Genomic DNA, 51,155 nt, shown 5'->3' with positions numbered 1-51,155 from the left:
ATGGACGTCGTCGTCACCCGCTGCTCCAACAACTACGGCCCCTACCAGTTCCCCGAAAAAGTCATCCCCCTGTTCGTCACCAACCTCCTCGACGGTGCCACCGTCCCCCTCTACGGCGACGGCGGCAACATCCGCGACTGGCTGCACGTGCACGACCACTGCCGCGGCATCGCCCTGGTCCAGCAGAAGGGCCGCGCCGGCGAGGTCTACAACATCGGCGGCGGCACCGAACTGACCAACAAGGAACTCACCGGCCGGCTCCTCGACGCCTGCGACACCGGCTGGGACCGCGTCGTCCCCGTCACCGACCGCAAGGGCCACGACCGCCGCTACTCCCTCGACATCACCAAGATCCACCAGGAACTCGGCTACACCCCCAGCATCACCCTCGACCAGGGCCTCGCCGACACCGTCACCTGGTACCGCGACAACCGCACCTGGTGGGAACCCCTCAAGACCACACCCACCGCATGAGCTGACAAATGCCGCGGGTGGTGGCAGCCGACGATGCGAACCTCGTCGGCGCCACCACCCGCGGCGTTGTGCGTCAGGTCACCGACCGCCGGCGCGGAAGACCTCCGAGACGGTACGGAGGACCACCTTGACGTCCAACCACAGCGACCAGTTCTCGATGTAGTAGTTGTCGAACCGGGCCCGGTCGGAGATCGGGGTGTCGCCCCGCAGGCCGCTGACCTGGGCAAGCCCGGTGAGTCCGACGGGTGCGCGGTGACGTGCCGCGTAGTTCGGGTATTCGGCCGAGAACTTCTCCACGAAGTACGGCCGCTCCGGCCGCGGCCCGACGACGCTCATGTCGCCGCGCAGGATGTTCCACAGCTGGGGCAGCTCGTCCAGCGAGGTCCGGCGCATGAACCGGCCGATCGGGCTGACCCGGTTGTCGTGCGCGATGGACCAGTTGGTCTGGGACTCCTGCTCGTTCACGGGACGCATCGACCGGAACTTGATGACGTTGAACGGCTTGCCGTACCGGCCGATCCGCTCCTGGTAGAAGAAGATCCCGGGGCCACCATCGATGAGTGTGGCGAGGGCGCAGAGCAGCAGCACCGGGCTCAACAGCAGGAGCGCGATGCCGGCGACCAGGATGTCGGAGGCCCGCTTGATGGCCCACCGCGGGCCGCTCAGCGTGATGTCGCCGATCTTGACGATCGGGAACGCGCCGATGTGGTCGGGGTAGCCGCTGTGGGAGCGCGAGCCCCACAGGCGCGGCACGGCCCAGAGATCACAGCGCGAGCTGCGGGGCCGCAGCAGGGTTTCCATGAGCGTCGTCTCGTCGCAGTCCGGGTCTGCGATGATCAGGACCTCGCACTCCGTCAGCCGGACGAGGTGCTCGAGGTCCGCCATCGTCCCGCTCAACGGAAGCGCCGCGTTGTCCTGGCGGGACGGAGCGTCGACGCAGCCGACGAACCGCAGGCCGTACTGCGGGTAGCGGCGCAGCAACCGGGCGATCTCCAGGCCGATCGGCCCGCCGCCGACGACGAGCGCGTTGTGCTCCGCCCACCGACGCTTGCGGGACAGGACCGTGAACGACCTGCTGGCCGCACGTCCGAGGATCACCAGCAACGCCGACACCGCGACGCCGCGCATGAACCCGCCGACGTACGTCACCGAGGCGTGGCGCTCGGCCGCGATGATGGCCACCACCGAGGCGGCGGCCAGCAGCCGCCCGCAGAGGCTCGGCAACTCGTCGAGGATGCTCACGTGACGGCGCGGCCGGTAGAGGCCGCCGGCCGCGAACAGGGTGATGGTCAGGGCGGCGTTGGCCATCGTCCCGCGCCAGTAGCTCTGCGTCAGCAGCAGCGGGGCGATGAGCGCGACCGCGTCGACGGGCGCGTTCATCATCCATGCCCGCAGCCACCGGGTGCGCGACGAGGTGCGGGACCTCGCGTACGGCAGGACGGCGGTGGTCCCCAGGCCGGGCACCTCGACCCTGGCCGGGGCCTGGGCCTCCCTCGCCTGGGGCACGGGTGGGGCGCCTCCGTAGAGGCGAGCCCCGTCGCCCGGCATGTCGAGGTCGTCCCCGCCGACTGACGGCGTGGACGAATGGCTGGTCGCCGGATGGCCTGACACTTGTGGACCTCCCCGTGAAAGCCCTCGGTCATGCATCCCGACCAGAAGGGCGACCGAACTCTACGATCGACCCGGTCGTGCCACCATAGCCGCCAAGTCAGTTCCGCCTCCTACTTTGCGGCGGCGAGGATTCCCGGAACGTTGTCGTTACGGACCGCATCGAAGACCTTCGCGGCCTTTTCCTTGTCGGCGAGCACCACGCTCTCGGTGCCCATCATGCCGGTGCCCTTCACCGGGCAGGTGAGGAACGTCAGGTTGCCGCTGCGCAGATCGCGCATCTCGGACCCGAGGTCGACCAGGTTCAACTTCTTGTCCACGGCGACCGCGTCCGCCGTCGCCTTGATGAAGGAGTTGAGCTTGGCCGGGTTGGCGAGAGTGCCGCCGGACGCCGCCTTGTCCAGGATCGCCTTGATCACCTGCTGCTGGTGCCGGATTCGGGCGAAGTCGCCGTCGGCGAACGCGTGCCGTTCGCGCGCGTAGTCCAGCGCGGCCGCCCCGTCCATCTTCTGCCGCCCGGCGTTGAACGTCCGGCTGCCGTTGAGCGCGTACAGCGTGGTGAAGCCCTTCTCCACGTCCACGTTGATGCCGCCGAGCGCGTCCACGATCTCCTTGAAGCCGCTGAAGTCGACGATCGTCACGTGGTCGATCCGCACGCCCGTGAACTTCTCCACCGTCTGCACCAGCAGCGGCACGCCACCCCACGCGAACGACGCATTGATCTTCGCGTCCCGGCCGCCCCGGCCGCTCGAGGACTTCGGCACGCTTACCCAGGTGTCCCGGGGGATCGAGATGAGCTGGGCGCTGGACCGGTCCTTTGGAAGGTGGGCCACGATGATCGTGTCGGTGCGGGAGCCGGACTCGCTGTTCGGGTCGCGGGAGTCGCTGCCGAGGATCATGATGTTCATGGCGCCCTTGGCGTTCTCACCCACCTGCGGGCGATCGGCCTCCGGCACACCCTCGAAGGCGTCGACGCGCTCGATGCCGGAGTTGATCGAACGGAAGTACAAACCGCCGGCGATCATCCCGCCACCGCCGAGCAAGGCCAGGACCACGAACGTGATCAAAGCGACCTTCTGCCACCGGGGACGCCTCGACCGCGCCTTCTTGGTCGGCTCCGGTGGTTGCTGCGCCGCGATGAACTGGGTCTCGGGCTCCGCGTACTCTTGGCGATACTGCATGCCGCGATGCTACTGATTCCCGGTTACAGGGATGTACCCCCGTCCGGGTCGTCGGGCTCCACGTCCCGACCGAATCGTTTCCGACGATCGTCGCGGTGAGCCCGGGAGAGCCCGTCAACCATCGGTATCCAGCGACGGAATCGGCATGGCATGGTGGCCGGGTGCGGTTGACATCGATCCACACGTACCCCGTCAAGGGTTGTCACCGGCTCGACCACGACGGCGCGTTCGTGCAGCCGTGGGGCCTGGCCGGCGACCGGCGCTGGATGGTCGTGGACGCCGACGGCGTCGGCGTCACCCAGCGCGAGACCACCCGGCTGGTCGGCCTGCGCGCCACCGTGCGCCCCGGGGGCCTGTCGCTGCGCGCCGACGGGCAGCCCGACCTCGACGTGCCCGAGCCCGCCGGCGGCGGACCGGTCGCGGTGCGGACCTTCCGCAACCGCAAGCTCCCCGTCCCGGCCCTGTCGGCCGGTCGAGCGGCTGACGACTGGCTCGGCGCGCTGCTCGGCCGACCGGTCCGGCTGGTCTGGCTGGGTCAGCCGACCCGCCACCTGGCCGCCGGGGACCGCGAACACGACACCGGTGACCAGGTCAGCTTCGCCGACGCCTACCCGCTGCTGCTGGCGAACACCGCCTCCCTCGACGCCCTCAACGGCTGGCTGGCCGAGGTGGGGGAGGAACCGGTGCCGATGAACCGGTTCCGGCCCAACCTGGTGCTCGACGGGGCGTCGGCCTGGACCGAGGACGACTGGGTCGGCCGGTCGCTGCGCATCGGTGACCTGCGGTTCCGCGCCGCCGGGCCGTGCGAGCGCTGCGTGGTGACCACGACCGACCAGGAGGCCGGGGTACGCACGAAGGAACCGCTGCGTACCCTCGCACGACACCGCACCATCAGGCAGAAGGTCCTTTTCGGACTGCACCTGGTGCCGCTCGACACCGGTCACCTGGCGGTGGGTGCACCGCTCGTCATCGTCCCCTGACCAGGGTCGACCGTCCCGGCACGCGGTACGCGGTACGCGCCGGTCACCGTCCGTCACCGCTGTCTTAGCTTTGGCTTAGCCGGCTTGTCCGCCCACGTCCCGTTCCGGCAGCATCGCCGTCGTGACGGACGTAAGCGTTGTCGACATCGACCTGGACCATGCCCCCCAGCAGCGTCCCGCGTCGGCGTCCCGCTCGACGCCCTGGCTGGTCGCCGCCGGCGTCACAGTCGTCGCAGCGGCAATGGGGCTCACCCTGACCCTGCGGTCCGGCTCCGCCCCGGCCTGCGCCGCCGGCCGGACCCTCGCCGCAGCGCCGCCCACCGGCACCACCACGCACAGTGGCAAGGCCACCTTCTACGACTCGAACGGCGCCGGCGGCAACTGCTCGAACCCCGCCGCCCCGGCCAACAAGCTCTACGTCGCACTCGGCCCGACCGAATACTCCGCGGGCGCCGCCTGCGGAGGTTTCCTCGACGTGACCGGCCCGAAGGGCACCGTCCGAGTGCTGATCATGGACCAGTGCCCGGAGTGCGCACCCGGGCATCTCGACCTGTCCCGCGAGGCGTTCGCCCGGATCGCCGAGCCGGTCCAGGGCCTCGTCCCGGTCACCTACCGCGCGGTGGTCAACCCACCGCTGCCCGGCCCGCTCACCTTCCGGATCAAGGAGGGCGCGTCGCAGTTCTGGTTCGCCGTCCGGGTCGGCAACCACGGCAACCCGCTGCGATCCGTCGAGGTCCGCCAGGGTGCCAGCGGCCCGTGGCGCCCAGCCGCCCGGCAGGACTACAACTACTGGCTGATCGCCTCCGGCGCCGGAGCCGGCCCGTTCACCATCCGGGTCAGCGACGTGTACGGCAACCGTGCCACCGTCAGCGGCATCCGGATGGCACCCGGCCAGGTGCAGAACAGCGCGGTCCGGATGTACGGGCGCGGCGGCGTCGCGGCCACTCCCCGCCCGTCCGCGTCGGCCCGGCCACCCGGCAAGCGACCCATCGCAGGTACGCCGACGCCGACCAGCCGCCCGGTCGAGGTGGCGAAGGCGAGCGCGCCGGCCACCAGCACGCCGAGCACCCAGCCGGCCGAGACGAACGCCCGCTGGTGCGCGGGCTGACCGCTCAGTCAGTCGGCGGCAGGTCGAGCCACATCAGGATCTCGTCCCGGTCATCCTCGGGCGCCACCCGCAACGCGGCCGGCAACCGGCCGATCTCCCGGTAGCCGAGGCGGCCGTAGAACCTGTCCAACCCCAACCCGTCGCGGACCGTCACGTGCAGCGCCTCGTGGCCGAGTCGCCTGCCGATACGGGCGGCCTCGGCCATCAGCGCCGAGCCGTAACCGGTGCCCTGGGCGTCCGGGTGGACCATCACCCGCTTCAACACGCACCAGTGCGCCTTGAGCGGGAAGCGGTTGTCGGAGAAGACCAGCAGGCCCGCCAGCCGATCGCCGGAGTATCCGACAAGCAGGCGGTCCGGTCCGTCGGCGATGCCGGCGAAGGTCGGGTCGGCGAGCACGTGCACGTCGGCGGCGGTCACCGGCGGAACGAAGCCGACCGCGCCACCGGCGTTGCTGACGTCCGTCCAGAGCGCGACGATGTCGGCGCGCAGGCGTGGGGTCAGGTCGGGGTCGAGGACGAAGCGCAGACTCACGCCGGCCATCCTGACCCGCCGACCAGGCCCGTGACCCTCGACAGTGACACGCCCGACAATCCCGAGGGGTGCGTGGTGCTCGTTTGTGCGGGAGAGGGGATTCGAACCCCTACGCCCTTTCGGACAATAGGACCTAAACCTATCGCGGCTGCCGTTACGCCACTCCCGCCAACCCGCTGAGTCTAGAGCGTCCGGCTTCGACGGTGTCGAGCCCGGCCTTGTCTGCGGATGGCCGAGGCCGGGTGGTGGCTCACCGACTCGGTCCAGGGCTCACCGACTCAGTCCAGGCCGAGGTCGCGGCGGAGCTTGGCGACGTGTCCGGTGGCCTTGACGTTGTAGAGCGCTCGCTCGATCTTGCCGTCGGCGTCGATCACGAACGTCGAGCGGATCACTCCGGTGACGGTCTTGCCGTACAGCTGCTTCTCGCCGTACGCGCCGTAGGCGATCAGCACCGTCCGGTCCGGGTCGGACACCAGTGGGAAGGTGATCGCGTCGCGCTCGCGGAACTTCGCCAGCTTCTCCGGCTTGTCCGGGGAGATGCCGACGACCTCGTAGCCGGCGGCCTGGAGCGAGGCGAGCGAGTCGCGGAAGTCGCACGCCTGCTTGGTGCAGCCGGGGGTCATCGCGGCCGGGTAGGCGTACAGGACCACCTTGCGACCGCGCAGGTCGGCGAGGGAGAGCTGGTCACCGGTGTCGGTGGCGAGGGTGAACTCGGGCGCGGGATCACCGGGGGAGAGACGGTCGGGCGTGGTCATGGCCCGACGATACCGCCGACCGGGCGGGTGCCGTCGCCGGCGACGCGCCCCGGTCGGCGCCGCTGGCTGTAGGTCAACTCGTCGTTCAGGAAACCGGGGCATCCGCGGTTCGGGGATGCCCCGACATCAGGGAAGGCGAGTCGATCACCCGCGCGACCGCCGCCGAGTTCGGGCGATCGCAAGGTGATCAACACCTCGCGTTGTTGCCAGAGTCTGGCAACAACGAGTGATGGGAAATAGGCTGACGCTCGCTGGCCCGGTCGGGTCCGCTGAACGTCTGGGAGGTCGCGTGGAAACACTGGCGATGCACATCTCGAACGGGATCATCGACGGTCCGGTCGCAGCGATCTTCGCCGCGCTCGCTCTTGCCGCGCTCACCGTCTGTGTCCTGCGCGGCCGGCGCGACCTGGACGACCGGCTGGCCCCGATGGCGGGCCTGGTGGCCGCGTTCATCTTCGCCGTCCAGATGCTCAACTTCCCGATCTTCACGGCCGGCGTGAGCGGCCACCTGCTCGGCGGCGCGCTCGCCGCCATGCTTGTCGGCCCGTGGGTCGGCGCGCTCTGCGTGTCCGTGGTCCTGGTGGTGCAGGCGCTGGTCTTCGGTGACGGCGGAGTGGCGATGCTCGGCCTCAACATCACGAACATGGCGCTGCTCGGCACCGCGGCGGCGTACGTGCTGATCGCGGTGCTGCTGCGGGTGCTGCCCCGTACGCGGGCCGGCCTGGCCGTGACCGCGTTCGTCGCCGCCACGCTCAGCGTGGTGGTCGCGTCGCAGGGCTTCGTCCTGCAGTACTGGCTGGGCGGCACCACCGACCTGGGAAGCAACCTGACCGGTCTGGCCGGCACGATGGCCGGCGTGCACCTGCTGATCGGCATCGGCGAGGGCCTGATCACCGCGACCACCGTGCTCACCGTCGCGAAGGTGCGACCCGACCTGGTGTACGCGCTGCGCTCGCTGCGCGCGCCCGCCGCCCCCGCTGTCCCGGTCGTCGGAGGTGTTCGATGAAGAATCGCTCGTGGGTGTTCCTGGCCGGTGGCCTGCTGGTCGCGCTCCTGCTCGCCGGGGTGGTGAGCAACTACGCCTCGTCCCACCCGGACGGGCTGGACTCGTCCCTGCTCAAGGGCTGCACGGTCGACGCCGACGACAACATCGTCGGCGGCAGTTGCCCAGCTCAGCAGGCCCGGGACCACGAGTTCGCGGACAGCCCGCTCGCCGACTACGGGGTGCGCGGCGTGTCGAACAGCTTCGTCTCCACCGGGCTCTCCGGGGTGCTCGGGGTACTCGTCACGTTCGCGATCGGCGCTGGCGGTTTCTGGCTGCTGCGCCGTCGGGGCACGACGCCGACCGACGGCACGACACCGGCCGACGGCACGACGCCGACCGACGGCGCCGACACGACGACACCCGTCCGGCGCCGCGCCGACGCGGCGAACTGAGCAGGAGTACGCAGGATGGGTGCCGGTCACGGGCATGTGCTGTACCGCGAGTCGGACTCGCCGGTGCACCGGCTCCCGCCCGAAGTAAAGATCGTGGCGATGGTGGTCTTCACGATCGCCGTGGTGGCCACCCCACGCACGGCGTTCTGGGCCTTCGGCGCGTACGCCCTGCTGGTGGTCGCGGTCGCGGCGCTGGCCCGGGTGGGGCCGCGGTGGCTGCTCAGCCGGGCGCTGATCGAGCTGCCGTTCGTGCTGTTCGCCGTGGCGCTGCCGTTCCTCGGCACCGGCGAACGGGTCGAGGTGCTGGGCCTGCGGCTGTCCGAGGACGGACTGCACGGCGCGTGGAACATCCTGGCCAAGGGCACCCTGGGCGTGCTCGCCTCGCTGCTGCTCGCCGCGACCACCACCACCCGGGACCTGATCGTGGGGTTGGACCGGCTGCGTTGCCCGCAGGTGCTCACCCAGATCGCCACGTTCATGCTGCGCTACCTCGACGTGCTGGTCGGCGAGGCGCGGCGGATGCGGGTGGCCCGGATCTCCCGGGGCGACGACCCGCGTTTCCTGTGGCAGCTGCGCGGCTTCGCCGCCGGGATCGGGGCGTTGTTCCTGCGCGCCTTCGAGCGCGGCGAGCGGGTCTATCTGGCGATGCTGTCGCGTGGTTACACCGGGCGGATGCCCGCCGTGTGGCAGGGCGACGGTGCCGCGAGCATCGGTCAGTGGCTCGTCGCGTCGACAGTGCCGGTGTTGGCCGCCTCCATCGCCGCCACCGCCGTCGTGCTGTCATGATCGGTGTCGTGCAGACCGCTGTCTCGCTTGACGTTCGTGGCGTTCGGTACGCGTACCCGGATGGGCACGTCGCCCTGCACGGCGTGGACCTGAGCGTCCCGCGCGGCGACCGGGTGGCGCTGCTCGGGCCCAACGGCGCCGGCAAGACCACGCTGGTGCTGCATCTCAACGGGATCCTCGTCCCGACCGAGGGCAGCGTGAGCGTCGGTGGGCTGACGGTCACGCCGGACCGGGCCACCCTGGCCGAGGTGCGTCGCCGGGTGGGCATCGTCTTCCAGGACCCGGACGACCAGTTGTTCCTGCCCACGGTGGCCGAGGACGTGGCGTTCGGGCCGGCGAACCTGGGTCTGCGCGGGGCGGAGTTGGCCGCCCGGGTGGACGAGGCGCTCGCCGCGGTGGGGATGGGCGCGCATCGCGACCGGTCCCCGCAGCATCTTTCCTTCGGGCAGCGCCGCCGGGTGGCGGTGGCGACCGTGCTCGCCATGCACCCGGAGATCCTGGTGCTCGACGAGCCGTCGTCGAACCTGGACCCGGCGGCCCGCCGTGAGCTGGCCGAGATCCTGCGCGACCTGCCGGTGACCCTGCTGATGGTCACGCACGACCTGCCGTACGCGGCGGAGTTGTGCGACCGCTCAGTGATCCTGGACGGTGGCCGGATCGTCGCCGACGCCCCCACCCTGGACCTGCTGGCCGACTCGGCCCTGCTGGCCCGCCACCGCCTCGAACTTCCCTACGGCTTCGCCCCACCCCGGTAACCCCCACCCCGCCCCATGATCAACACGGGCCGGCGGGCTGGCGGGCCGGCGGGCCGGCGGGCGGGGGCGGTGGGTCAGGTGTGGGCTGGGGTTGGGGTTTTGGCGGCCGCGTGGAGGCGGAGGACGCCTGCGGCTGTCGCCCCGGTGCCGGTGATCAACACCAGCGCGACCATGACCCGGGCGATCTCGGGTGGCCAGGGCACCGGGGCGATGGATCGGGCGAACACGGCGGCGTTCGCCGCGCCGGCGAAGAGCGCCAGGCAGGCCCCGGCCAGCGCCACCGCGAAGTCGGCGGCCGGGCGGCGGGCCAGCGCGTAGCAGCCGGCGGCGATCGCGCCGAGGCCGGTGAGCAGCGACCAGATCTGCCCGGACAGCAGCCCGAGCGTCACCCCGCCCACACCCTGGGCGCCCGCGTCCAGTTCCCGCCCCACCGGGTACACGACGGCCACCACGCCGCCCACGACCAGCAACGTGCCCACCGCGGACAACGCGCGGGCACCGGCGGGCGAGGCGGCGGCGAGCAGGCCGAGCGCGCCCACCGCGAGCAGGCCGACGATCGTCACCGCCCACCAGGTGTACGCGTCCGGTGGCGGCACCCAGTCCACCGTCCCGCCGATCGTCACCTGGTCAGCGCCGTCCCGCAGGGGGATCGTCCAGTCCCGGACCCGGTGCTCGCGGTCCGGTGCCGCGCGTACCGCCGCCGGTGGTGCCGACTCCTGCCACAGTGCGCGTTGGTCGTGCCAGCGCACGGTGGTCCCGTCGGCGACCCGCCGCCAGGTCGGCGGGGCGGCCGGGTCGGCGTCGGCCGGGAGCGCGGTGTCCCCGGCGATGGTGCGGTTCAGGTAGGTGGCGGGGGAGCGGCTGTTCTCGAAGACCCCGTCCGGGGTGATCCGCAGGTACGGCTCACCGGAGTAGCCGACGACCTCGACGGCCCGGCCGGTGTCGTTGGTCAACTCCAGTCGGGCGCCCGCCTCGACGACGCGTACCTCCAGCCCTGGCCGCTGCGGTGTGACCCCGGTGGTCCGGGTGCGGTAGTCGGTGCCGTCGGGGGCGTCCGCGCCGTGCGCGGCGGCGGGCGCCGCGGTGAGCAGGGTCGCCACGCCGGCGGCGGTGGCGACCAGGCCGACGCGAGCCAGCAGGGTACGGATCACTTGCCGGCCGCCGCCACGGCCGCGGTGAGGCTGTCCGGGGTGGGGTTGGTGAGCGGCTGACCGTTGACCATGACCGTCGGCGTGCCGGTGACGTCGCTCCGGCTGGCCTCGTCGGTGACGTGGTCGGTCCACGTCTTGTACGTCTTGTCCTTGACGCAGCCGCCGAACGAGCCCCGATCGAGGCCCACGCCGGTGCCGATGTCGATGAGCTGGTCGTCGGGGAGGCCGGCGCTGCCCTCCGGCGGCTGCCTGTCGAAGAGCGCCTTGGCGTACTCCCGGAACTTGCCTCCCGCCGCGGCGCAGCCGGAGGCGGCCGAGGACCGGGTGGAGTAGTCGGTGGTGGAGAAGCGATTGAGGAACGCCACCGGGTGGTAGACCACCTTCGCCTTGTTGTCGGCCACCAACTGCTCGAGCGTCGCCCCGGTGGCCTGCTCGAACTGCTTGCAGACCGGGCAGAGGAAGTCCTCGTAGACGTCGACGGTGACCGGTCCGCCACCGGTGACGATGCCGGTGCCGGCCGCGTTCGCGCCGGGTGGGGTGGTGAAGGAGTCGGAACGCTGGTTGGTCCAGACGGTCCAGCCGACGACACCGGCGATGACCAGGACGACGACCGCCGCGGCGGACACCCAGACCGTGCGGCGACGCCGTCGCTCGCGGGCGAGTTGCTCGCGGACCACCCGGGCGGCGTCCCGCTTTCCCTTGCGACTACTCATCCTCGTCCTCCACAGCGGGTTCGCCGGACAACCACCCGTCCACCGATACCGGCGTACGCGGCCAGACCAGCAGAAATCCGGCCAGTACCAAGAATCCCAGGTCCCGCAGGATCTCCGGGAGGTAACTGGGTGCCTGCCCCTCGCCCAACTGCCCGCCGCTGCCGAAGCAGCCGCAGTCGATGGCCAGCCCACGTGCCCAGGCCGAGGCGATCCCCGCGATGAAGACCACCAGCAGCGCGGCCGACACCCCGGCGACGAGCCGGGTGGCCAGCCCGAGCAGCAACAGCACGCCCAGCGCCAACTCGACGAAGGGCAGGGCCGCGCCGACCACGGTCGCCAGGTCGTACGGCAGCACCTGGTACGCGTTGACGGCTCGCCCGGAGGCGGCGAGGTCACCGACCTTCGACGCGCCGGCGACGAGCCAGACGGCGGCGAGGCCGAGCCGTGCCGCCGTGGCGAGCCAGGGCCGGACGACCGGCCAACGGCCGACCGGGGGGGAGGGTGCAGTCACGCTCATTGTGTCGTCCCGTCTGCGCCGGAAGTTCCCCGCTCAGCCGGTCAGGGCGTCGCCGACCGCCTCGACCAGTTCGTCGCGGGCCCGGGCGACCCGGGATCGGATGGTGCCCACCGGCACCCCTTCGACGGCGGCCGCCTCGGCGTACGACAGGCCGAGCAACTGGGTGAGCACGAACGCGGCGCGCCGCTCGGCGCTGAGCCGGCGGACCAGGTCCGCCGCGCCGAACTGGCCGGCCGGGTCCGGGTGCGGGCGGTCGGTGTACGCGTTCGCGGCCAGCCGCTCGTCGAGTCGGCGGCGGCGGATCACCGTGCGCAGGTGGTCGGCGCAGGCCCGACGGGCGATGCCGAGCAGCCAGGTGCGGACGCTGGAACGGCCCTCGAACGCGGGCAGCGCCCGAAACGCCCGCAGGTAGGTCTCCTGAGTCAGGTCGTCGGCGCTGTCCGGGTCGACCAGGGCGGCGGCGAACCGCCAGACCTCGGTCTGGGTCAGCCGGACGAACGCCGCCTGGGCGCTCGGGTCACCGTCGCGCGCGCTGAGCGCCCACTCGGTCGCCGGGTCCCGGGCGACGGCACCGGCCGGCTCTGCCGGACCGGCGGCACCGGTGTCACGCGGGACGGGGATCACGACAAACCAGGTTACGCGGCGCCCGAGGCGGCGTCACGGTCCTTCGGTTCCTGGATGGTCTGCACCACGTCGGGAACTTTTCCCCCACCGGAGCCGACTACCTCCGCATGACACGCGATCCCTCCCGCGCGGCACGGGCGGCTGAGCAGAGTTGAGCCCTTTGCCCGACTCGGCTCGCCGAGATCCACACCGGTCGGCGACCATGGCTGGCATGACTGTCGCCCCCCGCCGCTGGATCACCCGGCTGGCTGCCGCCGCCGGCCTGCTGGTCACCGTCGTCGCCCTGTTGATCGCGCCAGCCACCCCGGCCAGCGCCCACGCGGTGCTGGAGAGCACCAGCCCGGCCGCCTCCTCGGTCGTGCCGAGCGCGCCGTCCGAGGTGGTCCTCCGGTTCAGTGAGTCGGTCCGCAAGGTTCCCGGCAAGATCAGGGTCATCGCGCCGGACGGGTCCCGCGCCGACCGGGGTGAGCCGTCCTTCGACGGCGGCGAGGTGCGCATCCCGGTGGACCCGGCCGGCGGGCGCGGCACCTACCTGCTCAGCTTCCGGGTGATCTCCGCCGACAGTCACCCGGTGTCCGGGGCGTTCACCTACTCGGTCGGCGCGCCCTCGACACCACCCGTCGACTCCGGCACGGACAGCCGCGCCAACCCGGTCGTGGGTACGGCGGTGAAGGTGGCTCGTTTCCTCGGCTACACCGGTCTGGTGCTGCTGGTCGGGCCGGCGCTGGTGCTCGCCGCGCTGTGGCCGCGACGGCTCTCCCGGCGGGGGCCGGCGCGGCTGGCCTGGACCGGCCTCGGCCTGGTGGCCGTCGCCACCCTCGCCGACCTGTGGTTGCAGGTGCCCTACACGGCCGGCGGTGGCCTCTTCGACGTGACCGGCGAGGGGTTCGGCAGTGTGTTCGGCAGCACCTTCGGCACCGCCCACCTGGTCCGACTCGGCCTGCTGGCGGCCTCCGTCTTCCTGCTCCGGCCGCTGCTGACCCGGCCGGTCGGCCGCGCCGACGCGATCATCCTGGCCGTGCTCGGCGGCGCCGCCCTGCTGACCTGGCCGCTGGCCGGGCACCCGGCGGCCTCCCCGGCGCCGGCCGTCTCCGTGGTCGTCGACGCGGTCCACCTGGGCAGCATGGCGGTCTGGCTGGGTGGTCTGCTGATGCTCGCCGCGTTCCTGCTGCGCCAGGCCGACGAGCGGGAGCTGGGCGCGATCCTGCCCATCTGGTCGCGGTGGGCGGCGCTCGCCGTCTCGGCGCTGCTGCTCGCCGGCACCGTTCAGGCGCTGATCGAGGTGGCCACCCTGCAGGCGCTGTTCGACACCACGTACGGGCAGCTGCTGCTCACCAAGATCGCGCTGTTCGCGGTGGTGATCGCCGTGGCCGCGTACTCCCGGCAGTTGGTGCGTCGGCGCATCGCCGCGCAGCGCCCGGCGCCGGTCCGCCGTGCGGTCTGGGTGGAGTTGGCCGTCACCGTGGTGGTGCTGAGCCTGTCCGCCACGCTCGTGCAGACCACGCCCGCCCGCACCGCCGTGGCCGGGCCGTCCAGCACGGAGGCCGGCCTCTTCAGCACCAAGCTGTCCAGCTCGCTCTACGACATGCAGATCGAGGTGAGCCCGGCCCAGCGGGGAAACAACTCGGTGCACCTGTACGCCTACGACAAGAACAACCAGCCGCTGCCGGTGGTGGAGTGGAAGGCGACCGCCGCGCTGCCCTCGGCCGGGATCGAACCGATCGACGTCCCGCTGCTGCCGTTGACGGACAACCACGCCTACGGCGACATCAGCCTGCCGGCTTCCGGTGACTGGCAAATCAAGATCACTGCCCGAACGACAGACATCGACCAGGCCACGGTGACCGCCACCGTGCCGATCCGTTAGAGAGGTCCGCGAAACCCATGACCCGATTCCGGCGTACCGCAACCGCCGCTGCCGCCCTGGCGTTCACCGCCGCCGCCACCGCTGTGCTCGGCGTCGCCGGACCGGCGTCCGCGCACGTCACGGTCAACCCGAAGGAGGCGGTCCAGGGCGGGTACGCCCGGGTGGCGTTCCGGGTGCCCAACGAGAGCGACACCGCCTCGACCAACAAGATCGAGGTGACCCTGCCGGAGAACGCTCCGGTCGGCTCGGTGTCGACCATGCCGGTGCCCGGCTGGACGGTCGCGACGGAGAAGCGCAAGGTGGACCCGCCGATCGAGGTGCACGGCAGCCAGCTCACCGAGGCGATTTCCAAGATCACTTGGACGGCCACCGGCGACGCGGCGGTGAAGCCCGGCCAGTTCCAGGAGTTCCCCGTCTCGATGGGGCCGCTGCCGAAGGTCGACTCGATGGTCTTCAAGGTCCTCCAGACCTACTCGGACGGCGAGATCTCGCGCTGGATCGACCCGCCGGCGCCGGGTGCCGAGGAGCCGGAGCACCCGGCGCCGGTGCTCACCCTGGCCGCCGCCGCGGCACCCGCGGGTGCGCCCACGCCGAGCGCCGCCGCCGCGTCGTCGCCCGACGACGACGATGACGACGACGGCAACGGGCTCGCGGTCGGCCTCGGTGTGGCCGGTCTCGTCGCCGGGCTGGCCGGTCTGGTGCTGGGCGGGCTGGCGTTCTCCCGGAGCCGTCGGGAGCCGGTCGCCAAGTCCTGACCCCCGTCCCACCCGCTGGCCCGCCGGAACCCTCCGGCGGGCCAGCGCGCTTTCCGCGGTCGGACCGTGCGGTGCAGTGGATATTCCCTGATCACCGCGCCCGCGTCGGTAAGGTCGGCCGGGTATCTGGCTACGGAGGGAGACGGTGCGAATGCGTGTCGTGCGGGCAATCGTCGGTGTGCTGCTGGTGGCCATGGGGATTCCGGCGCTGTTCGCCGGTGGCGCGTTGTGGTTGGTGACGCGACACGCCGACCCCGACGGGTCCTTCGCCGCCCGCTTCGAGACGCTCCGCACGCCCGGTCACGCGGTCGTGGTCACCGACCTCGACCGCCTGCTGCGCCAGGAGGCGCCGTTCGCGCGTACCGGGGAGACCCGGCTGCGCCTGGACGCCAACACCTCGGGCGGCCCGACCTTCGTGGGGCTCGCCCCCACCGCCGAGGTGCGTGGCTGGCTGGCGCCGGTGCCGCACGCCGTGGTCCGTCGGGTGGCGCTGGCCCAGGGTCCGCTGCCGGTTCGGCTGGACCCGGCCGGTCCCGCTGCGGGCGGTCCGGTCGATCCGGCCGCCGTCGTACCGGTCGGCCCGCCGGATCGGCCGTCCTGGGTACGCCAGGGCGTCGGCTCGCTGGAGTGGAGCGCGGACGACCTGGCCGAAGAGCCCATGAGTCTGGTGCTGATGCGCCCCGACGGTGCCGCCGACCTGGCACTGGACCTGCGCGTCGAGGTGCGGGCGGGGTGGACCGGCCCGGCCACCTGGAGTCTGCTGGCCGCCGGCGTCCTGCTGGTGGCGTGCGCCCTGCTGCTCCTGCTGCGACCGTTGCGCCCACGCGAGGTCATCTTCGTGGTGGAGCCGGATCAGGTTCCGGTGCTCGCCGGCCGGCTCGGGGTCACCTCGCTGAGTGGGCTCGGTGCCCGGGATCCCGCGCCGGCCGCGCCGTTTCCGGCCGTGCGGCAGCTCACCATGGTCGGTTCGGGTGCGAAGGCCACGACCCGGCCGGTGGCGGTCGACGAAACGGCGGGTGGCCCTCCGCGCTGCCGACGCGGAGGGCCACCCTCACCGGGGGATCGGTGCTACCCGAGCGGCGCTTGAGGTAGATGAGCCCAGATTAGCGCTAGTGGCGGCTACTAGGTAGATCTGTCCAGTTGGTGCGATTTTTCCTGGGGTTGCGGTTGGTCGGCGGGTCGGACGCGGCGCAGGCGCACCGGCAGGGTCGCCAGCAACAGCAGGCTGAGCAGCACATAGGTGTTCTGCAACACGAAATCCGCCGGGTCGTGCGTACGGACCGCTCCCGCGCCCCATTCCTGGAACGTCACCACGCCGTAGACGATCACGGCGGTGGTGACCAGCGCGAACCCCGCCAACCACCGACGCCTGCGTGCCTCGTCCGGGCGGTCGGCACTCAACGCCGCGTCCGCGAGCAGCACCACCGCCGGCACGAACCAGTAGATGTGGTGGGTCCAGGTGATCGGGCTGACCAGCGAACCCACCAACCCGGTCAACGTCAGGCCCGTCACCAGGTCACCGGCGCGCGCCGCGCGGGCGGCCCGCCACAGGCCGTAGGCGGCGACCACGGCGACCACCAGCAGCCAGAGCAGCCGGTCCGGCTTCTCCGGTGCGGTGAACCGGCTGAGCAGGCCGAACAGCGACTGGTTGCCGACGTAGTCGGTGCGTCCCACCCGGTCGTTGTCCCACAGCTCCTGGGTCCAGAACCGCCACGAGTCACCCGGAGCGATCGCCGCCGCGAGCAGGGTCGCCGCCGCGGCGGTAGCGCTCGCCACCGCGGCGGCCCGCCACCGTCGGGTGGCCAGCAGGTACACGATGAAGATGCCGGGAAAGAGCTTGAGCGCCGTCGCCAGCCCCACGCCGACCCCGGCCCAACGCCGTGCCTGCGGTACGGCGAACAGCAGGTCGGCCAGGATCAGCACGACCAGCAGCATGTTGATCTGCCCGAAGGTGATCGTCTCGCGGGTGCTCTCCACGGCCAGCACCAGCAGCACGGCCACGGTCAGCGTGAACGCCCGGGGCAGGTCGTGCCGGGCGATGACCGGCATCATCAGCCAGCGGGTGGTCAACACCACGGCCAGCACGGTGAGCACCGTGAAGATCGCCACGGTGGCACCGAGCCGCAACAGGCCGAACGGCCACAGCAGCAACGCGCTGAAGGGTGGGTAGGTGAAGTACAACTCGCCCTGCACCCGGTCGGGTTGGACGTAGTCGTAGAGCGGGTGGCCGACACGCCACCAGTCGACCGCCGACATGTAGATCTTGAGGTCGAGGAATTTGTGGTTCAGGCCCGGCAGGTAGAGCGCTGGCAGCACGGCGATGAGGGCCACCACCGTGACCAGGCGACGGACCGTACGGCCGCCGGGATCGTCGTCCGTGACGGCGGGCGGTGCTACGGGATCGGCTGGCACCCCGAAACCCTAGCGGTCTGGTCCGCCGAGAGCGCGCAGCCGCGGGGCGTGGGCTGCGCGTAGGCTGTGCCGGTGGCTGATCTCCTTGTCTGGATCGACTGTGAGATGACCGGGCTGGACCTTGGCAGGGACAAACTGATCGAGGTTGCGGCACTGGTCACCGATCCCGATCTCAACGTGCTGGGTGACGGGGTCGACGTGGTGATCCACGCCGACGAGGTGGCGCTGGAGGGGATGCCGGAGATCGTCCAGACGATGCACGCCAAGTCCGGTCTCACCGAGGAGGTCCGCCGTTCGGCGGTCACCCTCACCGAGGCGGAGGACCTGGTCCTGGACTACGTCCGCACCTTCGTCAAAGATCCGCGGACGGCTCCGTTGTGCGGCAACTCGATCGCCACCGACCGGGGCTTCATCGCCCGCGACATGCCCCGCCTCGACGCCCACCTGCACTACCGGATGATCGACGTCTCGTCGATCAAGGAGCTGTGTCGGCGCTGGTACCCGCGCGTGTACTTCGGCCAGCCGCAGAAGGGCCTCGCGCACCGGGCGCTGGCCGACGTCCGGGAGAGCATCCGGGAGTTGGAGTACTACCGGCGGACGCTCTTCGTCCCGCTGCCGGGCCCGGACGTCGAGACCGCCAAGGCGATCGCCGCCGAACTCTGACCCACGCGCGGGCGGCCCCGGATACCCGCTGGACGGGGCCGGCTGCGGTGCGGCTATTATTGGTCCGCACCCCGCCCGGGGCGATCGACCGGGCGACGGCGGCATGGTGGCTGTAGCTCAGTTGGCAGAGCACCGGGTTGTGGTCCCGGTTGTCGTGGGTTCAATTCCCATCAGTCACCCAGTTGGTTGTGCTGCTCAGGCCCCCTCTTCGGAGGGGGCCTGAGTCGTTGTAGGGGCGAGATGGGGACCACGCGAAAGCCCCCTCCGCAGAGGGGGCTTCCGGTCGCTCAGGTCAGGCGGTCGGCGTCGGTGACGGGGTGACCGCGCCGTCCGGGGCCGGGGTGGTGGCCGGGTCGGCCGGCGGCTCGTACGGGACGGCGCTGCCCTTGACGTACTCGTCCCAGCTCATGTTCCAGTCGGTCCAGCCGTTGCCGTTCTGCAGCTTGCGCTCGGTGCCCTTGACCGTGATCGGGTCGCCGACCCGCGTGTTGCTGAACAGCCAGTTTCCGTTGGCCATCGACACGTTCACGCAGCCGTGCGAGACGTTCACGCTGCCCTGCTGCCCCTCGGACCAGGGTGCCGCGTGGATGAACTCCCCGCCCCAGGTGAGACGCTGCGCGAAGTCGATGTTGGTGCGGTAACCCTCCTCCGGGCCGAGTTCCTCCATCGTGTCGAAGACCGTCTTGCGCAGCTTCTCGATGACGACCATGGTGCCGCTCGACGACGGGGTGCTCTTCTTGCCCAGGCTCACCGGGATGGTCTTGATCACGGCGCCGTCGCGGGTCACCGTCATCCGCTTGTTCTTGTTGTCCACTGTCATGATCAGCGACGGGCCGATCTTGACGTCCACCGCGAGGTCGGAGCGGCCGTACCAGCCCTCACCCATCGGCAGGCCGCCGGCCTGCACCCGGTAGGAGACCTTGCTGTTGGCCTTCCAGAACTCCTTCGGCCGGTACCGGACCTCGGTGGGGCTGACCCAGTGCCAGACGCCCTCCTGGGACGGCGTCGAGGTCACCGTCATCCGGCGCTGCACGTCGTCGCGGTAGTCCTCCGGGACGGCCCGGCTGAACTTCACGATCAGCGGCATGGCGACCCCGACCACCTGGTTGTCGCCGAGGAAGCTGCTCACGCGTACCTGATTGGCGGGCTTGGCCATGGTGGTGAAGGTGTTGGTCGCGGTGGCCGGACGGCCATCGTCGCCGGTGGCGGTCACGGTCGCCGTGTAGCTCGTGCCGTACGCGAGGGCGCCGGCCGGCTGCCACGTCTTGCCATCCGCGGCGACTGCGCCCTCGACCGTCTTGCCGGCCGCGTCCTTGAGCTCGACGGCGGTCTGCATGGCGTCCTTCGTGGTGAAGGTGATGCCGGTCGAGGCCGGCACGTCCTTGGCGTCGGCCGCAGGCTCGCTGATCGTCGCCGCGGCCTTCGGTGGCGGGCTCTCGCCGCCGCCGTGCCACGAGGACGGCTTACCGCCGTCGCCGCTGGTGCAGGCGGCGGTGAAGGCCAACGCCACGGCGAGGAAACCCGCCGCGAACACGCGACGTCGCCCACGGTGCCTGATCAGCTGATCCTGGCTAGCTCGCATGATTCCCTCACAGTCGTGGTCGCTGCCCCATCGTCTCCTACTGACGCGCCAGAGCCGGGCCGGGTTGCCGAGGGTGAACCGAAACACGCCGATTATTCTGCCGGATTCTTGCTACTATCCGGCGTTTCGCGAGTATGGCTCGTTTCCGTGCGGGGGCGGTGGGGTCGCCGCGGCGTCGTCGCCTCGCCGGAGTGCAAGGGTACGCCGGCCCCGCCAATGGCGGGGCCGGCGCGAGAAGGCCGACACGCTCAGAGCAGGGGGCCGGCCCCACCACTGGGTACGGGCAGCGCGCTGCCCTTGATGAACGCCGACCAGCTCAGGCTCCACGCCGTCCAGCCGTTGCCGGCGCCCAGCTTGCGCTCGGTGCCCTTCACCGTGATCGGGTCACCGATCCGCGTCTTCTCGAACAGCCACCGGGCGTTCACCATCGACACGTTCACGCAGCCGTGCGAGACGTTCTGCCGCCCCTGCACGTGCTCCGACCAGGGCGCGGCGTGAATGTACTCGCCACCCCAGGTAAGCCGCTGGGCGAACTGGATGTCGGTGACGTAGCGGTTGGCCGGATCCGGGTCGTCGCGGGTGTCGAAGGTCGTGGCCTCCTTCTTCTCCATCACGACCATCGTGCCGCTGGAGGACGGCGTGCTCTTCTTGCCCAGGCTCACCGGAATGGTGCGCACCAGCGCGCCGTTCTCGTACACCGTCATCTTCTTGCTGGCGTTGTCGACCTTCATCTGGAACGACCGGCCGATCTTGGCAGTGGCCTTACGGTCCATGTCGCCGTACTTGCCGTTGCTCAGCGGTATCCCGGCCAGGGCGATCCGCACCGTGATGGTCGTGCCGGGCTTCCAGTACTCCGGTGCCCGGTAGTACGCCTGCGTACCGTTGTCGACCCAGTGCCAGGCCCCCGGCTGCGGCGGATCGGTGCGGACGAACATCCGCTTCTGCACCGCCGCCCGGTCCTTCTTCGGGATGCCCGGATGGAACTCCGTGACCACCGGCATGGCCACCCCGTAGCTCTTGTCGTCGAAGAGGTACAGGCCGGATCCGATCGTCGACTTCGGCTTGGCCATCGTGGTGAAGCTGCTGGTGCCCTGGCTGCTCGTCCCGTCGGCCGCGTCCGCCGTCAGCGTGGCGGTGTACCGGGTGCCGAACTTCAGCGGGGCGGACGGCACCCAGGCGGAGCCGTCGGTGCGCAGTTTGCCCTCCACCGCGCCCCCGCCGTCCGCGGTCAGGGTGACCGCGGAGACCTTCCCGCCGTCCGGCAGCTTCGCGCTGATCTCGGTGCTCACCGGCCGGTTGTTCGCGCCGTTGGCCGGGCTCAGTGTGAGCGTCGGCACGCTTGGCGCGTCCGGCGTGGTTGGTGTCGGGGGCGCGGACGAGCCAGGCGCGGCGCCCGCGTCCGCCGCCGGCGTTCCACCGACGAACGTCGGGGTCTTCTGCTTGTCGCCGCACCCGGTCAGTGCCAGCGACGCCACCAGAGTCAGAGCGCCCACCACCGCCCCGGCTCGCGTGAACCGTGTCATCCCCACCTCTGTTCTCGCGTACCTGGCGGACATCGTGCCGCATCACCGCCTCAACCCACCCCCCCGTCCCGAGCGCGAGGGCCGGTTTGTGGCTTTTTGCCCGCAAAGCTCGACCGAAGGGGGGAGCCGGGTAACCGGATTGGAGCCCGGCTCGGGCGGGTGCTAATGTTTTCTCCGTTGCCGAACGAGCGCCGCTAGCTCAACTGGCAGAGCAGCGGACTCTTAATCCGCGGGTTCGGGGTTCGAGTCCCTGGCGGCGCACCAACGATCAAGGCCCTGACCGAGGTTCATCCTGGGTCAGGGCCTTGTCGTATTTCCGCTGGGGCTCGGCACCGGCACACGTGCTCGGACACGCAAGCCTTCGGGCGCGGGGGACCACCTAAAAGGTCGGGCTCCATCTGCTGATCTTCCCCGAGCTGTCGATGTGGTGCACCCGCGGACACCGCCCCGCCGGTGGTGTGGCGCGCTGTGCGACGGAGCCGGGGAGACGCACGGTTGCCCGCCCATTGGCCGGCATCTATAGTTGCGCGGATCACAACAATCATGGCCGTGGTGGTTGCGGCCGGTTCGTCGAAGCGCTTCGACGATCCGTCGTCCAGGCCCGTCAGCCGGGTGTCGAGCCTGGCCACACCGGTCGGGGCGTCCGCTGGGCGTCCGTCGTACGACCTGAGGAGAAGCAAATGGGGAACAAGCGCCTTCGGCGCGGAATCGCCGTGCTCGCGCTCGTCCTACTGGCTCTACCGGCCGTTCCCGGCACCGCCCTCGCCGAACCCACCTACCCGTTCCGCGACCCACACCTGCCGGTGCAGGCCCGGGTCGACGACCTGCTCGGCCGGCTCACCCTCGACGAGAAGATCTCCTGGCTGCACCAGTACCAGCCAGCCGTTCCCCGGCTGGGCATCGGCCTGTTCAAGACCGGCACCGAGGCCCTGCACGGGGTGGCCTGGTCGACCGACATCGACAACAACGGCGCTGTCGTCAAGGCCCGCAGCACGTCCTTTCCCCAGCCGGTCGGCATGGCGAGCACCTGGGACACCGACCTGATCAACCGGGTCGGCTCCGCCGTCGGCGACGAGGCGCGCGGCTATCACGTGCAGAACCCCCGGGTGTGGGGTCTCAACCTCTGGGCACCGGTGGTCAACCTGCTGCGTGACCCCCGCTGGGGCCGCAACGAGGAGGGCTACTCCGAGGACCCGCTACTCACCGCCGAGATGTCCACCGCGTACGGCTCGGGGATGACCGGCGGCGACCCCGACCACCTGAAGAGCGCCCCGACCCTGAAGCACTACCTGGCCTACAACAACGAGATCCGGCGCGACGTCACCTCGTCGAACGTGCCACCTCGGGTGCTCAACGAGTACGAACGCGCCGCGTTCCAGCCAGCCATCGCCGCCGACGCGGCGACCGGCGTGATGGCCGCGTACAACCTGATCAACGGACGGCCCGCCACCGTCGATCCGGACCTGGCCACCGTGGTACGCGGCTGGACGGACCAGCCGCTGCTGAACGTCACCGACGCCTGGGCGCCGAACAACCTCGTGGCCTCCCAGGGGTACTACGCCACCCAGCCCGAGGCGAACGCCGCGATCGTCAAGGCCGGCCTCAACAGCTTCATCACCGACGACACCAACGCCCAACCGACGGTGACGGCCATCAAACAGGCCCTCGCGACCGGCCTGCTGACCGAGGCGGACATCGACGCCCGGATCCGGGAGATCCTGAACGTGCGGTTCCGGCTGGGGGAGTTCGACCCGGGCGGTGGCCGTTACGGCGGCATCACCCCGGACGTCATCAACAGCCCGAAACACCAACGGCTGGCCCGACAGGCCGCCGGCGAGGCGATGGTGCTGCTGAAGAACTCCCGACAGGCGCTTCCGCTGGACCCGGCCCGCACCCGCAAGGTGGCCGTGCTCGGTCCGCTGGCCGACACCCTCTACACCGACTGGTACGGCGGCGACCTGCCGTACCAGGTGACCGCGCTCGACGGGATCCGCGAGCGGCTGGGTAACTCCGCGAGTGTCAGCGGGCTCGACGGGGCGGACCGGATCGCCCTGAAGGACGCGGCGACCGGCAGGTACGTCACGGCCACCGGCACCACCGACGCCGACCCGGTCGCCGCCACCGGTGCCACGGCGACGCCCGAAGCACAGTTCGACGTGGTGGACTGGGGCCAGGACGTGGTGACGCTGCGCAACGCCGCGAACGGCCGCTACCTCGGCTACAACTGGGGGCCGTTCATCACCCGCGACGAGCAGCCGAACGGCTGGTACGTCCAGCAGCAGTTCAAGCTGGAGCCGCAGGACGACGGCACGGTGGTGCTGCGCTACGTCGGCTACGAGACCAAGGAGAGCTGGTTCGCCCCCGAGAAGTACGTCACGGTCGGCGACGACGGTGCGCTCAAGCTCGGCGCGTCCACCCCCGCTGCCGCGACCCACTTCAGCCGCGAGGTGATCAGCAGCGGAATCGACCGGGCGGTGGCGGCGGCCAGGGCGGCCGACACCGCCGTACTGGTCGTGGGCAGCAACCCGTTCATCAACGGACGCGAGGCGCACGACCGCACCTCCACGGCCCTGAGCGCCGGCCAGGAGGCACTGGTCAAGGCCGTCGTCAGGGCCAACCCGCGTACGGTTCTGGTGCTCCAGACCAGCTACCCGGTCAACCTGACCTGGGAGCAGGAGCACGTCCCGGCGATCGTGTGGACCACCCACGCGGGCGCCGAGACCGGGCACGCCGTGGCCGACGTCCTGTTCGGCGACCGCAACCCGTCCGGCCGGCTCACCCAGACCTGGTACCGCTCGGACGGGCAACTGCCACCGGACCTGCTGGAGTACGACATCATCTCGTCCGGGCAGACCTACCTGTACAGCACCGCGAAGCCGCTCTACCCGTTCGGCCACGGGCTGTCGTACTCCCGGTTCCGCTACGGCCAGGCGCGTACCGGCGACCGGCCGGTCGCCGCCGACGGCACCATCACGGTGAGCGTCGACGTGACAAACACCGGCAGCCGGGCCGGGTCCGAGGTGGTCCAGCTCTACACCCACCAGCGCACCTCGCGGGTCAAGACCCCGATCCGTCAGCTCAAGGCCTTCCAGCGGGTGGAACTCGCACCCGGGCAGACCCGGACCGTCACGCTGCGGCTGCCCGCCGCCGACCTGGCGCACTGGGACGTCACGCGCAGCCGGTGGGTGGTCGAATCGTCCACCCACGACATCATGGTGGGGGCGTCCGCCGAGGACATCCGGGCCCGCACCGCGGTTCGGGTCCGCGGTGAGACGGTCCCGGCCCGGGACCTGTCCCGGCCGACCCGGGCGGAGAACTTCGACGGGTACGCGGGGGTCCGGCTGGTCGACGAGACGAAGGCCCAGGGTACGGCCGTCGGCGCCACCGCGGCGGGCCAGTGGATCTCGTTCGCCGGTTCGGCTCTGCGTCCGGGCGCCGACACCCTCACGGCCAGGGTCGCCAGGGCCGGCGCGGACGCCGGCACGATCCAGGTCCGCCTGGGCTCGCCCACCGGCCGGCTGCTGGGCACGGCCACCGTGCCCAGCACCGGCGACGACTACCGGTACGTCAACGTCAGCGCCGAGTTGGCCCGCGCCGCCGGCACCCACGACGTGTACCTGGTGTTCGACTCCCCGCTGCGGCTGGCCGACTTCTCCATCAGGTGACCGGAACCCGGGCCGGGACGATCGTCGTCCCGACCCGGGTCGGCACGCCCCGGGCCTTCGGCTCGAACCTGGTCACCGGCAGTGGCGCGTGGGCCGGGGGTTGCCGGGCCGGCCGGCCCGGTGCGGTGTTAACGTCTCATCCCGTTGCCGGCGAGCGCCGCTAGCTCAACTGGCAGAGCAGCGGACTCTTAATCCGCGGGTTCGGGGTTCGAGTCCCTGGCGGCGCACCAACGATCAAGGCCCTGAACTGGTGTTCAACGCCGGTCCGGGGCCTTTTGGGTACGTCGGCCTGCATGGTCGGCCGCGAGGGCTGGACCGTGGGTTCGTCGGTGACGCGGCCGTCCCCCGCGAAGACCCGGCGGCACCGCGAGACCGGACAGGTCGAACGGTCCGGGCCGGTACGGTCCGAAGAGCAGGTGGAGTATGGACAGTGCCCACCCGTGTCGAGCCGGTGCCTCGCGGAGCTCGTGGTGGCGCTCGACCGCTGACACTCGCCGGTCCGCGGCCGCCGGTGTCGAATCGGCGTTCACCAGCGGAGTGCACCTCGCCCTTGGCGTCGTCTCGGCCACGTTCCTCGCCGGGGCGGTGCTGGCGCGCGGCGGTTCTGCTGCGTCCGGTCTCCCGCTAAGGTTGTCAACAATCTCATACGGAAAGGCGGACTCCTCTTCAATGGACACCATTCTCCTCACCGATGCCAGCCGCATTATCGCCGGGGTCGCGCTCCTGACCATCGTCACCATCGAGCTCGGTGGATTTCTCATGACCCGGATCGCGAGCGGCGCGGTGGAGATGACTTCGTTCCAGAAATCCTTCGCCCGCGCCGGCCACGGCCATGCCGGTGTGCTCGTGACATTGAGTTTGATCTGCCTCGTGCTGGCCGACCTCGGCAATGTCGACGGTGCTGCCGGCTGGATCGCCCGGATCTGCATCCCCTTGTCCGCGGTGGTGATGTCGGCCGGCTTCTTCGCCGCCTCGGCCGGGCGGGACCGCACCACCCCCAACCGGTTCATCCTGGTGCTCTACCTGGGCGCGGCGTTGCTCACCGTCGGGGTGGCGACCCTGGGCATCGCTCTGCTCGCCGCCTGACCACGCACCCGTCGACATGCCGGCACCCCCCGCGGGGGATGCCGGCATTCGTCGTCTACATGGGCCGGACCCTGTCCGAAAGCGGAATCGTCACTGGCGCCGAGCGCTACGGCGGGGTCAGGAGCTGCCCTGTGCAGTCGGGATCCCGCACCACTGCCGATCTCTGACGGGGTCCGTATCGGCACGGTCCGGCGCCGCCTTCCGCGGTACCCGGGCCGGGCCCCACCATGTCCGCCGCACGTGGGCCGGGACCGGTCAGGCCCTGAGCGGACATGTCGAAGACCTTCCCTCGCCTGCGTGGGTGCGCCTTATTGGGCCCATGACCGGAGGCACCGCCGGGATTAATCCAAAGAATGAGCGACGACACGCGATCGGGGAAACAAAGCGCGGAAGCTCATTTTGGTCGCCCGGAAGTCGTGGCAATCTACGGGGCGATGAGCGCGTCGTGCGGAGCGGTGATGCCTGCCGCTTCGGGTTTGCCGCGTTCGAACAGGACTGATCCACAACCGTTTTTTTCATGATCCCGGGACGGGCGGGGATCGGACAGCTCCGCCGGCGAGCATCCTCGGTGTCGACAGCCCGCGAGCCGGACGATGTTCGCCTCCGGTCTACGGGGTATAGCTGACCGGATGAAGAAGACCGTGTACGCGGCGCTGGCCGGCGGCCTGGCGCTCACGCTGGCCGCCTGCTCCTCCAACGGGCCGGCCGCCCCCGTCCCGTCCGGGACGACCGTGCCGTCGCCCTCCGGCTCCACTCCGGCCGCCGGTCCGGCGCTGGCCGACACGGCCGTGCGTGCGCTCGCCGGCACCGACACCGATCCGTTCGATCAGGTCCGGCGGTTGCAGGCGCCCCCCGGCTGGAAGGTCGACGTCTGGGCCCGGGTGCCCGGCGCGCGGCTGCTGGCCTGGACGCCGGACGGTCGGCTGCTTGTGTCGCGCCCCCGCTCGGGCGATGTGCTCGCGCTGGTGCCGGGGAAGGACGACGCCGCGCCGACCCGGGGGACGCTGATCAGCGGGCTGAACCAGCCGCACGGGCTGGCCTTCCGGGGCGACACGCTCTACGTGGCCGAGAGCGACCGGGTCGACAGCTTCACCTACCGTACCGGCGTGCTGTCGGACCGGCGCGTCGTCGTCGAGGGGCTGCCCGACGCGAAGAGCCCCGAGCTGCGAGGCACCTATGCCCATGCGCTCAAGAGCGTGACGGTGGGCAGGGACGGCGCGGTCTACGTCTCGATCGGTTCGACAGGCAACGTGTCGGTCGAGGACCGGGACGCGGTCCCGCAGCGGGCCGCCGTGCTGCGGGTGTCGGCCGGCGGTGGGCGGCCCGAGGTCTTCGCCCGCGGCGTCCGCAACGGCACCGGGCTCGCTGTCGACCCGGACGGTGCGGTGTGGACGGCGGTCAACAACCGGGACAACGTGGCGTACCCGGTGGACCGCGACTACGACGGCGACGGCACGGCCGACCAGGGGCGCACCCTCCAGGCGTACGTGAACGACCACCCGCTCGAACCGTTGGCCCGGCTGACTCGGGGCCGCGACCTCGGCTGGCCGTACTGCAACCCGGACCCCGACGTGGAGCTGGGCGCGAAGGACTCGCCGTTGAGTTACACCCGACGGCCATTCGTCCGGGATGTCCAGCACAACTCCGACGGCAACAAGCTCGACTGCGCGGCGCTCCCCCCCGTCGAGCAGGGCCTGGCCGCCCACTCGGCCCCACTGGGGCTGAGCTTCACGGGGTCGCCGGGCCTGCCGGGCGGTTACGGGTCTGGTGCCCTGGTCGGTGTGCACGGCTCCTGGAACCGGACACCGCCGCGGGCTCCGCAGGTGTCATTCTTCCCCTGGCGCGCAGGCACCCTCGGCCCGGAGCAGGTCCTGCTGACCGGGTTCCAGGCGTCGGACGGCTCCCGCTGGGGCCGACCGGTCATGGCCGTGCAGGGCCCCGATCGGGCGCTGTACGTGAGTGACGATCTCGCGGGCGCCGTCTACCGGCTCACCGCCCCCCGAGGGTGATTCGGCACTCGCCCGTGCCCGTGCCCGGTCGGTCGCTGAAGCGACGTAGGGCGGAACGGATGCCCCGGTGTCGGCCGGTAGGGCTGGTGCCTGGGTGTGACTGTGCGGCATGTCCGGCTGATCCGCCGCGGGTGTGCCGAACGGGATGAGGGTGCCGTCCACGTCGAGGAACAGCAATGGACGCGGCGCCGGGTCGGGCATGACCCAAGAGGCTAGCCCTCACCGAGCCGGTCCGATCACACCTTGAGGACGTCCACGTCGTACAGCGCTATCGACGCGTCGCGGGAGGCCAGGGTCAGACTCTCGGTGATCGCTTGGGCCACCAGCATGCGGTCGAAGGGGTCGCGGTGGTGCGCTGGCAGGCGACCGGCGGCGATGGCGTGGGCGTGGGTCACCGGGAGTTCCTGGAAGCCCATGTCCCTTACCCGCTCTGCGAGGTCAGGGGGTCCGCCGAGTTTCCCCGCGCTCTGCTTGATGGTGATCTCCCACAGGGTGACCGGGGAGAGGAAGATGTCCGGCTCGTGTCGCAGTCGGTCGAGGAACTCAGCGCCGAGGGTCGAGTCGCCGGTGATGGCCCAGAGCGCGACGTGAGTGTCCAGCAGCAGGGTCATGCGCCGATGCCGAAGTCGGTGGCGATCTCGGCGTTGGTCTCTGGTGAGTCCCAGTCGCCGGATAGGTCGAGTTGGCCGGCGAGGGAGCCGACTGCGGTGCGGTTGGCCCGCCGAACCAGCGGTACGACCTTCGCCACCGGGGTGCCCGCCCGGTCGATGATGATCTCCTCGCCGTGTTCCACCCGTTCGATGATGCGCGACAGGTGGGTCTTGGCGTCATGCATGTTGTAGTGCACGGCCTCAGCCGACATGGCGTACCCCCTCGCTTAGCTAAGGGATTAGTTTAGCCTGCTTGGCCGTGTGCGCCAGCAGCTTGGCTGTCTGCGGTCGGGTCGCCGGACGCCGTCCGAGTCGGCGCGCTGGGCAGGGTCGAGGGTCGATGGATCACCACGTGGGCCGCATTCGGGACGACATCCGCTGACGCTTGACATGACCTGTCAAGTGCTTGACGATGGGCGTCAAGCGAAGGGGATTGGTGTGCCACCAGCTAATGCGGAACTTGTCACGCAGCTCCTCAGGTTGATCGAGGTTCGGCTGCTCGATCCGTTGGAGATCCTGGTCGACGGTGACCCGGCGATCGACTCGCTGCGGGCCGTCGTGCGGGACCGGGCACACTCCTGGGCCGCCACCATGGTCGGTGGTGACGAGCAGGCCGCCTACGGCGTGATCGTCCGGGCGATCTCGACGCTCTATCCCGGCGACGCCCCGTTCCACCCGCCCCTCGACTGGTGGCGCACCCCACTCGGCCAGATCGTCGCGCGACGGGTGGGCCACCCCACCGCCGAATCGGTGTCGTACGCGGTGGCCGGCGCCATGCTCGGCATCACCCGCCAGGGGGTCCACGACCTGGCCGCCCGCGGCAAACTCGCCCGCCATCCCGAGGGCGGTGTGCTGTCCGCCGCCGTCCGCGACCGACTACTCCGGGAAGGAACCCGACATGCCTGATTCCCTCCTCAGCTCAGGCGGCGTGCCGATCGCGTACCGCGACCTCGGTGGACCAGGACCCTCGCTGTTGCTGCTGCACGGTGCGGGCGGCAACCTCGCCCAGCTGACGACGCTGGCCGAGGAGTTGCGGCGGGCGTACCGGGTGGTCACCGTCGACCTGCGCGGCCACGGGCGGTCCGGCGACGGCCCGTGGCGGTGGGACGAGGTGCTCGACGACCTGGCCGCCGTCGCCGACGGCCTCGGTCTCGACCGCCCCGCGGTGGTCGGGGTTTCCCTCGGTGGGATGCTGGCCGCGCTCTGGGCGCAGCGTCACCCGGAGTGCCCAGGTGTCGTCAGCCTGGACGGAAATCCTCCGCCGAGTCGCCCGGAGCACCTCGCCGGGATGGACCCGGGGCAGGCGGCGACGGAGCTCGCCAAACTGCGGGCGGCCTTCGACGGGATGGCCGCGATGCTGGCCGAGCCGCTCACCGCCGAACGGTTGGCCGCGGCGCTGGCCGGGCAGCGGGCGATGGCCCTGCGGTACGGCGCCGATCCGGCGGACTGGGTGGCCGCCTTCGAACGGAACCTCGTGCCGGGTGACGACGGCCGTTACCGGCTGCGCCCCGATCCGACGGTGACCGGACAGTTGCGGGAGGCGATGGAGTCCCTCGACCTGGTCCCCGCCTACCGGGATGCCCGGTGCCCCCTGCTGCTCGTCCTCGCCACCGAGGACCTACCCGAGCAGGAACCGTTTCACGAGGTGTACGTGGCCTACCGCCGGGCCACCCTGGAACGGCTTGCCACTGTGGACGGCCCACACCTGCGGGTGCTGCCGTTGGCCGGCGCCAGCCACGCGATGGTCGCCGAACGCCCGGCGGAGCTCGCCGCCATCGTCACCGACTTCCTGCACGAGTCAGCTCACGGCTGAGCCGGGAGACTCGGCCGTCGCGCGTGCGGCGCAGGCGCGGATTCATCGGACGATGCCAGTGGGGCGTGGGGCGGGGGTCGGGCGTTCTGCCCGGTACGAGCGCCTTTGCGCATTGACCACTCTTAATTGACTGTTGCAGTCGTCACACGTTCGACATACAGTCCGGGGGAGAGCTTCGTAGCGATTGGAAAAAGAGTGCGGTCGGGCAACAGCACCCCTCCGCCAGTCCTTAGTGGCGTCGCTGTTCCGTGCTCGTCGCTCGATACCCACATTCGGCATCCCGTCGACGGCAAGTGAAAGGAACAGCACGTGAAATCAGCAATTTCCACCGCTCGAACGTCATTGTTGGCGCTCGCGGTGTTCGTCTCGGCCGCAGTGCCGGCCGTGCTGACGAATCAGCTGCCGGCCGCGGCCGCGGTTCAGGCGACCTACTATGTCGCCCCGGACGGCAACGACGCCAACGCGGGGACTGTCGAATCCCCATTCAAGACGCTGCAACGCGCGCGGGATGTCGTCCGTACGGTGAACACGAACATGACCGGTGACATCAGCGTGTTGCTGCGTGGTGGGAGTTATCCGATCAGCAGCACCGTCGAATTCGGCACGAGTGACTCGGGCACCAACGGATTCCGGATCAGCTACGGCGCCTACCCGGGTGAGAAGCCGGTCCTCGACGGTGGTGTCCAGGTGACCGGGTGGACCCAGCACAGCGGCAACATCTGGAAGGCGCCGCTGGACCGCGCCAACAAGCTGCGTGCGCTGTACGTCAACGACAAGCGTGCCGTCATGGCGTCCAAGACGATCAGCTCGGGGGGCTGTTACGGGACGTACACCATCACGGCCAACCAGGCCGCGTGGGCCTGGGAGTCGGGATCGCAGTGCGATGGCGCCAAATACAGTCTGAATGATTTCCCCGCCGTCGCCCGCAACCAGGACGACATCGAGATCGAGACGGGCACGACCTGGACCACGGCAATCGTGGGCGTCCGCCAGGTGACCACGAGTTCCGACGGCGCGAACCGGGTCGCCCTGTTCCAGCAGCCGGGTGCGGCGATCGCCCAGGGCTCGTTCAACGGCAACGCCCAGGTGGGTGGCACCCACAAGCTCATGAACGCCTACGAGTTCCTGGACGCGCCCGGCGAGTTCTACTTCGACAAGGGCACCAAGACGGTCTACTACTACAAGGCCAGCGCCGACAACATGTCGACCGCGACTGTCTACGCGCCGAACAACGTCACCAACCTGCTGCGCGTCGCCGGCACCTCGACCAGCGGCCACGCGCGCAACATCACGTTCTCCGGGCTGACGGTGCAGCACTCCGACTGGAACCTGTTCAACGTCGCCGGCTCGTCCTTCAAGCAGGCGCAGCAGGGCAACCTCGGTGCCCAGGTGTACGCCAAGGGCAACTTCCACGTCTACTACTACCGGAACGTGGACGTGACGCCCGGCATCATCCAGATCCAGAACGCCGACGGGATCCTGCTGCAACGCAACCGGATCCAGCACACCGGCGCCGACGGGATCAACATGATCAACGACGTGCAGGGCACCCAGTTGATCGGCAACTACACCAACGACATCGCCGGCTCCGCGATCACCGTGGGTCATCCGCAGCACGTCTACATCGGAGACGGCACGTCGACCAACCGGGAGAAGTTCTCCGCGCAGGTCGAGGGGCTGCCGAAGAACATCGACATCAAGAACAACTACCTCTACGACAGTGCCGTCCTGTTCAACGGGCACAGCCCCATCTCGGCGTACTTCGCCGACACCCTCACCATCCAGCGCAACCGGATCGAGAAGACCACGTGGTCGGGTATCACGATGGGTTGGGGCTGGTGGAACTTCGACGGATCGTCGGGCTCGATCGTGCCCAACCGGCCCACCACGACGGCCCGAAACAACAACATCAGCTACAACCACATCATCGACACGGTGCAGCGTCTCAGTGACACGGCCCCGATCTACACGCTCGGCAGCCAGCCGGGGACGATGATCACCAACAACTACCTCCAGGGCGTGCCGTCGGGCCACAAGTACGGCCTCCACCCGGACGAGGGATCGGCGTTCATCACCTTCCGTGACAACGTCCTGAGCATCGACAAGAACGTCACCTGGATGATCAATTCCGACGACTTCGGCCGGAAGCACGATCTGAGCATCACGCAGATCTACGGCCCGATCAACAAGGTCTCGAACAAGAACCTGCCGAACAGCACGGTCGCCGACATCCTCGTCTCCTCCGACTATGTCTGGCCCGCGGCGGCGTACAGCATCGCGGCGAATTCCGGCCTGGAGGACGCGTACCGGGACATCGTGCCGGCGAGCACCTTCTCCGCGCCGAACTACGTGCTGCCGGCCAGCACATTCGTCGCGAGCGCCACGGCGTCGATCCCGATCCGGAGCACCGGTGACGCCACCAAGTCGGTCTGGCTGGCGCCGTCCGGCACGACCACCTTCACCGCCGGGGCGACGATGACCAGGGCGGCGGGCAACGCCACCTCGATCGCCGTGCCGACGACGCAGGGCGAGTACCGGCTCTACGTCGTCGACGCACAGGGCAACCGGTCGGCGGAGTCGACCTTCATCGTCCGGCAACAGCAGGGCGGCGGCGGCACGGGGGCCGGGCAGCTCGTGGGTGGCCAGTCCGGCCGCTGTGTCGAGGTGCCCAACTCCTCGACCACCAACGGCACCCAGGCGCAACTCTGGGACTGCTCCACCGGTGCCAACCAGCGCTGGACCCAGACCGCCAGCAAGCAGCTGACCGTGTACGGCAACAAGTGCCTGGACGCGTCCGGGGCCGGCACGGCCAACGGCACCGCGGTCATCATCTGGGACTGCCACGGCGGCACGAACCAGCAGTGGAACGTCAACAGCAACGGCACCATCACGAACGCCCAGTCCGGGCTCTGCCTCGATGCCAACGGCGCCGCCACCGCCAACGGCACCAAGGTGATCCTCTGGTCGTGCAACGGCGGCGCGAACCAGCGGTGGACGCTGCGTAGCTGACCGACCAGACCCCGGGGCCAGGCCGACACGGGCCTGGCCCCGGGCTATTTCTGGTATCCGTAGTTGTCGCAGGTCCGGCGGCCGAGGACGCAGTTCTTGGTGCGCTTGTTCATGGTGGCGACATCCCACATCACGAACGCGTCGCCGTGCATCGACGAGGCGCTCTTGCCCTCCTTGTCGGAGGAGAGGTAGTAGCCCGCCGGGGTGCCCTTCGCCGGGTACCGGATGTCGAAGGTGATCGCCGGGATCCGGACCGGATGGCTGGGTGGGCAGGCGTCGCCGCTGCCGTACGCCACATGGTCCTTGTGGTTGGGGCTGTCCAGGTGCTTGCCGTCCCAGCAGTCGGGGAACTGCATCATGAAGTGCAGCGTCGCGTCCCCACCGCAGATGGGCCAGTTGCCGTTGGTGCTGCGGGCGACGCCGTCGAGGTCCCCCGGGCCGTAGAAGGCGCAGTAGAACTGCCCGGTCGCGCCGCGCGGTGTCGGCTTCTTCTTCTTGGCGTCGCCGGAGATCATGCGCAGGCCGTTGGGTATCGGCATCTGGCCCGTCGAGTTCTTGGCGAGCGATCGGTAGTAGACCCGGAACCCGGTGGTCTCGACCGGCTTGCCCGTCGCGTTGTCGTAGAGCGTGGGCACCCAGTAGGCGGAGTGGTCCTGTACCGGCTTGCAGGAGGTGGCCGTGAACTTCGTCAGGTCGCCGGCGACGGTGCTCGCGTCGACGGCCTTGTTGCCGACGAAGGAGTGCATGTGTGAGGCGCCCGGTAGGCCGGGAGCGACGATCGGGTCATCCGGCAACCGGTGGCTGTACTGGCAGTCCGCGCGGAACTCCGGGAGGTTGCCCACACCGGCCGGGACCGGGTCGATCGACAAGGCCTGGTACGCGTCGGCCTGCGCCTTCCAGGCCGCGCGGTCGACGGGAATCCAGCCGGTGGCGGGGATCGCCGGCGCGGCGGCGGTCGACGGGGTCGCGCTGGTCGACGGGGTCGCGGCGGTCGACGGGGACGTGGACACGGTCGGCGGCGCGGAGTCCGACGTTGCCGCGTCGGGCCGTGGCTGCCCGGCCGACGGCGACGGGTACTGCTGGGCGTTGGCCGCGTTCGACGGCTCGGGCGTCACTCCGCCGTTGCTGAGGTACACGCCCCCGGCCGCGACCACGAGTAGGACCGCCGCTGCGGCGGCCACGCCGAGCTTGTTGCGGGCCGGCCACCCCGGAGGGCGATGACGTGACGGCGGCGGGCTCTCGTACGACACCTGTCACTCCCAACGAGCCGACATGCGGCTGACCCGAACGGCCACGGCCGCCGAATGGTAGGTGCCCGCCGCCCGTACTCGACACTTTCTTAAACTTTCCTTAAAATGCGCGGACCTGAATGTCCATACAGGTCAGTGCGTCGTTCCTGGCCACGGACGCGGTCCCGCCGAATGTTGCGGATTACCGTTCCCGCCGGTGAGATGTATCGCTTTCCCGATCGGTCGAACGTGAAGGTTGCCTCGGGCTACCGTGTCCCCGGTTCAACTGATCATCGTGAGCGGTCGACACCCGACCGACCTCACGGGAACCGGGTTGCACACCCGAAGGAGGTTCCATGGCACGCACCCGCATGGTTGGGGCGCTCGCCGCTGTCCTCGTCCTACCGGCTCTCACCGTCGTGACCGCGACGTCGCCGGCGTCGGCGGAAGCCGTCGCGCCGAAGGTCGCCCCGCGGAGTGACATGCGTGAGCTCACCCGGAAGGACTTCACGCTGGACGGCCGGCCGATCGAGACGCCCTCGCGGTACCAGCCGCGCACGGGCGCGCGGAAGCAGGCGCAGTCGGTGGAGACGCCGGCGGTCGGTACGGTCCGTCAGTGGCTCGGCCTCGACGACGTCCAGGGCTCGGTCTACCGCAAGGACTACACACTGCGGGCGGTCGGTGAGCACATCGAGGTCTGGGTCGCCAACGACCTGGCGTTCCCGGCCGGTGACTGCCGGACGCAGGTGCCGTCGTCGACGCAGATCACCGACGCGCAGGTGAAGCACCTGGTCGACGAGTTCGACACGAACATGTACCCGAAGGAGACGAACGCCTTCAGCACCCCGCCGGACCGGGACGGCAGCAACGCCCAGATCGGGCCGGACGCCAACGGCAATGGCGGGGTCTACACCGGCGCCGGCAACAAGACCGTCACGCTCGTGGACAACGTGCGGGACGACAACTACTACACGTTCCCGGCCGCGCCGACGTACATCGCCGGGTTCTTCTCCGCCCAGTTCAACGAGCTGCTCGACCGCAACGTGATGACCGTCGACGCGTTCGACTGGCTGCACCGCATGACGGCGAACCCGCCGGACGAGCCGACCACCGACCTGTGCACCAGCCGGGGCGCGCGGCCGAACAGCTACGAGGGCACGTTCGCGCACGAGTGGCAGCACCTCGCGCACTACTACGCGGACCCCTTCGAGGGTAACTGGATCAACGAGGGCCTCTCCGACTTCGCCATGTCGCTGACCGGGTACAGCGACTCGAAGGCCACGGTCTTCGACCGGGGTGCCGACGGTCACCTCTACTGCTACCAGGGGTTCGGCACGGTCCAGACGCCGTACAACACCAACCCGCGCGACTGCGGTGGGCCGGAGAACTCCCTCACCCTCTGGGACGAGAGCCCCAACCCGAACGCGGTCCTCGCCGACTACGGCAGCGCGTACTCGTTGATGTTGTTCCTCTACGACCGCTACGGCGCCGACTTCATGTCCCGGCTGCACCGCGACGGTGCCCGGCAGGGCCTCGCGAGCCTGGACGCCGAGCTGGAGACGGTCGGGGTCCACGACGTCTACCAGGTCATCCACGACTTCCAGTCGATGACGCTGCTCGACAAGCTCGTCGGCGAGTCGAAGTTCGGCGTCACCCTCGGCGTCGCCAAGAGCCGGGTCACCACGCCGAGCCTGCGCTCCACGGTCAACCTGGCCAGCACGGCGGCCAACGGCACGCCGGGGGCCGCCCCGAACGGCGCCGACTACGTGCAACTGGGCACGGCCAAGGGCAAGGTGCTCAGCGGTCGCGACCTGCGGTCGGTGACGTTCCAGGGCGCGAAGACCCTGCCCGCCCTCCCGCTGTCGTGGACGACCACCACCCAGGACCCGGACCGGCCGGGCAACGCGGTGCTCTTCTCCGGCAACGCCAACAGCCTCGACTCGACGGCCGTCACCTCGGTCGCCGTGCCGACCACCGACCCGACGCTGCGGTTCCAGGCCAAGTACGGCGCGGAACTCGGCTACGACTACGGCTACGTCACCGTGTCGACGGACGGCGGTGCCACGTACACGGCGATCCGCGGTGACAAGACTGTCGACGGGCCGCGCGGCCCGGCGCTCAACGGTACGACCAGGGGCTTCGAGGCGCGCTCGTACGACCTGTCGGCTTACGCCGGGAAGACCGTGCTGCTCGGCTTCGAGTACGTCAGTGATGGCGGCACCAACGAGGGCGGCCTGCTGCTCGACGACATCACCGTCGGCGGTAAGACGCTCAGCGACGGCACCAGCCTGGCGCCGTTCGACTCGCCGACCGAGATCCGTCCGACCCCGGTCAAGAACTGGAACCTGCGGCTCGTCGGCATCGACGAGAAGCACTCGATCGTCTGGCAGTTCGAGTCCAACGGCCGCTCCGAGGTCACGATCGGCAAGCTTCAGCTGGCCGTGCTGGACGCCTTCCCGAAGGTCGTCGCCGTGGTGGCGTACGACGAGCCGACCGAGCAGGTGCGGCAGTACGCGCCGTACCAGCTCACCGTGAACGGTGTGGTGCAGCCCGGGGGCAGCAGCTCACTGAGCTGATCTCCACCCAGGTCGCGGGGCACCCGCCGTCGAGGTCGACGGTGGGTGCCCCGCCCGCTCTGCCGGGGTCGGCCGGACCGGAAATTCTCGGTCGGAGAGGTGCTGGCGGACAGCGTGCGGGTAATGCGGGGTGATGAAGTCGACCTGGAAGCCCCACGAGAAGCACGGCGGGCTGTCGAGCAAGGACAAGCGCGAGCTGCCGGAGACCGTCTTCGCGTTCCCCCGCGAACGCAAGGAACCGATGACCGACGCGGGTCACGTCCGCAACGCCATCGCCCGGTTCGATCAGGTGCAGGGCGTCACCGACGAGGATCGGGACCTGGCCTTCCAGAACATCCTCGCCGCGGCCAAGCACTACGGTGTCGAGGTCGCCGAGACCAACTGGCGTCAGCTCGGCAAACTCCCGCACACACCGAACCCCGCCCACTGACCGGCGCACCCGCACGATTCGGCGGGTAGGTCCGCCGTCGGCGGGTAAGCGGCGCGAGTGCCCGCAGAGAAGGAGCCGGCAGCCCACCTCGGCCCGGAGTCGGGCGGGGCGTCCCGAACGGTGGCCGGCCTCCGCGAACGGGTGCGCCACGCCGTACGTACCCGTGCCTGGCGGTTCCGCCTCTTCGGTCTGCTCGCCGTGCAGGCCGGCGTCGCGGCGTCGCTCGCCTGGTTCGTGGGGTATCAGTTCCTGGACAATCCGGCCCCGGTCCTCGCGCCCACCACGGCGGTTGGCATCGTGGCCGCCTCGATGGGGTCACGCCTGCGACGTACCGTCGAGCTGCTGGTCGGGGTGATCCTGGGCCTCGCCGTCGGTGACGCGCTCATGCCGCTGTTCGGCATCGGCGCCTGGCAGACCGGCGTGGTCGTGGTGCTGGCGATCATCGTGGCCGTGTTGCTCAAGGGCGGTGGATCCCTGCTCACCCAGGCCGGCGGCACCGCGGTGCTCATCGCCACCCTGGAACCGCCCGTGCGTGACCTGTCCGTCCCCCGCTTCGTCGACGCCGCGGTCGGCGGGCTCGTCGGTCTGGCGGTCGGCCTGCTCTTGGTGCCCATCCACCCGCAGCGGACGGTGCAGCGGCTGGCCGAACCGGTCCTCGACCCGGCCATCGCCGCCCTGCACGACCTGGCCGCGGCCCTGCGTCGTCGGGACCTTGGCGGCACCGAGCAGAGTCTGAACGCGTTGCGGACTCTCGGAGCACGGATGACCGCGCTCGACGAGGGGCTCGCGGCTGCCCAGGAGGTGGTGCGACTGGCGCCACTACGGTGGCGCGAACGCCGGTCCCTGGCCCGATACACCCAGGCCATCCACCATCTTGAGCGCAGTCTCTACGGCTGTCGGGCCGTCGCGCGGAGACTCACCAAGGCTCTCCGGGAGGATGAGCCGATTCCTGCGGAGTTCGCGGCGGCCATCGACCTGCTGGCCACCAGTGTGCAGACGCTGAGACGCACCACCACCCCCGGGCGGGCGGACCCGCAGGAGGCTCGCCGGCAGATTCTGACCGCTGTGGAACTGGTCGGACAGGCGCAGGGGGAGTCCGCCCCGGATCCCACCCGCCCGCACACCCACCGGCTGGGCTACTCGGGAATGGTCGCCGCGGGTGAGTTCCGCACGGCTGCCCACGACCTGCTCATCGCCAGCGGCTTGGACACCACCACGGCGGCAGCGCAGGTGCGGCAGACGGCGGACCGGGACGGGTGGGATTGGCCGGAACGCGGCGCTCGCCCGTGAGCCGTCCGGGTCAGGCCGGCTTGAGCGAGGCCAGGATCTCCTCGTAGTGCGGGTTCTTCATGACACCCAGCACGTTGCCGAACGGGTCGACGACCGAGGCGGTGATGAACCCCTCGTCGCCGTGCGGGGTGATCGGCTGGTACTCCTTGGCACCCAACGCCAGCAGTCGCTCGACGGTGGCGTCGAGATCGTCGACGTACCAGTGCATGAGCACGCCGCCGGGTCCCGTCGCGGCCCCGGGCGGCGCGAACTTGCGGTCGAGGATGCCCAGCTCCGCCTGGTAGTCGCCGATCCGGAACTCGGTGTAGGCCGGGCGTCCGTCCGGCCCGGGGCGCATGAAGTACGCCTCGACGCCGAGGAACTCGGCGTACCAGGCGGTGGCCGCCTCCACGTCGTCGGCCCAGATGTTGAGTGTGGCGAATCCTCGCAGGCTCATCAGCTTTCCCTCCGTCGATGTCGTTGCACACGACGCTATCGGCGATTGCGGAAGATTCGCTTCCGCAATGGTCGGCGGGTTCGGAGAAGTCGCGTGTAGCCCGCCGCCTCCCGGGTAGTCGCCGCCGTTGCCATCACGACGGCGGGGGACAGCGTGGATGCGAGGTATCCGGCGATCGAGGCGCACGGCCTGATCGGTGACCTGCAGACCGCCGCGCTGATCAGCGCAGACGGTGCCATCGACTGGTTCTGCGCGCCCCGTTTCGACTCACCGAGCATCTTCGGTGCGCTGCTCGACCATGACAAGGGCGGCCACTTCCGGCTCACGCCCGACGGCGTCGACTACACGAGCAAGCAGCTCTACCTGCCCGGTACGCCGATCCTGATCACCCGCTTCCACAGCGCCGACGGCGTGGGCGAGCTGTTGGACTTCATGCCCGTCACCGGTGAACAGGCCACCGACCGGCACCGGCTGATCCGGCTGGTACGGATGGTCCGGGGAAGCATGCGGTTCCGCTTCGACTGCCGTCCCCGGTTCAACTACGGGCGCGACCCGTACGAGCTCGAGGTGCACCCCGAGGGTGACGTGTTCCGGAGTCCGACCCTCACCCTCACCCTCACTCCCTTCAAGGAATCGGAACGAACATTCGAGGCGGTGGGAGTCCGGCGCGACGCCGAGGGCGTGTCCGCGTCGTTCACCCTGCGCGCGGGCGACATCGGCGGGGTCGTCCTGGAGACGGCCTGTCCGCACGCGCCCCGCGCGATGAGCACCGACGAGGCGTGCGACCTGCTCGCCCAGACCCGCGACTACTGGCGGCGGTGGGTGGGCGGCTCCCGGTACAAGGGTCGGTGGCGGGAGGTGGTCGAGCGGTCGGCGATGACGCTCAAGCTGATGACGTACGCGCCGACCGGCGCCTTGGTCGCGGCACCCACCGCCGGGCTGCCGGAGCAGATCGGCGGGCAGCGGAACTGGGACTACCGCTACACCTGGATCCGGGACGCGTCCTTCTCCGTGCACGCGTTGCTGCGCCTGGGCTTCACCGACGAGGCCCAGAGGTATCTGTTCTGGCTGAACGAGCGCATCCGCGAGGCCCGGGACGCCAACCTGCCCCTCCAGGTCATGTACCGCATCGACGGTTCACCCGACCTCCCCGAGGAGGTGTTGGGTCACCTGGAGGGATACCGGTGTTCGGCGCCGGTGCGGATCGGTAACGGCGCGGCCGGCCAACTGCAACTCGACATCTACGGCGAGGCGCTCGTCTCGTTGGAGCTCGCGGACCGGAACGGGCTGATCGCGCCGTACCAGGGGTGGCGGAAGACGGCCGGGATGATGGACTGGCTCTGCGAGCACTGGGACCAACCCGAGGACGGCATCTGGGAGACCCGGTCCGGCCGGCAGGACTTCACCTACGGGCGGGTGCTGTCCTGGGTCGCGCTCGACCGTGCCATCCGCATCGCGCACCGCCGCGGGCGCCCCGGCGACACCGCCCGCTGGGCCGCCGAACGGGACGCCATCTACGAGCAGGTCATGACCCGTGGCTTCGACCCGCAGTGCGGCGCGTTCGTGCAGCACTACGGGTCCGACATCCTGGACGCCTCGCTTCTGTCGATGCCCGGCCTGAACTTCATCTCGGCGACCGACCCGATGTGGGAGTCGACGCTGCGGGCGATGGACGCCGGCCTGGTCTCCGACAGCCTGGTCTACCGCTACGACCCGAAGGCCTCGCCGGACGGCCTCGCCGGCACCGAGGGCACCTTCAACATGTGCACCTTCTGGTACGTGGAGGCCCTCGCGCTGGCCGGGCGGGTCGACGACGCCCGGTTGACCTTCGAGAAGATGCTCACCTACGCCAGCCCGCTGGGCCTCTACTCCGAGGAGATCGCCCCGACCGGCGAGCAGATCGGCAACTTCCCGCAGGCGTTCAGTCACCTCTCGCTGATCAGCACGGCTGCCCACCTCGACGACCTGCTCGACAAGGAGCAGTGCTGACCCACCCGGTCAGAACAGCGTCAACGGTTCGACAGGTATCGGCTCGGGCAGCGGGTCCAACTCGGGCACGCGTGCGCGGACCTCGTCGTGGAACCGGCGGGCGAGTACGGGCGCGTCGGCGTTGTCCGGGGTGTGCAGGAACATCGTCGGCGAGCGTCCCTCCCGCAGCCAGGCCACGGTGACGTCGATCCAGCGCTGCCACCCCTCGACCGTGCGGGTCGGGTCGTCCCGGCCGAGGTAGCGGACGATCGGCCGGTCGGTCAGCGCGAGCGAGCGGAGCGGCACGCGGGGCTTCTTGGTCCAGGCGTCCCGTTCGGCGTCGCTGCTGGGTGGGCTCGCGAAGAAGGCTGTCGTGTCGAAGGGGATCCACTCGGCGGACGCGACGGCGAGGGTCGCCTCCAGCAGCCGGGCCGCGTCGGCGTCGGTGAAGAACGCGGGGTGGCGGACCTCCACCGCGTACCGGTGCGACGGCGGGAGTTGACCCAGGAAGCGGCGCAGGGTCGGGACGTCGGCGGGGGCGAACGAGCCGGGTAGCTGGATCCAGAGGGCGTGTACGCGCGGGCCGAGCGGCTCGATCGCGTCCAGGAAGGCGCGCAGCGGTTCGCCGACGGCGGTGAGCCGACGTTCGTGGGTGATGACCTTCGGAAGCTTGAGGACGAACCGGAAGTCGGGGTCCGTCTGCGCGGCCCACGACGCCACGGTGTCCCGGGCCGGGGTCGCGTAGAACGTCGTGTTGCCCTCCACGGCGTCACACCAGCTGGCGTAGTGCCGCAGGCGCTCCGCAGGTGGCAGTTGGTGTCCCGGCCACGACCGGTGGCTCCACATCGCGCACCCCACGTGCAGACGCATGTCCGCCCTTCCCGTGCTTCGACCGGAGCCCACCGTATCGGGGCGCCTCGCCCGCCACCCGCCGGACATCGTCAACTCAAGGTTGACGCGACCGGACCGTCAACCTATGGTTGACGCATGACAGATCCTCTCCAGATGAGCAACACCGTCAAGCTCGACGACCTGATCCAGGCCATCAAGAGGGCACACACCGACGCGCTCGACCAGCTCACCGACGCGGTCATCGCCGCCGACCACCTCGGCGAGGTCGCCGACCACCTGATCGGGCACTTCGTCGACCAGGCTCGCCGCTCGGGCGCCTCCTGGACCGACATCGGCCGCAGCATGGGCGTCACCAAGCAGGCCGCCCAGAAGCGCTTCGTGCCGAAGGCCACCGACGGGCCGACCCTCGACCCGAACGAATCCTTCGGGCGGTTCACCCCCCGGGCCCGCAACGTGGTGATGTCCTCGCAGGAGGAGGCCCGCGCCAGCGGAAGCGCCGAGATCCGCCCCGAGCACCTGGTGCTGGGCCTGCTGGCCGAGCCGGACGGGCTGGCCGCCAAGGTGATGGCCGGCCGGGGCGCCACCGCCGAGGTGGTGCGGGAGAAGGTCGCCGCCCTCCTGCCGCCGCCGGCCGAGCAGGTCCCGGACCTCATCCCGTACGACGCACGCGGCCGGAAGGCTTTGGAGCTGACCTTCCGCGAGGCGCTGCGCCTCGGGCACAACTACATCGGCACCGAGCACATCCTGCTGGCCCTGCTGGAGCAGGAGGACGGCGCCGGCGTGCTCACCGGTCTCGGCCTGGACAAGGCGACGGTCGAGGCCGACCTGGCCGCCGCGCTCGCCGCCTTCACGGCACCGAAGTGAGGCCCTCCGGTCAGGGTGCCTCGGGGAAGCCGTAACGCAGGGCGTGCTCCGGATCGGTCGGGTCGATCTGGCGCACGCCCGCGTCGGCGAGGCGCTTGTTGACCTCGTCGAGCTGCTCGCGCACCAGTCGGGCCTCCTCCTCGGTGACCCGGCCCCGATGCGGCTTGCCGGCGTGCTCAAGCGTGCTGTAGTCGATCTTCTCGGCGCCCTTGCGGGCCTTCGGCGGGCGGACCCGCTCGGCCGTCCGCAACAGTTGCGCCATCGGCACGTCGGTGGCCATCGCGTCGAACTCGCTGGCCGTCAACACCACCCGACGCGGCTCGCCACCGCCATGCCGGTCGTGGATCTCCACCACCGCCACGTCCAGGGCGGCGTCGTCGATGTTCTCCACCTCACCCGGGGTGGCGTCCAACTGCACGGGCCCGGCGACCAGGTCCGGGTGCTCCAGCACCACGACGCGGACCACCTCGTCGTCCTGCTGCAGAACCGTGCCGGTGAAGTCGGAGACGTGGATCGTCTTCTTGCCCATGCGCGGAGCTTCTCCTGTCGTAGGCCGGATGGCGGACCACAAGAAATTACCCGACAGGTGTGCGAAAGCCCTCGCTGGACCTCCCCGGTGTGTCGCCCCGGGCGAACGTCAGAGGCTGCCCTTGGGTGCCACCCACCCGGTGGGTGAGGGGTGGTGCGTCAGTGCGTGTTCAGGCGGTGCCGACTGAAGCTGCCAACGGGCAGCTTGTTCAATCCGGCCCACGACAGGGCTCCGCCGCCGACCGTGCGGGGATTTCGGTAGCGCGGCTGGGAAGGACTGCTCTTGATGGCTTCCGCCGCCTGCCAGAGTCGCTCGGGGTCCTGCTGGTAGTGGTCGCTCGGCTGAATCGGCATGCGTTCACCGTCCCAAAGAAAGGTGTCCAGCTAAGAAAATACATATGACGGTCGATCGCTCTGCCTGATCATCGTGCCCCGCCCGGCCCTGCGGGATCGTCCGCCCGGCCGGGCCAGCCCGGCGTACGGTGATCCACGACGGCTGGACCGACGGGGAGGTGGGCATGCTCGACCGGCGGGTCCAACTGCACCTGGCCACCTGGCTCGGTCAGTGGCCGGCCGGCGCGGGGCTGCACGTGGTCGCCTCGCACCGACGGGCCGCACCGGCCTGGGACGGCAGGCTGCGCCCCGCGCTCGCCGTGGACACCGGGCGCAGCGGTGTGCTCTCCGTGGCGCCGGACCGGGTGGCGGCGATCCGTGCCCTGATCCGGCGTACTCCGGACCGGTTCCTCGCCGCGCTGCCGCAGGCCGTGGGGCTGCCCGACTGGTGCGTGCACGACGGTCCCTTCCGGTGGAGTGTGTCCCCCGCGCCGCTTCCCGACGTGGGGGAGTGGACCCCGCCGACGGCACCCGGGCTGCCGCCCTGGCTGCGGCTCTTCGACCGGCCGGTGCTGGTGGTCCGCGATCCGGATGGTGCCTACCTGGCCGGTGCCGGGATCAAGCGGCACGACGCGTACGGGCACGAGTTGGCCGTGGGCACCGCGCCGGTGGCTCGGGGGCACGGCCTTGCCCGCCGACTCGTTGCGCAGGCGGCGCGACGGGTCCTCGACGAGGGAGCGGTGCCGACCTACCTGCACGAGCGCGACAATCTCGCTTCGGCCCGGGTCGCCGACGCGGCCGGCTTCCCGGATCGCGGCTGGCGGGCGTACGGGGTCTATCCGCGCTGACTCGCGCGGGCGCTCGCGGACCGTGGATCCCGGGCCGGATCCACGGTCCGCAACCTCCCCCCAGGCCCCGGTTCCGGACGTACCGACAGGTGTCGGGTCGGTACGCGTCGATCACGCTACGTATCTAACCGGCTCAGGGCAAGGTTGATGCTGTCAGTTCGGAGTGTCGAAAAGTGGACTTGACCTGCTCCTTCGGTGATCGGCGAGTGTAGGCCGGGTCAGTGACGGAGCGTGCGGATCAGGTCGAGCACCTGTCGGGTCACCGGTCGGAGGACCCGGAGCCGGGACAGCGCCACGAGCCGGTCGATCAGTGGTACGGCCCCGTCGATCAACTGCCGGGTCTTGGTCTGGCCCGGTGATCGATCGTGGACCCAGTAGAGGATCACGCCCATGTACGCGAGCCAGAGCAGCTCGGGCAGTTGGGGGCGAAGCTCGGCGTCGACCTTGGCCGTCGAGCCCGTCAACACCTCGCCGAAGAGCTCGATGGCCGCCTGTCGGGGGCCGGAGGACTCCGCCGAGAAGGGACTCAGCGGCGAGGTGGGCTCGGCCGCCGTCTTGAAGAAGGTCGCCGCGAACCCGTGCGAGGGCGTCAACACGTCGATCCCCGCGTGCAGCACTCCGGCCAGCCGGGCGCCGAACGCCTCCTCCCGATCGAGTACGGGCTGTGCGGCCGCCCGGTGTGTGACCTGGGACTGGGCGTAGAACTCCTGGATCAGGTGGTCCTTGGAACCGAAGTAGTAGTAGGCGTTGCCGACCGCCACGCCGGCCTCCTGCGCGATCGCCCGCATGGTGGTCTGGGCGTAACCGCGCTCGCGGAACAGCCGCATCGCGGTGTCCCGGATCAGCTGCCGGGTCTGCTCGCCTCGGGCGGTGGCTGGGTCACCCGCAGTGGTCGTCTGCGCAGGCTGCTCGGTCATCGAGGTCACCGTATCCCGCCAGGTCGTTTGTCGGCTCGTCCCCCGGGTCGCGGACCCGCTCCCGGATCGCCGAGGCGGCGGCCACCGCCTGTCGGGCGAGGGGCAGCAGGTGCGGTCGGGCCAGTCGCTCGGCCATGGACCGGTGGTCGGCCAACGCCCACAGGCAGGCGAACCAGGCGCCGTCGCCCGCGTACACCTCACCGGTGTCGGCGATCACGGTGAGGTCGCGCAGCGTCGCGTCGTGGTCCAGGCCGGGAAAGCGCCGCCGGGCCTCGACCGATCCGGCCGGCACGAACTCCAGGGGTACGAGTTGGGCGCGGGAGGTCAACCAGCGGCGGGCGGCGCGGCAGAGCGGGCAGGCCGCGTCGAAGAGGACGGTGAACCCCCGGATCCCACCGCCGGAGTGGGCGGTGGGATCCGGGAGCCGACCGACGCCACCGGTCGGTGTCTCGGTCATCGGGTCGGCGGGTTGTTCGCCGGTCCGGCGCCGGGCTGCGGTCCGGCCGGGTGTGGTCCAGCCGGGTGTGGTCCGGCCGGTTGCGGGCTGGGCTGGGGTCCGGCCGGGTGTGCGCCGGGCGGCCGCGGTCCGCCCAGGTACGCGCCGACCAACTGTGATCCGGCTGGGGCGGGCTGCATGGGGAGTCGGCCGATCGGGGCGATCGGGGGATGGGTGGCGAGCTGACGAAGGCGGGTTCGGCGGTAGCGGCCCAGTGCGAAGACGTTGAAGAAGTGCAGCGCGCCGAGCACCAGCAGCACCAGGCCGACCTTGAGGGACAGTTCCTCCATGGCCTGGGCCGTGGAAACCACCGGGTCGGAGTGCCTCATCGCCACCGTGACGTAGCCGAGGTTGAGCAGATAGAAGCCGACGACCAGGAGACTGTTGACCGCTTTGGCGACTCGTTCCTCGGCGAACACCTCCTCCAGGAAGACCAGCCCGTTGCGCGACAGTGCCCGAGCCACCCAGATGGTCAGCCCGACGCTGACCGCGAGGTAGACCACGTACATCCAGACCTTGATGTCCATGCGGACGCCCTTCTTGAACGTGTTCAACTACCGACGTCGTCAGCCTAGGGTGAATATTGAACATGTTCAAGAACGGGCGACACGTGACTGTGGACACTCTGGCGCGGGAGCGCGTCGTCCGGCCGAGCCTCGGGGGCCCGGCCGGAGAACGCCGCGGCTCAGCCGGCCAGTCCGAGAGCCTCGGCCGCCGCGCGGCCGTTGGCGTGGCTCGCGCCGTAGGTGGTGACGAAGGCGCGTACGCCCGCCGGGCGCCACTGCGCCGGCCACCCCATCTCCACCACGGTCACCGAATGCTCGGCGGCCAGCCCGGCGACCAGCTCCGGGCCACCGGGTAGCCGGTGCAGGTGCCGCCCCACCAGCACGATGGGTCGGTCACCGGCCAACCCGCGCAACGTCGCCGGGTCGGTCTCGGTGGCGATCACGCGAATCTCCGGCACGCCGTCGAGGTGGGGACCGAGACCCCACGGCACCCGACCCTCGGCGATCGTCGACTCGGTGTGCAACTGCACCACAAGCGGTCGGTCCAGGCCGGTGAGCACCCCGTCCACCCGGACGGCGCGACGCGCCGCCGCGTACCCCAGCTCGGTGTCCCCGGCTGCCGGCGGCCCGGCGGCGGCCCGGGTCCAGGCGGCGAGCTCGGCGGCGCGGCCGGCGGCCTGCTCGACCCGGGCGGTCGCCAGCCGACCGTCGGTGAGGGCGTCGACGATCTCGGCGGCCACCCGCTCGACCAGCTCGGCGTCGACCCGCGCGCCGATGCACAGCAGGTCGGCGCCGGCCGCCAGGGCGCGGACCGCGGCCGGGCCGACCCCGCCGGCGGCCACTGCGGCACCCTTCATCTCCAGCGCGTCGGTGATGACGGCGCCGGTGAAGCCGAGGTCGGTGCGGAGCAGGTCGACCAGGACGGCCCGGCTGAAGGTGGCCGGATCGGCGCCGGTCAGCGACGGCACCCGGATGTGCGCGGTCATCACGGCGCGTGCCCCGGCGGCGATGACCGCCCCGAACGGCGGCAGGTCCCGTTGGCGGAGCAGGCTCAACGGCGCGTCCACGGTGGGCAGTTCGTGGTGTGAGTCGGTGACGGTGGCGCCGTGCCCGGGGAAGTGCTTCGCGCAGGCGGCCACGCCGGCGGCCTGCAACCCGGTCACGGCGGCGGCCGAGTGGGCGGCCACCCGCACCGGGTCCGCGCCGAAGGATCGGGTGCCGATCACCGGGTTCTCGTCGGCGGTGTTGACGTCCACCGTCGGGGCGAGGTTGACGGTGATGCCGAGCGCGGCCAGCTCGGCGCCGATCGACCGGTAGACGCGTCGGGTGAGCGCCACGTCGCCGATCGCGCCGAGGGCGGCGTTTCCGGGGTACGGGCTGCCGGTGGCATGCGCCAGCCGGGTCACGTCACCGCCCTCCTCGTCGATGGCGATCAGCGCGTCCGGCCGGCCGGAGCGCAACGCGGCGGTGCTCGCCGCCACCTGGGCGGGGTCGTGCACGTTGGTGCCGAACAGGGTGTGCCCGGCCAGCCCGTCGGCCAGCAGGTCGACAGCCCAGTCCGGCGGGACCGGTCCCGGGTACGCGGCGAGCAACGTGCCCAGCGCCAACCGGCGCAGTCCTGGATCCAGCCCCACGTGATCTCCCCCTTCGGTGCCCCAGCGGGTACGAAACGTCGTACCGGTGGTGGTGTCCGCCCTGCCGAATCGGCGGAGCGTCCCGCCTCCGGGTGGCCGATACGCTACGGCTACCCGTTCGCAGGTAGGTTTACAGTTAGCAAAGTTTACTAAAACTAGAGGACGTGTCATGAGTGCGACCCGGCTGCCCGGCACCCCCCGCCTGTTGCGGGCGCTCAACGACCGTGCGGCACTGGAGCTGCTCCTCGAACGCGGCCCGCTGACGAGGGCCCGGCTCGGCGAGCTGACCGGGCTGTCGAAGGTCACCGCCTCGCAGTTGGTCGAGCGGTTGGAGGAGCGTGGCCTCGTCACGCGGGTCGGTGAGCAGGCCGGCGGGCGGGGGCCGAACGCTCAGCTCTACGCGGTCAGCCCCGGCAGTGCGCACGTGGTCGGCGTGGACGTCGGGCCGGACCGGGTGGTGGCCGCGTGTGCCGACATCACCGGCGCGGTCATCGGCCGGGTGGAGCAGTCGACCCGGGACACCGACGACCCGGTGGGTGTCGTGCACAACGCCGTGGTGCAGGCGGCCAGCAGCGCCCACGCGCAGCTCAGCAGCGTACGGCGGATCGTGCTCGGCACCCCGGGCCTGGTCGACCCCGGCACCGGCGACATCACCTTCGCCTTCAACCTGCCGCGCTGGCACAGCGGCCTGCTCGCCGCCCTGCGGGAGGACCTGCACACTCCGGTGGTCTTCGAGAACGACGTCAACCTGGCCGCGGTGGCCGAGGCGCAGTCCGGCGCCGCGCAGGGGCTGGCGGACTTCGTCCTGGTCTGGGTGGGCGCCGGCGTGGGCCTGGCGATCATGCTGGGTGGGCGGCTGCACCACGGCAGCAGCGGAGCGGCAGGTGAGATCGGCTACCTGCCGGTACCCGGCGCGCCCATCCCACGCGACGTCTCCCGCCGCGCCAAGCCCGCCTTCCAGCAGCTCGTCGGTGCGGATTCGGTCCGCGCGGTGGCCCGCGAGCACGGTTATCCGGACACCGACGCCGCCGAGGCGGTGCGCGCGGCCGTAGCGGCCGGCGCCGACGGTGGCCCGATGCTCGACGAGCTGGCCCGCCGGCTCGCGCTCGGCGTGGCGAGCACCTGCGTGGTCCTCGACCCGCCGTTGGTCGTGCTCGCCGGTGACGTGGGCCAGGCCGGCGGTGCCGCGCTCGCCGAGCGGGTGCAGCACGAGGTCGCCGCGATCACCCTGGTCCGGCCGCGGGTGGTGCCGACCGGGCTGACCGAGGAGCCGATCCTGCACGGCGCGCTGCGCACCGCCCTGGACGCCGTGCGCGACGAGGTGTTCGGCTCCACCGTCGGCTGAGCCCGCTGCGCCGGTCATGTGAAGGAATATTTCACCGCAGCTTGACAGGTTGCAAGCTCTTGCCGCGTCGCGATCGCCACCGGCTGCCGCGTCGCGATCGGCCGCCGGGTCGCCCGCGACCACGCGGGCGACCCGGCGGACCGCGACTCAGAGCAGGTCGCGTCGGCGGAACACGGCGAACGCCGCAGCGGTCAGCCCACCGGTGATCACGAGCAACACCAACAGCGACGGCAACCAGGTCAGCGTGTAGAACCCCTCGCAGTAGGAGCCAACGCTGCCGCCCCGGCAGATCCGTGCGTCGTAGAAACGCGCCTCGCCGTTGAGCCACGCCCCGATGTGGCTGGAGAGCATGAACCGGTCCGACTCCGGGGCGTCGACGATCTCCAGAACCAGCCGGCCGCCCAGCTCCCAGACCACCACGTACGCGGCGAGCGCGCCGAGGGCCGCCGAGGTGTGCCGACCCAGCGTGGCAATGGCGAAGCCCGCCGCGCTGGCCAGTAACACCAGCACCAGTCCGCGGCCGTGCACCGCGCCGAGTTCGCGCCAGAATTCCCCGCTCAACCGGCCGGGCAACCCGGCGGTCTGCCCGATCACCCAGAACGTGGCGAGGTAGGCCACCGACGCCAGCAGGGCCAGGACCAGCACCGTGCCGAGCAGGGTGCCCAACTTGGCCCCGAGCACCGTCAACCGGCGTGGCCGCCAGAGCAGCAGGTTCACCACTCCGCCGGAGTTCAGGTCGGCGCCGATGTAGGAGGCGCCGACCAGGAACCCGAACAGCACCAGGAACGCGATCAGGAAGTAGAGCAGCGGCCGCGCCTGCTGGGCGAAGCTGAACACCCCCGGCAGGAAGTCGGCGGCGGTCGGCAGCTGCTCCTGCCGGACCGGGTCGATCTCCGAGCACTCCGCCGGAAAGTACTGGTCCATGTCCCTCTGCGGGAGTGTGCCGTTCTGTCGGGCCAGGCACTGCTGGTAGGCGGTCTCCATCCCCTGTAGCTGCTCGGCGGCCTGCTGCCGCGCCGAGTTCAGCTCGCTCGCGCTCGGCTTGTGCGACCCGGCCAGGGTGGTCGCCGCCGTCACGGCGAACGCCAACGCCAACAGGACGACCATGAGCTGCACGAAGCGACGACTGAACAGTCGCTCCAACTCGGCACGAACCAGGTTCACGCGTCCACTCCCCGATTGAGATCAATCACAGCTTCGCCCTGCTCGCCGTCCGGCAGCGCCGAGCCGTCGACCTGCCGGGGGACC

General features: G+C 70.6%; 47 protein-coding genes, 4 tRNA genes and 1 pseudogene (1 of these 52 only partly in view). 27 read left to right on the top strand and 25 right to left on the bottom strand.

Translation table 11 applies throughout. The features are described 5' to 3' along the window. A partial coding sequence (locus AB0C01_RS24505) for a GDP-mannose 4,6-dehydratase (protein WP_357572199.1) occupies positions 1–474 on the top strand: 474 nt, incomplete at its 5' end. A gap of 78 nt (positions 475–552) precedes the next feature. On the opposite strand, the gene AB0C01_RS24500 is transcribed toward AB0C01_RS24505, so the two are convergent. Continuing rightward, the gene (locus AB0C01_RS24500; RefSeq protein ID WP_357250913.1) at positions 553–2,022 is read right to left on the bottom strand and encodes a sugar transferase; all 1,470 of its coding nucleotides are present in this window, start codon (positions 2,020–2,022) and stop codon (positions 553–555) included. 173 nt (positions 2,023–2,195) lie between these two features. Further along, complete coding sequence (locus AB0C01_RS24495; protein ID WP_357250910.1) at positions 2,196–3,263, bottom strand: LCP family protein; 1,068 nt, start codon at positions 3,261–3,263, stop codon at positions 2,196–2,198. A gap of 161 nt (positions 3,264–3,424) precedes the next feature. Here AB0C01_RS24495 and AB0C01_RS24490 point away from each other — a divergent pair, with 161 nt between their 5' ends. Both AB0C01_RS24490 and AB0C01_RS24485 read left to right on the top strand, forming a co-directional pair. Next, entirely contained in the window at positions 3,425–4,243 is an 819-nt protein-coding gene (locus tag AB0C01_RS24490) for an MOSC N-terminal beta barrel domain-containing protein (RefSeq protein WP_357250908.1), read from the top strand. A gap of 121 nt (positions 4,244–4,364) precedes the next feature. Beyond that, positions 4,365–5,351 carry an expansin EXLX1 family cellulose-binding protein gene (locus AB0C01_RS24485; protein WP_357572198.1) on the top strand — a complete coding sequence of 329 codons (987 nt, stop codon included), beginning with the start codon at positions 4,365–4,367 and terminating at the stop codon, positions 5,349–5,351. A gap of 4 nt (positions 5,352–5,355) precedes the next feature. Here the strand turns inward: AB0C01_RS24485 and AB0C01_RS24480 are convergent, their stop codons facing one another. From AB0C01_RS24480 to bcp, 3 genes are all read right to left on the bottom strand, one after another. Then, a complete protein-coding gene (locus tag AB0C01_RS24480) occupies positions 5,356–5,883 on the bottom strand; it encodes a GNAT family N-acetyltransferase (RefSeq protein WP_357250902.1) in 528 nt (175 codons plus the stop codon). Between the two features lie 86 nt (positions 5,884–5,969). Next, a tRNA-Leu gene (locus AB0C01_RS24475) sits at positions 5,970–6,052 on the bottom strand. 109 nt (positions 6,053–6,161) lie between these two features. Continuing rightward, on the bottom strand, positions 6,162–6,638 hold the full coding sequence (gene bcp, locus AB0C01_RS24470; protein ID WP_357250899.1) for a thioredoxin-dependent thiol peroxidase: 477 nt from the start codon (positions 6,636–6,638) through the stop codon (positions 6,162–6,164). Between the two features lie 289 nt (positions 6,639–6,927). Between bcp and AB0C01_RS24465 the strand changes: the two genes are divergently transcribed. The 4 genes from AB0C01_RS24465 to AB0C01_RS24450 are packed head-to-tail and all read left to right on the top strand — an operon-like array spanning position 6,928 to position 9,616. Then, complete coding sequence (locus tag AB0C01_RS24465; RefSeq protein WP_357250896.1) at positions 6,928–7,644, top strand: energy-coupling factor ABC transporter permease; 717 nt, start codon at positions 6,928–6,930, stop codon at positions 7,642–7,644. Then, a complete protein-coding gene (locus tag AB0C01_RS24460; protein ID WP_357572197.1) occupies positions 7,641–8,075 on the top strand; it encodes a PDGLE domain-containing protein in 435 nt (144 codons plus the stop codon). Before AB0C01_RS24465 ends, AB0C01_RS24460 begins: the two co-directional genes overlap by 4 nt. Positions 8,076–8,090: 15 nt before the next feature. Beyond that, on the top strand, positions 8,091–8,861 hold the full coding sequence (cbiQ, locus tag AB0C01_RS24455; RefSeq protein WP_357250891.1) for a cobalt ECF transporter T component CbiQ: 771 nt from the start codon (positions 8,091–8,093) through the stop codon (positions 8,859–8,861). After that, positions 8,858–9,616: an ABC transporter ATP-binding protein gene (locus tag AB0C01_RS24450; protein WP_357572196.1), complete on the top strand. Its 759-nt coding sequence runs from the start codon at positions 8,858–8,860 to the stop codon at positions 9,614–9,616. Before cbiQ ends, AB0C01_RS24450 begins: the two co-directional genes overlap by 4 nt. A 74-nt stretch (positions 9,617–9,690) precedes the next feature. Here the strand turns inward: AB0C01_RS24450 and AB0C01_RS24445 are convergent, their stop codons facing one another. From AB0C01_RS24445 to AB0C01_RS24430, 4 genes are read right to left on the bottom strand one after another with little or no spacing between them, the layout of a single operon-like run. Beyond that, positions 9,691–10,767, bottom strand: a complete 1,077-nt coding sequence (locus AB0C01_RS24445; RefSeq protein WP_357250885.1) for a hypothetical protein — start codon at positions 10,765–10,767, stop codon at positions 9,691–9,693. After that, on the bottom strand, positions 10,764–11,480 hold the full coding sequence (locus AB0C01_RS24440) for a thioredoxin domain-containing protein (RefSeq protein WP_357250882.1): 717 nt from the start codon (positions 11,478–11,480) through the stop codon (positions 10,764–10,766). The genes AB0C01_RS24445 and AB0C01_RS24440 overlap by 4 nt, the downstream gene beginning before the upstream one ends. Beyond that, complete coding sequence (locus AB0C01_RS24435; protein ID WP_357250879.1) at positions 11,473–11,997, bottom strand: MauE/DoxX family redox-associated membrane protein; 525 nt, start codon at positions 11,995–11,997, stop codon at positions 11,473–11,475. Before AB0C01_RS24435 ends, AB0C01_RS24440 begins: the two co-directional genes overlap by 8 nt. 33 nt (positions 11,998–12,030) lie before the next feature. After that, positions 12,031–12,621, bottom strand: coding sequence for a sigma-70 family RNA polymerase sigma factor (locus tag AB0C01_RS24430; RefSeq protein WP_357250876.1), 591 nt, complete (start codon positions 12,619–12,621; stop codon positions 12,031–12,033). Positions 12,622–12,823: 202 nt separating this feature from the next. Between AB0C01_RS24430 and AB0C01_RS24425 the strand changes: the two genes are divergently transcribed. The 3 genes and pseudogenes from AB0C01_RS24425 to AB0C01_RS24415 form a co-directional block, all read left to right on the top strand. Next, complete coding sequence (locus AB0C01_RS24425) at positions 12,824–14,488, top strand: copper resistance protein CopC (protein WP_357250874.1); 1,665 nt, start codon at positions 12,824–12,826, stop codon at positions 14,486–14,488. Positions 14,489–14,505: 17 nt separating this feature from the next. Continuing rightward, positions 14,506–15,243, top strand: a complete 738-nt coding sequence (locus tag AB0C01_RS24420) for a YcnI family protein (protein WP_357572195.1) — start codon at positions 14,506–14,508, stop codon at positions 15,241–15,243. A 691-nt stretch (positions 15,244–15,934) separates the two neighbouring features. After that, a pseudogene (locus tag AB0C01_RS24415) lies at positions 15,935–16,373 on the top strand (hypothetical protein); the annotation flags it as partial. On the opposite strand, the gene AB0C01_RS24410 reads toward AB0C01_RS24415, so the two are convergent. Continuing rightward, positions 16,366–17,655, bottom strand: a complete 1,290-nt coding sequence (locus AB0C01_RS24410) for a glycosyltransferase family 87 protein (protein WP_357250868.1) — start codon at positions 17,653–17,655, stop codon at positions 16,366–16,368. The pseudogene AB0C01_RS24415 and the gene AB0C01_RS24410 overlap by 8 nt on opposite strands. Positions 17,656–17,721: 66 nt before the next feature. On the opposite strand from AB0C01_RS24410, the gene orn reads away from it, so the two are divergent. Together orn and AB0C01_RS24400 are read left to right on the top strand one after the other, a co-directional pair. Continuing rightward, positions 17,722–18,318 carry an oligoribonuclease gene (gene orn, locus AB0C01_RS24405; protein ID WP_357250865.1) on the top strand — a complete coding sequence of 199 codons (597 nt, stop codon included), beginning with the start codon at positions 17,722–17,724 and terminating at the stop codon, positions 18,316–18,318. 106 nt (positions 18,319–18,424) lie between these two features. Continuing rightward, a tRNA-His gene (locus tag AB0C01_RS24400) sits at positions 18,425–18,497 on the top strand. Between the two features lie 113 nt (positions 18,498–18,610). On the opposite strand, the gene AB0C01_RS24395 is transcribed toward AB0C01_RS24400, so the two are convergent. Further along, entirely contained in the window at positions 18,611–19,900 is a 1,290-nt protein-coding gene (locus AB0C01_RS24395; protein WP_357250862.1) for an Ig-like domain-containing protein, read from the bottom strand. A gap of 248 nt (positions 19,901–20,148) precedes the next feature. After that, positions 20,149–21,423 (bottom strand): Ig-like domain-containing protein, encoded by a 1,275-nt coding sequence (locus tag AB0C01_RS24390; protein ID WP_357572194.1) that lies wholly within the window; start codon positions 21,421–21,423, stop codon positions 20,149–20,151. A gap of 188 nt (positions 21,424–21,611) precedes the next feature. On the opposite strand from AB0C01_RS24390, the gene AB0C01_RS24385 reads away from it, so the two are divergent. The 5 genes from AB0C01_RS24385 to AB0C01_RS24365 all read left to right on the top strand — a co-directional run bounded on the left by AB0C01_RS24385 (position 21,612) and on the right by AB0C01_RS24365 (position 28,183). Further along, positions 21,612–21,687 (top strand) — tRNA-Lys (locus tag AB0C01_RS24385). Positions 21,688–22,103: 416 nt separating this feature from the next. Next, positions 22,104–25,088 carry a glycoside hydrolase family 3 C-terminal domain-containing protein gene (locus AB0C01_RS24380; protein WP_357572193.1) on the top strand — a complete coding sequence of 995 codons (2,985 nt, stop codon included), beginning with the start codon at positions 22,104–22,106 and terminating at the stop codon, positions 25,086–25,088. A 154-nt stretch (positions 25,089–25,242) separates the two neighbouring features. After that, positions 25,243–25,318, top strand: a tRNA-Lys gene (locus tag AB0C01_RS24375). A 439-nt stretch (positions 25,319–25,757) separates the two neighbouring features. Then, on the top strand, positions 25,758–26,174 hold the full coding sequence (locus AB0C01_RS24370) for a hypothetical protein (RefSeq protein ID WP_357250853.1): 417 nt from the start codon (positions 25,758–25,760) through the stop codon (positions 26,172–26,174). A 629-nt stretch (positions 26,175–26,803) separates the two neighbouring features. Continuing rightward, on the top strand, positions 26,804–28,183 hold the full coding sequence (locus tag AB0C01_RS24365) for a gluconolaconase (protein ID WP_357572192.1): 1,380 nt from the start codon (positions 26,804–26,806) through the stop codon (positions 28,181–28,183). Between the two features lie 236 nt (positions 28,184–28,419). On the opposite strand, the gene AB0C01_RS24360 is transcribed toward AB0C01_RS24365, so the two are convergent. Both AB0C01_RS24360 and AB0C01_RS24355 read right to left on the bottom strand, forming a co-directional pair. Further along, entirely contained in the window at positions 28,420–28,794 is a 375-nt protein-coding gene (locus tag AB0C01_RS24360) for a type II toxin-antitoxin system VapC family toxin (RefSeq protein WP_357250847.1), read from the bottom strand. Continuing rightward, a complete protein-coding gene (locus tag AB0C01_RS24355; RefSeq protein ID WP_357250844.1) occupies positions 28,791–29,045 on the bottom strand; it encodes a type II toxin-antitoxin system prevent-host-death family antitoxin in 255 nt (84 codons plus the stop codon). The genes AB0C01_RS24360 and AB0C01_RS24355 overlap by 4 nt, the downstream gene beginning before the upstream one ends. A 226-nt stretch (positions 29,046–29,271) precedes the next feature. Here AB0C01_RS24355 and AB0C01_RS24350 point away from each other — a divergent pair, with 226 nt between their 5' ends. The 3 genes from AB0C01_RS24350 to AB0C01_RS24340 all read left to right on the top strand — a co-directional run bounded on the left by AB0C01_RS24350 (position 29,272) and on the right by AB0C01_RS24340 (position 33,655). Then, positions 29,272–29,739 (top strand): hypothetical protein, encoded by a 468-nt coding sequence (locus AB0C01_RS24350; protein ID WP_357572191.1) that lies wholly within the window; start codon positions 29,272–29,274, stop codon positions 29,737–29,739. After that, a complete protein-coding gene (locus AB0C01_RS24345; RefSeq protein WP_357572190.1) occupies positions 29,732–30,646 on the top strand; it encodes an alpha/beta hydrolase in 915 nt (304 codons plus the stop codon). The genes AB0C01_RS24350 and AB0C01_RS24345 overlap by 8 nt, the downstream gene beginning before the upstream one ends. Positions 30,647–30,955: 309 nt before the next feature. Next, entirely contained in the window at positions 30,956–33,655 is a 2,700-nt protein-coding gene (locus tag AB0C01_RS24340) for an RICIN domain-containing protein (RefSeq protein ID WP_357572189.1), read from the top strand. A 44-nt stretch (positions 33,656–33,699) separates the two neighbouring features. Here the strand turns inward: AB0C01_RS24340 and AB0C01_RS24335 are convergent, their stop codons facing one another. Then, positions 33,700–34,905 carry a DUF1996 domain-containing protein gene (locus AB0C01_RS24335; RefSeq protein WP_357572188.1) on the bottom strand — a complete coding sequence of 402 codons (1,206 nt, stop codon included), beginning with the start codon at positions 34,903–34,905 and terminating at the stop codon, positions 33,700–33,702. 335 nt (positions 34,906–35,240) lie between these two features. On the opposite strand from AB0C01_RS24335, the gene AB0C01_RS24330 reads away from it, so the two are divergent. The 3 genes from AB0C01_RS24330 to AB0C01_RS24320 all read left to right on the top strand — a co-directional run bounded on the left by AB0C01_RS24330 (position 35,241) and on the right by AB0C01_RS24320 (position 39,180). Further along, complete coding sequence (locus AB0C01_RS24330) at positions 35,241–37,460, top strand: peptidase M6 immune inhibitor A (protein ID WP_357572187.1); 2,220 nt, start codon at positions 35,241–35,243, stop codon at positions 37,458–37,460. 133 nt (positions 37,461–37,593) lie between these two features. Continuing rightward, complete coding sequence (locus AB0C01_RS24325) at positions 37,594–37,890, top strand: DUF6582 domain-containing protein (RefSeq protein WP_357250826.1); 297 nt, start codon at positions 37,594–37,596, stop codon at positions 37,888–37,890. A gap of 57 nt (positions 37,891–37,947) precedes the next feature. Beyond that, complete coding sequence (locus AB0C01_RS24320; protein ID WP_357572186.1) at positions 37,948–39,180, top strand: FUSC family protein; 1,233 nt, start codon at positions 37,948–37,950, stop codon at positions 39,178–39,180. 10 nt (positions 39,181–39,190) lie between these two features. Here AB0C01_RS24320 and AB0C01_RS24315 read toward each other — a convergent pair whose 3' ends face one another. Next, a complete protein-coding gene (locus AB0C01_RS24315) occupies positions 39,191–39,616 on the bottom strand; it encodes a VOC family protein (RefSeq protein ID WP_357250820.1) in 426 nt (141 codons plus the stop codon). Positions 39,617–39,769: 153 nt separating this feature from the next. Here AB0C01_RS24315 and AB0C01_RS24310 point away from each other — a divergent pair, with 153 nt between their 5' ends. Continuing rightward, positions 39,770–41,605, top strand: coding sequence for a glycoside hydrolase family 15 protein (locus AB0C01_RS24310; RefSeq protein ID WP_357572185.1), 1,836 nt, complete (start codon positions 39,770–39,772; stop codon positions 41,603–41,605). Positions 41,606–41,614: 9 nt separating this feature from the next. Here the strand turns inward: AB0C01_RS24310 and AB0C01_RS24305 are convergent, their stop codons facing one another. Then, complete coding sequence (locus AB0C01_RS24305) at positions 41,615–42,430, bottom strand: DUF72 domain-containing protein (protein WP_357250923.1); 816 nt, start codon at positions 42,428–42,430, stop codon at positions 41,615–41,617. Positions 42,431–42,571: 141 nt separating this feature from the next. Between AB0C01_RS24305 and AB0C01_RS24300 the strand changes: the two genes are divergently transcribed. Beyond that, positions 42,572–43,300, top strand: coding sequence for a Clp protease N-terminal domain-containing protein (locus tag AB0C01_RS24300; protein ID WP_357250815.1), 729 nt, complete (start codon positions 42,572–42,574; stop codon positions 43,298–43,300). Between the two features lie 10 nt (positions 43,301–43,310). On the opposite strand, the gene AB0C01_RS24295 is transcribed toward AB0C01_RS24300, so the two are convergent. Further along, positions 43,311–43,829 (bottom strand): hypothetical protein, encoded by a 519-nt coding sequence (locus tag AB0C01_RS24295; RefSeq protein WP_357250812.1) that lies wholly within the window; start codon positions 43,827–43,829, stop codon positions 43,311–43,313. 158 nt (positions 43,830–43,987) lie between these two features. Continuing rightward, entirely contained in the window at positions 43,988–44,182 is a 195-nt protein-coding gene (locus AB0C01_RS24290; RefSeq protein ID WP_357572184.1) for a DNA repair protein, read from the bottom strand. A gap of 164 nt (positions 44,183–44,346) precedes the next feature. Between AB0C01_RS24290 and AB0C01_RS24285 the strand changes: the two genes are divergently transcribed. After that, complete coding sequence (locus tag AB0C01_RS24285; protein WP_357572183.1) at positions 44,347–45,009, top strand: GNAT family N-acetyltransferase; 663 nt, start codon at positions 44,347–44,349, stop codon at positions 45,007–45,009. A 218-nt stretch (positions 45,010–45,227) separates the two neighbouring features. Here AB0C01_RS24285 and AB0C01_RS24280 read toward each other — a convergent pair whose 3' ends face one another. The 4 genes from AB0C01_RS24280 to AB0C01_RS24265 form a co-directional block, all read right to left on the bottom strand. Beyond that, a complete protein-coding gene (locus tag AB0C01_RS24280; RefSeq protein ID WP_357250806.1) occupies positions 45,228–45,926 on the bottom strand; it encodes a TetR family transcriptional regulator in 699 nt (232 codons plus the stop codon). Further along, positions 45,889–46,383, bottom strand: a complete 495-nt coding sequence (locus AB0C01_RS24275; protein ID WP_357250803.1) for a DCC1-like thiol-disulfide oxidoreductase family protein — start codon at positions 46,381–46,383, stop codon at positions 45,889–45,891. The genes AB0C01_RS24280 and AB0C01_RS24275 overlap by 38 nt, the downstream gene beginning before the upstream one ends. Next, positions 46,380–46,976, bottom strand: coding sequence for a hypothetical protein (locus AB0C01_RS24270; protein ID WP_357572182.1), 597 nt, complete (start codon positions 46,974–46,976; stop codon positions 46,380–46,382). Before AB0C01_RS24270 ends, AB0C01_RS24275 begins: the two co-directional genes overlap by 4 nt. A gap of 131 nt (positions 46,977–47,107) precedes the next feature. Continuing rightward, positions 47,108–48,562, bottom strand: a complete 1,455-nt coding sequence (locus AB0C01_RS24265) for a glycoside hydrolase family 3 N-terminal domain-containing protein (protein WP_357250796.1) — start codon at positions 48,560–48,562, stop codon at positions 47,108–47,110. 169 nt (positions 48,563–48,731) lie between these two features. Between AB0C01_RS24265 and AB0C01_RS24260 the strand changes: the two genes are divergently transcribed. Beyond that, on the top strand, positions 48,732–49,907 hold the full coding sequence (locus AB0C01_RS24260) for an ROK family transcriptional regulator (protein WP_357250793.1): 1,176 nt from the start codon (positions 48,732–48,734) through the stop codon (positions 49,905–49,907). 147 nt (positions 49,908–50,054) lie between these two features. Here AB0C01_RS24260 and AB0C01_RS24255 read toward each other — a convergent pair whose 3' ends face one another. Next, complete coding sequence (locus AB0C01_RS24255) at positions 50,055–51,071, bottom strand: ABC transporter permease subunit (protein WP_357250788.1); 1,017 nt, start codon at positions 51,069–51,071, stop codon at positions 50,055–50,057. Beyond that, positions 51,068–51,155: the final stretch of an ATP-binding cassette domain-containing protein gene (locus AB0C01_RS24250; RefSeq protein WP_357250785.1), read on the bottom strand. Its footprint extends 920 nt past the window's final position; the window shows 88 of its 1,008 coding nt (coding positions 921–1,008); its start codon lies beyond the right edge, outside the window — the gene reads right to left on this strand; its stop codon occupies positions 51,068–51,070. The genes AB0C01_RS24255 and AB0C01_RS24250 overlap by 4 nt, the downstream gene beginning before the upstream one ends.

Source organism: Micromonospora sp. NPDC048905 (genome assembly GCF_040649655.1).
GTDB lineage: Bacteria > Actinomycetota > Actinomycetes > Mycobacteriales > Micromonosporaceae > Micromonospora.
The sequence above is the reverse complement of the archived record's forward strand: the minus strand, read 5'-3'. Positions and strand labels throughout refer to the sequence as shown.

What these genes read in the sequence shown, in the direction of transcription:
- AB0C01_RS24325 (WP_357250826.1), top strand. Translation starts at nt 37,594, where the DNA reads ATGAAGTCGACCTGGAAGCCCCACGAGAAGCACGGCGGGCTGTCGAGC.
- AB0C01_RS24440 (WP_357250882.1), bottom strand. Translation starts at nt 11,480, where the DNA reads ATGAGTAGTCGCAAGGGAAAGCGGGACGCCGCCCGGGTGGTCCGCGAG.
- AB0C01_RS24360 (WP_357250847.1), bottom strand. Translation starts at nt 28,794, where the DNA reads ATGACCCTGCTGCTGGACACTCACGTCGCGCTCTGGGCCATCACCGGC.
- AB0C01_RS24450 (WP_357572196.1), top strand. Translation starts at nt 8,858, where the DNA reads ATGATCGGTGTCGTGCAGACCGCTGTCTCGCTTGACGTTCGTGGCGTT.
- AB0C01_RS24380 (WP_357572193.1), top strand. Translation starts at nt 22,104, where the DNA reads ATGGGGAACAAGCGCCTTCGGCGCGGAATCGCCGTGCTCGCGCTCGTC.
- AB0C01_RS24390 (WP_357572194.1), bottom strand. Translation starts at nt 21,423, where the DNA reads ATGACACGGTTCACGCGAGCCGGGGCGGTGGTGGGCGCTCTGACTCTG.
- AB0C01_RS24300 (WP_357250815.1), top strand. Translation starts at nt 42,572, where the DNA reads ATGACAGATCCTCTCCAGATGAGCAACACCGTCAAGCTCGACGACCTG.
- AB0C01_RS24285 (WP_357572183.1), top strand. Translation starts at nt 44,347, where the DNA reads ATGCTCGACCGGCGGGTCCAACTGCACCTGGCCACCTGGCTCGGTCAG.
- AB0C01_RS24275 (WP_357250803.1), bottom strand. Translation starts at nt 46,383, where the DNA reads ATGACCGAGACACCGACCGGTGGCGTCGGTCGGCTCCCGGATCCCACC.
- AB0C01_RS24370 (WP_357250853.1), top strand. Translation starts at nt 25,758, where the DNA reads ATGGACACCATTCTCCTCACCGATGCCAGCCGCATTATCGCCGGGGTC.
- AB0C01_RS24365 (WP_357572192.1), top strand. Translation starts at nt 26,804, where the DNA reads ATGAAGAAGACCGTGTACGCGGCGCTGGCCGGCGGCCTGGCGCTCACG.
- AB0C01_RS24330 (WP_357572187.1), top strand. Translation starts at nt 35,241, where the DNA reads ATGGCACGCACCCGCATGGTTGGGGCGCTCGCCGCTGTCCTCGTCCTA.
- AB0C01_RS24280 (WP_357250806.1), bottom strand. Translation starts at nt 45,926, where the DNA reads ATGACCGAGCAGCCTGCGCAGACGACCACTGCGGGTGACCCAGCCACC.
- AB0C01_RS24355 (WP_357250844.1), bottom strand. Translation starts at nt 29,045, where the DNA reads ATGTCGGCTGAGGCCGTGCACTACAACATGCATGACGCCAAGACCCAC.
- AB0C01_RS24305 (WP_357250923.1), bottom strand. Translation starts at nt 42,430, where the DNA reads ATGTGGAGCCACCGGTCGTGGCCGGGACACCAACTGCCACCTGCGGAG.
- AB0C01_RS24500 (WP_357250913.1), bottom strand. Translation starts at nt 2,022, where the DNA reads ATGCCGGGCGACGGGGCTCGCCTCTACGGAGGCGCCCCACCCGTGCCC.
- AB0C01_RS24290 (WP_357572184.1), bottom strand. Translation starts at nt 44,182, where the DNA reads ATGCCGATTCAGCCGAGCGACCACTACCAGCAGGACCCCGAGCGACTC.
- AB0C01_RS24395 (WP_357250862.1), bottom strand. Translation starts at nt 19,900, where the DNA reads ATGCGAGCTAGCCAGGATCAGCTGATCAGGCACCGTGGGCGACGTCGC.
- bcp (WP_357250899.1), bottom strand. Translation starts at nt 6,638, where the DNA reads ATGACCACGCCCGACCGTCTCTCCCCCGGTGATCCCGCGCCCGAGTTC.
- AB0C01_RS24260 (WP_357250793.1), top strand. Translation starts at nt 48,732, where the DNA reads ATGAGTGCGACCCGGCTGCCCGGCACCCCCCGCCTGTTGCGGGCGCTC.
- AB0C01_RS24295 (WP_357250812.1), bottom strand. Translation starts at nt 43,829, where the DNA reads ATGGGCAAGAAGACGATCCACGTCTCCGACTTCACCGGCACGGTTCTG.
- AB0C01_RS24420 (WP_357572195.1), top strand. Translation starts at nt 14,506, where the DNA reads ATGACCCGATTCCGGCGTACCGCAACCGCCGCTGCCGCCCTGGCGTTC.
- AB0C01_RS24435 (WP_357250879.1), bottom strand. Translation starts at nt 11,997, where the DNA reads ATGAGCGTGACTGCACCCTCCCCCCCGGTCGGCCGTTGGCCGGTCGTC.
- AB0C01_RS24315 (WP_357250820.1), bottom strand. Translation starts at nt 39,616, where the DNA reads ATGAGCCTGCGAGGATTCGCCACACTCAACATCTGGGCCGACGACGTG.
- AB0C01_RS24460 (WP_357572197.1), top strand. Translation starts at nt 7,641, where the DNA reads ATGAAGAATCGCTCGTGGGTGTTCCTGGCCGGTGGCCTGCTGGTCGCG.
- AB0C01_RS24345 (WP_357572190.1), top strand. Translation starts at nt 29,732, where the DNA reads ATGCCTGATTCCCTCCTCAGCTCAGGCGGCGTGCCGATCGCGTACCGC.
- AB0C01_RS24425 (WP_357250874.1), top strand. Translation starts at nt 12,824, where the DNA reads ATGGCTGGCATGACTGTCGCCCCCCGCCGCTGGATCACCCGGCTGGCT.
- AB0C01_RS24495 (WP_357250910.1), bottom strand. Translation starts at nt 3,263, where the DNA reads ATGCAGTATCGCCAAGAGTACGCGGAGCCCGAGACCCAGTTCATCGCG.
- cbiQ (WP_357250891.1), top strand. Translation starts at nt 8,091, where the DNA reads ATGGGTGCCGGTCACGGGCATGTGCTGTACCGCGAGTCGGACTCGCCG.